General features: G+C 49.5%; 41 protein-coding genes and 4 tRNA genes (1 of these 45 running past the window's edge). 42 read left to right on the forward strand and 3 right to left on the reverse strand.

Annotation, left to right across the window (positions count from 1 at the left end; all coding sequences use genetic code 11):
* Window positions 1–107: 107 nt before the first annotated feature.
* The 4 genes from DW915_RS03085 (at window position 108) to DW915_RS03100 (ending at window position 464) form a co-directional block, all read left to right on the forward strand.
* Window positions 108–179: transfer RNA gene (locus DW915_RS03085), tRNA-Glu, on the forward strand.
* Window positions 180–205: 26 nt separating this feature from the next.
* Window positions 206–278, forward strand: a tRNA-Thr gene (locus tag DW915_RS03090).
* A gap of 4 nt (window positions 279–282) precedes the next feature.
* Window positions 283–356 (forward strand) — tRNA-Ile (locus DW915_RS03095).
* A gap of 34 nt (window positions 357–390) precedes the next feature.
* Window positions 391–464: transfer RNA gene (locus DW915_RS03100), tRNA-Asp, on the forward strand.
* A 120-nt stretch (window positions 465–584) separates the two neighbouring features.
* Here DW915_RS03100 and DW915_RS03105 read toward each other — a convergent pair.
* Window positions 585–1202: a flavodoxin family protein gene (locus DW915_RS03105; RefSeq protein ID WP_022461984.1), complete on the reverse strand. Its 618-nt coding sequence runs from the start codon at window positions 1200–1202 to the stop codon at window positions 585–587.
* Window positions 1203–1361: 159 nt separating this feature from the next.
* On the opposite strand from DW915_RS03105, the gene DW915_RS03110 reads away from it, so the two are divergent.
* Entirely contained in the window at window positions 1362–4694 is a 3333-nt protein-coding gene (locus tag DW915_RS03110) for an alpha-L-rhamnosidase (protein WP_158581006.1), read from the forward strand.
* A gap of 104 nt (window positions 4695–4798) precedes the next feature.
* Here DW915_RS03110 and DW915_RS03115 read toward each other — a convergent pair whose 3' ends face one another.
* Entirely contained in the window at window positions 4799–5173 is a 375-nt protein-coding gene (locus DW915_RS03115; protein ID WP_055221737.1) for a metal-dependent transcriptional regulator, read from the reverse strand.
* Between the two features lie 221 nt (window positions 5174–5394).
* Between DW915_RS03115 and DW915_RS03120 the strand changes: the two genes are divergently transcribed.
* The 8 genes from DW915_RS03120 to DW915_RS03155 all read left to right on the forward strand — a co-directional run bounded on the left by DW915_RS03120 (window position 5395) and on the right by DW915_RS03155 (window position 21510).
* The gene (locus DW915_RS03120; protein WP_242856668.1) at window positions 5395–6603 is read left to right on the forward strand and encodes a serine hydrolase domain-containing protein; all 1209 of its coding nucleotides are present in this window, start codon (window positions 5395–5397) and stop codon (window positions 6601–6603) included.
* 332 nt (window positions 6604–6935) lie between these two features.
* Window positions 6936–7163, forward strand: coding sequence for an HPr family phosphocarrier protein (locus DW915_RS03125; RefSeq protein WP_147326098.1), 228 nt, complete (start codon window positions 6936–6938; stop codon window positions 7161–7163).
* Window positions 7164–7349: 186 nt separating this feature from the next.
* Window positions 7350–10685, forward strand: a complete 3336-nt coding sequence (locus DW915_RS03130; RefSeq protein WP_118741553.1) for a 3'-5' exonuclease — start codon at window positions 7350–7352, stop codon at window positions 10683–10685.
* 16 nt (window positions 10686–10701) lie between these two features.
* Window positions 10702–12891 carry a DNA topoisomerase III gene (locus tag DW915_RS03135; protein WP_118741554.1) on the forward strand — a complete coding sequence of 730 codons (2190 nt, stop codon included), beginning with the start codon at window positions 10702–10704 and terminating at the stop codon, window positions 12889–12891.
* A gap of 176 nt (window positions 12892–13067) precedes the next feature.
* Window positions 13068–15278 carry a beta-glucosidase BglX gene (gene bglX / locus DW915_RS03140; protein WP_118741555.1) on the forward strand — a complete coding sequence of 737 codons (2211 nt, stop codon included), beginning with the start codon at window positions 13068–13070 and terminating at the stop codon, window positions 15276–15278.
* A gap of 24 nt (window positions 15279–15302) precedes the next feature.
* Window positions 15303–17552, forward strand: a complete 2250-nt coding sequence (locus DW915_RS03145; protein WP_118741556.1) for a glycoside hydrolase family 3 protein — start codon at window positions 15303–15305, stop codon at window positions 17550–17552.
* Between the two features lie 94 nt (window positions 17553–17646).
* A complete protein-coding gene (locus DW915_RS03150; RefSeq protein ID WP_118741557.1) occupies window positions 17647–20700 on the forward strand; it encodes a glycoside hydrolase family 2 TIM barrel-domain containing protein in 3054 nt (1017 codons plus the stop codon).
* Between the two features lie 201 nt (window positions 20701–20901).
* The gene (locus tag DW915_RS03155; RefSeq protein ID WP_118741558.1) at window positions 20902–21510 is read left to right on the forward strand and encodes a hydrolase; all 609 of its coding nucleotides are present in this window, start codon (window positions 20902–20904) and stop codon (window positions 21508–21510) included.
* A 47-nt stretch (window positions 21511–21557) separates the two neighbouring features.
* Here DW915_RS03155 and DW915_RS03160 read toward each other — a convergent pair whose 3' ends face one another.
* Window positions 21558–22247 (reverse strand): DUF6198 family protein, encoded by a 690-nt coding sequence (locus DW915_RS03160; RefSeq protein WP_022462419.1) that lies wholly within the window; start codon window positions 22245–22247, stop codon window positions 21558–21560.
* Window positions 22248–22413: 166 nt separating this feature from the next.
* Here DW915_RS03160 and DW915_RS03165 point away from each other — a divergent pair, with 166 nt between their 5' ends.
* From DW915_RS03165 to DW915_RS03305, 29 genes are all read left to right on the forward strand, one after another.
* A complete protein-coding gene (locus DW915_RS03165) occupies window positions 22414–23268 on the forward strand; it encodes a LysR family transcriptional regulator (RefSeq protein ID WP_118741559.1) in 855 nt (284 codons plus the stop codon).
* Between the two features lie 60 nt (window positions 23269–23328).
* Window positions 23329–23661 carry a helix-turn-helix domain-containing protein gene (locus DW915_RS03170; RefSeq protein ID WP_055221741.1) on the forward strand — a complete coding sequence of 111 codons (333 nt, stop codon included), beginning with the start codon at window positions 23329–23331 and terminating at the stop codon, window positions 23659–23661.
* Window position 23662: 1 nt separating this feature from the next.
* Window positions 23663–24751 (forward strand): hypothetical protein, encoded by a 1089-nt coding sequence (locus tag DW915_RS16020; RefSeq protein ID WP_238061300.1) that lies wholly within the window; start codon window positions 23663–23665, stop codon window positions 24749–24751.
* Between the two features lie 179 nt (window positions 24752–24930).
* The gene (locus DW915_RS03180; protein WP_118741560.1) at window positions 24931–25920 is read left to right on the forward strand and encodes a helix-turn-helix domain-containing protein; all 990 of its coding nucleotides are present in this window, start codon (window positions 24931–24933) and stop codon (window positions 25918–25920) included.
* Window positions 25921–26013: 93 nt separating this feature from the next.
* Complete coding sequence (locus DW915_RS03185) at window positions 26014–27300, forward strand: amidohydrolase family protein (protein ID WP_118741561.1); 1287 nt, start codon at window positions 26014–26016, stop codon at window positions 27298–27300.
* Between the two features lie 26 nt (window positions 27301–27326).
* Window positions 27327–27776: a hypothetical protein gene (locus tag DW915_RS03190; RefSeq protein WP_243033776.1), complete on the forward strand. Its 450-nt coding sequence runs from the start codon at window positions 27327–27329 to the stop codon at window positions 27774–27776.
* Between the two features lie 395 nt (window positions 27777–28171).
* Window positions 28172–30109 (forward strand): threonine--tRNA ligase, encoded by a 1938-nt coding sequence (gene thrS / locus DW915_RS03195; RefSeq protein ID WP_118741562.1) that lies wholly within the window; start codon window positions 28172–28174, stop codon window positions 30107–30109.
* 293 nt (window positions 30110–30402) lie between these two features.
* On the forward strand, window positions 30403–30726 hold the full coding sequence (locus DW915_RS03200) for a DUF1540 domain-containing protein (protein ID WP_055221693.1): 324 nt from the start codon (window positions 30403–30405) through the stop codon (window positions 30724–30726).
* 309 nt (window positions 30727–31035) lie between these two features.
* Window positions 31036–31530 (forward strand): translation initiation factor IF-3, encoded by a 495-nt coding sequence (infC, locus tag DW915_RS03205; RefSeq protein ID WP_022461743.1) that lies wholly within the window; start codon window positions 31036–31038, stop codon window positions 31528–31530.
* A 35-nt stretch (window positions 31531–31565) separates the two neighbouring features.
* Entirely contained in the window at window positions 31566–31763 is a 198-nt protein-coding gene (gene rpmI / locus DW915_RS03210) for a 50S ribosomal protein L35 (RefSeq protein WP_022461742.1), read from the forward strand.
* 49 nt (window positions 31764–31812) lie between these two features.
* Entirely contained in the window at window positions 31813–32169 is a 357-nt protein-coding gene (gene rplT / locus DW915_RS03215; RefSeq protein WP_022461741.1) for a 50S ribosomal protein L20, read from the forward strand.
* A 96-nt stretch (window positions 32170–32265) separates the two neighbouring features.
* Window positions 32266–33417, forward strand: a complete 1152-nt coding sequence (locus tag DW915_RS03220) for a DUF362 domain-containing protein (RefSeq protein ID WP_118741563.1) — start codon at window positions 32266–32268, stop codon at window positions 33415–33417.
* Window positions 33418–33589: 172 nt separating this feature from the next.
* Window positions 33590–34027, forward strand: coding sequence for a GatB/YqeY domain-containing protein (locus tag DW915_RS03225; RefSeq protein WP_055221697.1), 438 nt, complete (start codon window positions 33590–33592; stop codon window positions 34025–34027).
* A complete protein-coding gene (locus DW915_RS03230; protein ID WP_118741564.1) occupies window positions 34024–35838 on the forward strand; it encodes an ABC-F family ATP-binding cassette domain-containing protein in 1815 nt (604 codons plus the stop codon). Before DW915_RS03225 ends, DW915_RS03230 begins: the two co-directional genes overlap by 4 nt.
* Window positions 35839–36142: 304 nt before the next feature.
* Window positions 36143–39691: a pyruvate:ferredoxin (flavodoxin) oxidoreductase gene (gene nifJ, locus DW915_RS03235; RefSeq protein ID WP_118741565.1), complete on the forward strand. Its 3549-nt coding sequence runs from the start codon at window positions 36143–36145 to the stop codon at window positions 39689–39691.
* 222 nt (window positions 39692–39913) lie between these two features.
* Window positions 39914–41215 (forward strand): putative ABC transporter permease, encoded by a 1302-nt coding sequence (locus tag DW915_RS03240; RefSeq protein WP_118741566.1) that lies wholly within the window; start codon window positions 39914–39916, stop codon window positions 41213–41215.
* 102 nt (window positions 41216–41317) lie between these two features.
* The gene (locus DW915_RS03245) at window positions 41318–42283 is read left to right on the forward strand and encodes an SseB family protein (protein ID WP_158581007.1); all 966 of its coding nucleotides are present in this window, start codon (window positions 41318–41320) and stop codon (window positions 42281–42283) included.
* Window positions 42284–42386: 103 nt separating this feature from the next.
* A complete protein-coding gene (locus DW915_RS03250; protein WP_118741568.1) occupies window positions 42387–45302 on the forward strand; it encodes an insulinase family protein in 2916 nt (971 codons plus the stop codon).
* 19 nt (window positions 45303–45321) lie between these two features.
* Window positions 45322–46239, forward strand: coding sequence for a GTPase Era (era, locus tag DW915_RS03255; protein ID WP_118741569.1), 918 nt, complete (start codon window positions 45322–45324; stop codon window positions 46237–46239).
* A 100-nt stretch (window positions 46240–46339) separates the two neighbouring features.
* Window positions 46340–47083 (forward strand): DNA repair protein RecO, encoded by a 744-nt coding sequence (gene recO, locus DW915_RS03260; protein WP_118741570.1) that lies wholly within the window; start codon window positions 46340–46342, stop codon window positions 47081–47083.
* A gap of 264 nt (window positions 47084–47347) precedes the next feature.
* A complete protein-coding gene (locus tag DW915_RS03265) occupies window positions 47348–48790 on the forward strand; it encodes a sugar transferase (protein WP_118741571.1) in 1443 nt (480 codons plus the stop codon).
* Between the two features lie 464 nt (window positions 48791–49254).
* Complete coding sequence (locus tag DW915_RS03270) at window positions 49255–51033, forward strand: phosphotransferase (RefSeq protein ID WP_118741572.1); 1779 nt, start codon at window positions 49255–49257, stop codon at window positions 51031–51033.
* Window positions 51021–51752 carry an NTP transferase domain-containing protein gene (locus DW915_RS03275; RefSeq protein ID WP_118719331.1) on the forward strand — a complete coding sequence of 244 codons (732 nt, stop codon included), beginning with the start codon at window positions 51021–51023 and terminating at the stop codon, window positions 51750–51752. Before DW915_RS03270 ends, DW915_RS03275 begins: the two co-directional genes overlap by 13 nt.
* On the forward strand, window positions 51742–53310 hold the full coding sequence (locus DW915_RS03280; protein WP_055266487.1) for a BCCT family transporter: 1569 nt from the start codon (window positions 51742–51744) through the stop codon (window positions 53308–53310). The genes DW915_RS03275 and DW915_RS03280 overlap by 11 nt, the downstream gene beginning before the upstream one ends.
* Window positions 53282–54001 carry a transglutaminase domain-containing protein gene (locus DW915_RS03285; protein ID WP_118741573.1) on the forward strand — a complete coding sequence of 240 codons (720 nt, stop codon included), beginning with the start codon at window positions 53282–53284 and terminating at the stop codon, window positions 53999–54001. Before DW915_RS03280 ends, DW915_RS03285 begins: the two co-directional genes overlap by 29 nt.
* Before the next feature lie 111 nt (window positions 54002–54112).
* Window positions 54113–55549: a lipopolysaccharide biosynthesis protein gene (locus DW915_RS03290; protein ID WP_158581008.1), complete on the forward strand. Its 1437-nt coding sequence runs from the start codon at window positions 54113–54115 to the stop codon at window positions 55547–55549.
* A gap of 137 nt (window positions 55550–55686) precedes the next feature.
* Entirely contained in the window at window positions 55687–56886 is a 1200-nt protein-coding gene (locus tag DW915_RS03295; RefSeq protein WP_118741575.1) for an ATP-binding protein, read from the forward strand.
* The gene (locus DW915_RS03300) at window positions 56886–57140 is read left to right on the forward strand and encodes a helix-turn-helix domain-containing protein (RefSeq protein WP_022462342.1); all 255 of its coding nucleotides are present in this window, start codon (window positions 56886–56888) and stop codon (window positions 57138–57140) included. The genes DW915_RS03295 and DW915_RS03300 overlap by 1 nt, the downstream gene beginning before the upstream one ends.
* 5 nt (window positions 57141–57145) lie before the next feature.
* Window positions 57146–57671: the 5' portion of a VanZ family protein gene (locus tag DW915_RS03305; RefSeq protein ID WP_118741576.1), read on the forward strand. Its footprint extends 50 nt past the window's final position; only the first 526 of its 576 coding nucleotides appear in the window; it begins with the start codon at window positions 57146–57148; its stop codon lies beyond the right edge, outside the window.

Here is a 57671-nt window from a genome sequence, read left to right on the forward strand (position 1 = left end):
AGAGCATTCGGCTGTTAACCGAAGGGTTGTTGGTTCGAGCCCAACTCGGGGAGTGAATGCGACCTGTAAGAGTTTCTTACAGGTCAGTTCTTTCAAAAAGTAAATATGGCTCCGTGGTCAAGCGGTTAAGACATCGCCCTTTCACGGCGGTAACACGGGTTCGATTCCCGTCGGAGTCACTGAATATAAAATATTTGTTATGTATGCCGATGTGGCTCAATTGGCAGAGCAGCTGATTTGTAATCAGCAGGTTATCGGTTCGAGTCCGATCATCGGCTCTTTGGACCTTTAGCTCAGTTGGTTAGAGCAACCGGCTCATAACCGGTCGGTCCCGGGTTCGAGTCCCTGAAGGTCCACTTTAGTTCCATATTTTATATTCTGTATATGTCTGGCCCGGTGGCTCAGCTGGTTAGAGCGCCGCCCTGTCACGGCGGAGGTCGTCGGTTCGATCCCGATCCGGGTCGCTTTAAAAAGTCTGCGGAAGCAGGCTTTTTTCGTGTATAAAATTTCTTCCAGCTATAAAAGATGCCGTATTCCAGACATAGAAAAAAGTCTGAAAGACGGCATCTTGCTTAACAGATAAATTAACGGATAAAGTTTGTGCCGACGCGCGGTTCCTTTTCCGGAAGACCAAAGGATTCTTTTCCGAGCTGGATGCTCTTCATCAGAAAACTCATATTCCGTGCAAGGGTACGCATGATCTGCAGGCCTTCGAGATCTTGTTGTGCCTCGTCCGCATTATTTCCATGGATACTGTTCCAATACTGGCCGGAAGCAACCGGCATGCCGGAGATGGTGAAGTATTTGTTCAGCTCATCAAAGGTAGCGGAAAGACCGCCGCGGCGTGCAGAGACAACCGAAGCGCCGACTTTCATGGTCTTGTCAAAGTGTGTGCTGTAGAACAGCCGGTCAAGAAAAGCAATAAGTGTTGCATTTGCAGATGCATAATAAACCGGACTTCCGACAACAAGGCCGTCAGCCTCTTCAAATTTCGGAGCAACCTCATTTACCATATCGGAAAAAGCACATTTTCCGAGCTTGGAACAGGCACCGCAGGCAACACAGCCGCGGATATCTTTATTTCCGATATGTACGATTTCCGCCTCAATACCGTTTTCTGTAAAGACTTTTTCCATTTCGTGCAGGGCAGTATAAGTGCTGCCTTTTGCGTGAGGACTTCCGTTGATTAATAATACTTTCATTTGATGGTACCTCTCTTTCGTAATTTCCTTTATTATAACACCGGAAAAGATGCAAATAAAGACGCTTTTTTGGGCAAAAACTGATCTTAACAGAAATAGCTGCTGGACGGTATAATACAATCAGCAAAGAAGGCAAAACTTGCAATGGGAGGTTACCAAATGAAGATAGAGAAAATTCTGATTGAAGATCAGATGGCACCGATCGGGCTGGATGAGAAAAAACCGGCATTTTCCTGGCTGCTGACGGCAGAAGAAGGAGAACAGAATCTGATGCAGAGCGCATGCCGGATCGTTGTGCGTACCGGAGAAGATACTGTGTGGGACAGCGGAAAAATGGAAACCGGCGTATCAACAGGGATTGGTTATGAAGGAGAAGCACTGCAGCCCTGTACCAAATATGAGGTAAAAGCAGAGGTGTGGGATAACCACGGCGGAAAAGCAGAAGCAGAAAGTTCCTTCGAGACAGGCCTTATGGATTCTTTGTATGCAGCATGGGAGGGAGCTGAGTGGATCGGCGCACCGCATGCGACGGTATGCGCGGAAAACCGCGGTGTCTTTACGATCGAGAGTGAATTTCGGATGGAAGGCGGGAAGGGAGAAGCGGGTATTGTCTTTGGAGCCAATGACTTCCGTCTGAACGATCATACGAAAAATGAGCTTGGCATGGAAGGGGAGAACTATATCCGTTATGCTGTGTGCCTTGAGGATGGAGATGCACGCCTCGAAATTTACCGCGTGGGCTATGCGCCGGAGGATACAGCGGAAAAACCGTTTGCCGTTACGAAACTGGTCAACTGGAAAGAGAAAACACAGGAAATCCTGACACCAGAAAATGCTGATGCCTTTCATAAGCTGACCGTAGAGGTTGACGGCAATGTGGCATACGCCTATGTCGACGGCATCCTCGTGGATGCCATTGAAGAGCATGGATTTTTTGGAACGAAAGTATCAGGCCGCCAGCTGAATCCGAGAGGAGATAACGATGTGCTGCCGTATCCGAGACTGAATGAGATCGGATTTTATGCAGGAAAAGGGACGACAGGATATTTTAAGAATCTGACCGTAAGAAACGTAAGAAAACCATCCGCGGAAATTGTTCGTGAGACGCCGGAAGGACGGCTGGATGGGGGAAAAAGTATCTTTGCGGATCAGATTCCGGTGGAAAACGGATACTTTAAAGTAGAAGACAGCCAGATTACGGCAGATCCGTCCCATCATTCAATTCCAATGCTGCGGTCGTGTATTTCCTGCCAGAAAGAGAAAAAACTGGTATCGGCACGCCTTTATATTACTGCGCGTGGTATCTACGACTGCCGGATCAACGGACAGGAGATCACGGAAGATCTGCTGCGTCCGGGTCTGACACAGTATGACCACAGAATGAACTATCAGACATACGATATTACAGGGCTGATGAAACCGGGCCGAAACGGAATCGGCGTGACGCTGGCATCGGGCTGGTGGAGCGAGGCACAGACCTTTGTGGTGAAGAACTTTAATTACTTTGGAGACAAGGAGAGTCTGCTTGCCAAGGTTGTCATGAAGTACGAGGACGGCAGCCGCGAAGTCTTTGGAACAAATACCGAGGATTGGAAGTATTTCGGAGAAGGTCCTTACCTGTTTTCCAGCTACTTTGCCGGAGAGCAGTACGATGCGCGCCGGGCAGAGGTTTACGAAACTTATTCTCTGCCGGAGTTTGATGACAGCACCTGGGAAAAGCCAGTTGTTGTGGATACCGTCATGATCGAAGAGTTCTGCACAATGCCGGGCTTTGGACGGTCCTGGCCGGCGGTTCATGAGCAGAAGCCGGAATATATCGGTGAGTACGATGCACCGGTGCGGATTGTGGACCGGAGAACGGCAAAGACGAGAAAAGAGCTGTTCCCGGGTGTGTATCTCTACGATTTGGAACAGGAGATGGCCGGTGTACCGCGGATTACACTGCATGAGAAGGCGGGCACAAAGATCATCATCCGCTATGCGGAGGTGCTTTATCCGGATCTGCCGGAGTATGCCGGAAAAGAAGGCACGATGATGCTGGAAAATTACCGGGATGCGACGAGTACGGATGTTTATATCTGCCGCGGCGGGGAAGAGGTGTTCCAGCCGAAGTTTACCTTCCACGGCTACCGCTATATTGAGATCAGCGGTGTGGAGCATGCGCCGGAGCTGGAAGAAGTAGAGAGTCTTCAGTATTCTTCTGTGACGGAATTCCATGGAAGCCTTACGAGTAGCCATAAACTGCTGAACCGGTTTGCCGAGAATGTTTCCTGGTCACAGAAATGCAACTTTATCAACATTCCGACCGACTGCCCGCAGAGAAATGAGCGCATGGGCTGGGCGGGCGATACGCATATTTTCTGCCATACGGCGCTCAACAACAGCAGCCTGAAGAAATTCTATGAGCGGAACCTGCAGGCGATGCGTGATCTGCAGACACCGGAAGGCCAGTACCCGGAGATTGCACCGGTGGGCGGCGGATTCGGCGGCATTACGTATGAGTGTGCGAGTATTTTTATGGCGTGGGAACTGTATGAGCAGTATGGGGATATCCGCACACTGGAGAAATTTTATCCTGGCATGCAGAAATATATGGACTATATGAAGGATAAGGGTCTGCCGGGAACGAAGGTAAATCCGGCGATCGGACCGCTTGGCGACTGGCTGGCACCGGAAGAGACGGATCTGCTGCTTTTATGGAATGCATTTTATTATAAAGAAGCCGATCTGATGAGCCGGATTGCCGGTGCGCTCGGAAGAACAGAGGAGCAGCATCAGTATGAGGCGCTTGCTGCGAAGGTGAAGAAATTCTGGAATGAGACATTTGTACTTCCGGATTCCGGAAAGACCTGCAATGCGGACGGAACGCTGTGTGATACGCAGTGCTCGTATGCAATTGCACTGTCTTATGGTGTGGCAGAAGACAGAAAGAGAATAGGAGAGCATCTGATCCGAAAGACGAGAGCGATCGGCCATACGGTCGGAACGGGATTCTTTGGAACGGGTATTCTGAACCAGATGCTGACCGAGCAGGGCGCTGTGGAGGATGCCTGGAAGATGATGCTGCAGACGGCATTCCCGTCGTGGCTGTATCCGGTGACCCAGGGAGCGACGACGATCTGGGAGCACTGGGATTCCTACACGAAGGAAAAAGGCTTCGGCGGACAGAATGCGATGAACTCGTTCAATCATTATTCTCTCGGAAGCGTTCTTTCCTGGCTGTATCACACGGGACTTGGTATCCAGAGAGACGAGACAAAACCGGGTTATCAGCACATTCTGCTGAAACCGCAGCCGGGCCCGCTCGAGTTTATGAAAGGTTCCGTAGACAGCCCGTACGGCGTGATTTCTGCCGGATGGGAGCGGAAAGGTGACAAAATAGAGTATCAGGTTACGATTCCGGTCAATACAACGGCAACCCTGTTTAAAAACACGGAGGATCCGGCGGATACCGTGGAACTGGGAAGCGGAACGTATACTTTTATGCTGTAAAAAGAAAACCCGAAAGGCTCCGGCAAAGAAATGGGAGACTTTCGGGCGGAAAGTGAAACGCTGCCGGAGAGAAGAGAACTCCGGCAGCGTTTTCTTTGTCATGCTTATTTTTCGGCAGTCATGTGCAGATGACGTTTGATCGCTTCAAAGCTTTCCTGGCTGATGACATGCTCGATGCGGCAGGCATCTTCCGTGGCGGTCTGCTCATCAACACCAAGGCTCATCAGGCCGCGGGAGAGGAGCTGGTGGCGCTCATAGATCATCTCTGCGATCGCGCGTCCGCTGTCGGTCAGGTAGATGTAGCCTTCCGGCGTTACGCGGATCTGCTCTTTTTCTCTTAAGTTTTTCATGGCAACGCTGACACTTGATTTTTTAAAGCCAAGTTCTTCTGCAATATCAACACCGCGTACAACGGGTTTTTTCTGACTTAAGACTAAAATGGTTTCCAAATAATTTTCTGCGGATTCGTTCGTTTTCAGCAAGATGTTCACCTCGTTTTTCTAAATAGCTGAAGATTCATAAATATATATACATATAGAATAGCATATTTTTCGGAATAGGGCAATGATGGTTTTTGATGGTTTTTCTTAATTTCAGAAAAGTTGTAAGATTTCAGAAAAAAAAGACAATGAGGATGGAAGAAGAAAAGCAAGATAAAAGATGACAGGGGGCAAAAAGAGAGGTAAAATAGGAAAAAACAATGAAATTTAGATGGAGGTTAGAGCATACCATGGAACAGGTGATAAAGAAAAGACTGCAGCAGGTGATGGATGCGTCCGTTGCAAAAGGAGAGACACCGGGCTGTCTTCTGATGGTGATCAAAGATGGAGAGGAGCAGGTTTATCTGGAGAGCGGATATGCGGATATCGAAGCGAAAAAGCCGGTTTCCCGCGATAATATTTTCCGTCTCTACTCCATGAGCAAGCCGATTACCGCGACGGCCATGATGATTCTGGTAGAGCGCGGAATCGTCGATCTGGCGGATCCGGTCAGCAAGTATCTGCCGGGCTTCCGGAACCCGGTTGTATGTACAGCGGATGGGAAGATAGAAAAAGCGGAGCGGGAGATCCTTCTGGAGGATATTATGAATATGACATCCGGGCTGACGTACGGCGGAACGGATGAGACGGGACGGCAGACCGATGCACTTTTTCAGGAGGTGATCCACGGACTTAAGGAAGAAAACGGCGGAACGATCAGTACAGTAGAATTTGCAAACCGTCTTGGAAAAGTCCCGCTTCTGTATCAGCCGGGCCAGTCCTGGAGTTATGGAACGTCGGCGGATGTCGTAGGTGCGGTGATTGAGGTGGCAAGCGGCATGCGCTTTGGGGATTTTCTGAAAAAAGAAATTTTCGAGCCGCTCGGCATGAATGATACCGATTTCTGGGTTCCGGCAGAAAAGCAGGATCGTCTGGCGAAGGTGTATGACTGCAGGGAGGGACAGCCGTCTGTCCGTTATCTGGACAATAACCTTGGCATTCAGAACGATATGGCGTACCGCCCGGCATATGAGGCAGGCGGAGCAGGCCTTGCATCTACCATCGACGATTATGCGAAATTTACGCAGATGCTGCTGAACGGCGGCACCTACAACGGTGTACAGATTCTCCGTCCGGCGACGGTAAAATTTCTGGGAGGCCACACATTAAGCGCGGTACAGCAGGCAGGCTTTGATAACTGGATCGGTCTGGAAGGATTTTCCTACGGAAATCTGATGCGTGTTCTGGTAGATCCGACGCGTGCGGTAACGCTGGGAAGCAAGGGCGAGTTCGGCTGGGACGGCTGGCTTGGATGCTACATGGAAGTCGTGCCGGAGCAGAATATGACATTTCTGATGATGACCCAGAAAAAAGATGCCGGAACGTACACCCTGTCCCGGAAGATCCGAAATATTATTTTCAGCGAATAACTTTTCATGAGAGTGATTCTCAAGTAAGGCATTCCGGCCCGTCAGATCCAACGAAAAAAGTGCCGGAAAAGAAACAACTTAACGAATCAGACGGAACATATGAGCAAATTGCTGTAAAACTACGCCGAATTTTGTCTAAAACGAATATTTGCAGTGAGACAGATGTATGCTATTTTAGTGTCAGTCGAAAATGAAGGCGATTTCATTACTACTTTCATAAAAAACAGCAAAAAAGGGATATCGTGTAAGTTTTTGACCGATTTTGAAGGAAATAAAAGAAAGAATTCAAAATCATGAAAAGAAGACCAAAAAGCAGAAAGGATGCAGAAAATATGATTTCGTTACCGTTAAAGTTTGATGAAGTAGAGAGTGTAGAAGAATTTGTAAATATGGTGAAACGCCTGGATTACGACGTTGACGTAAAAATAGGACGATGCGTCTTTGATGCGAAATCCCTGATGAGTGTCCTGATGATCGCCGGAAATCCGGATGCGGTTGTAGAAGCCCATACGAACGATATCGAAGCATTTAAAAAGAAATTTAAGGATTACCTTCAGTAAGAAAAAAAGTCGGAAAGGCACTGTGTGTAAGATGCATGGTGTCTTTTTTGATGCACGAAAAAGCGGGTGAAGTATCTTGCCGGGGAGACGTGTGCATGGTAAAATAAAGTCTATTGGGATGGAAATAAGAGAATCAAAAGAACGGGCTGATGTAGAAGAAGTTTTTCGTAAAAAAGGAGGCACAAAGTGGAAGAAGAGAAACTGGAAAGAAGCATCAGAAAATCAGAGATTCCCGGACTTACGAGGGAAGAGGAGGAAGCACAGCTTGCGAAGGTGATCGGGATTGCCGAGCAGAATCTGGAACAGGCGAAGGCGGATATCCGGTCGGCGAATGAGGACCTGGCGGATCTGATGGAGACGTACGACGCAAAAGAGGCGGAAGGCCTGGCGCTCTGGAATAACGCGACGGCGAAGCTGAATGCGTACCAGCACGGCATGGCGCGGCTGGAAAAAGCGAGAAAGAAGCCGTATTTCGGGCGGATTGATTTTCAGGATCCGCGGCTTTCGTTTTTAGAGTCCTATTACATCGGGCGCGTCGGCATTTCCGATGAGAAGGCGGAACCGGTTGTGCTGGACTGGCGGGCGCCGATTTCCTCCGTCTATTATGAGAACAGCACCGGACCGTGCAGCTATACGGTGAGTTCAGAGGGTACTTTTTCGATTGATCTGAAAAGAAAGCGGACGTATGAGATTGAAAATGACCATCTGAAAGACTTTTTTGATTCCGATGTGGTAGCGAACGATGAGCTGCTGACAAAGTATCTGGCGAAGAACAAAAAAGCGGTGCTCGGTGAGATCATTGCGACGATCCAGCAGGAGCAGAACCTCATTATCCGCAGATCCCCGAAGACGAATCTGATCGTACAGGGCGTGGCTGGTTCCGGAAAGACGACGGTGGCGATGCACCGGATTTCGTACATCCTCTATAATTACGAGGAGGACTTCCGGCCGGAGGATTTCTATATCATTGGAAGCAACCGCATTCTGCTGAACTACATTACCAGCGTTCTGCCGGAACTCGATGTGTACGGCATCCGTCAGATGACGATGGAGCAGCTTTTTATCCGGCTTCTGTACGAGGACTGGGACGAAGAAAAGTACACGGTACACACCATCGACCGCGCGGATGAGAAAAACAGCATAAAGGGCGGAAGCGGCTGGTTTTTCGATCTGGAAAATTTCTGCCGTACGTACGAGGCAGAGCAGATTCCGCGGGAGCCGGTGTGGCTGGAAAAAACGGGAACATTGCTTCTGGACGCCGAGTATATTGATAACTATTGCAGGGAGCAGTCCACACTTTCCATGGAAGGAAAGATGTGCATGCTGAACGAGATCCTGCTGGCAAAATTTGAGAATGAGGTTTCGGGAAAAGAAGTGACGTTTCCGGCGCGCGAAAAAAAGGCGCTGAAGCGGAAATACGAGAAATATTTTGGAGATGGAAAATGGCGGGGATCCATTTTTGATCTCTATTTACAGTTTCTGGAGCAGCAGGCGGAGAAAGGAAAAGCGGTGGAAGTGCCGGAAAACTCCTTTGATGTCTATGATCTGGCGGCGCTGGCATACCTCTATAAGCGGATCAAGGAAAACGATCCCGTGCGCGAGGCGAGCCATGTGGTCATCGACGAGGCGCAGGATTTCGGGATGATGGCGTACCAGGTGCTTCATTACTGTCTGCGTGACTGTACGTATACCATTATGGGAGATACGTCGCAGAATATCCATTTTTCCTACGGCCTGAACGACTGGGAGGAGCTGAAAAAGCTGATTCTGACCGGCACGTACGATGCGTTCGGCGTTCTGCGGAAGAGTTACCGGAATACGGTGGAGATCTCCGATTTTGCAAACGAGATTCTGCGGCATGGGGACTTTGCGATCTATCCGGTGGAGCCGGTGCTGCGGCACGGAACGGCGGTGCGGAAAGAAGCATTTGACGATGAAGCGGCGCTGCTCGCCGCGGGTGTTCAGACAATCAAGACATGGCAGGCGCAGGGATATGAGACGATTGCCGTTGTATGCCGGGATGAGGCAGAAGCGGCGGATACGGCGCGGAAGCTGAAACAATACGTGCCGGTTGTGGAGGAGGATCTCGAGACGGCAGAGTTCGGCGAGGGCGTGATGGTGCTCCCGGTGGCATATACGAAAGGTCTTGAGTTCGATGCGGTGCTGCTTCTTGATCCGACGGAAGAAAAATATCCTGAAAATGACGGGCAGGTGAAGCTGCTTTACGTGGCGGCGACGCGGGCACTGCATGAGCTGGCGGTGCTGTATACAGGAGAACTGACGGGAATCCTTGCCAAAGAAGCGCCGAAGGGCCGTCACAATCAGGAATTTGCCATGGAGACGCTGACGAAGGCGAAAGAGTATGAGAAGGTTTCGCTGACGCAGAAGGAGGCGCGTGAGGAGAACCGCGCGATCGGCATTCAGGAGATGGACGAGCGGAACAGCCATGGACCGAAACGGATTGTGATCAAGCCGGAGCAGAGGCCGGGAATGGCGCTTGGAAATACAAGCACGACCGGAACAGCGGTGATGGCAAAAGGCAGTACGGCAACGCGGAGGGCTGCGGCAGAAACGGGAGAAGAAATTGCCGCAAAGACAATGCAGCAGCGTGCACCGGAAGGGGTGTCATCTATTTTTGCTGGTGCGGCTTATCATGGAAAGGCAGGCGGCAAAGCGCCGGGAAGCAGACGGAGTGCAGGAACACAGGCAGGAATGCAATATGGAGCGGGCACGGCCGGAGTGCAGAGTGCAAAAAGACCGGGCGGAGCAGGTATGGTACCAGTAGAAGCCGAGAAGACGGAGCGCCTGAATACCTCACCTTACGCTTTCGGTGCAATTCCGGAAAACGAGCTGCTGCGCATCAAGGGCCATTCGAAGATCAAGTGTGCGGTGAAATGGGCGAAGAAAGGAAAATCGGCGGTTGAGATTGCCAGCATGTACGGCATCTTACGCATCACCCCGATCACGCCGGAGGTGATCCGCATCAGTTTCGTAAAGGGCGTGACCGCAAAAGTGCAGGACACGTACTGGAAGCCGAAGGCAGATACCGCGTTTCCGTGGAGTGCGAAAGAATCGAAGACGGCGGTTCTGGTCGAGACGGAAAAGCTGCGCGTCATGGTAGAAAAAAAGGACGGCGCGGTGCAGTTCCTGACGCCGGACAACAAACCAATCCTTTCTGAGAAGCGTGACGAGCCGCGCATGATCGACGGCGGCATGACATGGACGTTCTTCGACTGGAGCGGTTCCGAAAAGCTGAAAGCAAAAGGCATTCTTTCGACCGAGTGGCTGGATCTGACCGCGAAGGCGCGCTACGTCTCTTTTGGCGGAAAGCAGGCGCGGATGCCGCTGCTTGTTTCGAACCGCGGCTACGGCATTGCGGCCGCCGCGTCCCGGACGGCACTGCTGTGCAATGTACGGACGTTTGGAACGTATCTTCACACCGCAGGGGACGGACAGATTGATTATTACTTCATTCTCGGAAAAGACCGGGAGGAAATTGTAAAACAGTATAAAGAGCTATAAAAGGAGCAGACATTTTATGAAAACTCTGGTAATTGCAGAAAAACCATCCGTGGCACGCGACATTGCGCGCGTACTGGGGTGCAGCAAAAAAGAAAACGGAGCGCTGGAGGGAAACAAGTATATCGTTACCTGGGCGCTCGGCCATCTGGTGACGTTAAAAGATCCGGAAGACTATGACAAAAAGTATAAGGAATGGAATATGGCAGTTCTGCCGATGATGCCGGAAAAACTGCAGATCAAGGTTATTCCGCAGACGGGAAAACAGTACCATGCGGTGACGACACAGCTTGCGCGGAAGGACGTGAATGAGATTGTCATTGCAACCGATGCCGGACGCGAGGGTGAGCTGGTGGCGCGGTGGATTCTCGACAAAGCACATAACCAGAAGCCGTGTAAGCGTCTCTGGATTTCCTCTGTGACGGACAAGGCGATCCGTGAGGGTTTTGCCAATCTGAAGGATGCGAAAGAGTACGACAATCTCTACCGCGCTGCCGTTTCCCGTGCCGAGGCGGACTGGCTCGTCGGCATCAATGCGACGCGGGCGCTGACCTGTAAATACAATGCACAGCTTTCCTGCGGCCGTGTGCAGACGCCGACACTTGCCATGATCGCACAGCGCGAGCAGGAAATCCGTGAATTTGTCCCGAAACCGTATTACACGGTGACGGCCGCGGCGGGCGGTGTGGTCTACACCTGGAAAGATGAAAAATCGGGCGGCACAAGAATCTCCGATCCGGAAAAGGCAAAGCAGATCGCAGAGAAGGCAAAACGGTATCCGCTTGTCTTACAGAACGTAGAAAAGAAGAAAAAGCAGAAAGAAGCGCCATTGCTCTACGATCTGACGGAGCTGCAGCGCGATGCGAGCGCACGGTTCGGCTATTCGGCAAAACAGACGCTGAATCTGATGCAGAGCCTCTATGAGACCCATAAAGTCCTTACGTATCCGCGGACAGATTCACGGTATCTGACGAAAGATATTGTGCTGACGTTAAAAGAGCGGCTGGATGCGGTCAGCATCGGCCCGTACAAAGCACTGGCCCAGCAGGCGAAGCGCAGTCCGCTGAACGGAAAGCTCTTCTTTGTCAATGATGCGAAGGTTTCCGATCACCATGCCATTATCCCGACGGAGCAGTACGTGCAGTTATCCGCACTCTCGAACGAGGAGCGCCGCATTTATGATCTTGTTGTGCGCCGTTTTCTTGCGGTACTGCTGCCGCCGTGTGTATATGAAGAGACGGTGATCCAGGCTTCCATCGAAAAGGAATGCTTTACTGCGCGCGGAAAGCGCATGGTCGAGAAAGGCTGGCAGGAGGCATACGAGGATAACCGGTACGACGAAGAGGATGAGGCGGAAGAAGAGGTGCGGGAGCAGAATCTGCCGCTTCTGGAGGCAGGCATGAAGATCGGGCAGCCGAAGATCAGTCTCCGCGAAGGAAAGACAAAACCTCCGGCACGCTTCACGGAAGGCACGCTGCTCTCCGCGATGGAAAATCCGGTCCGCTACATGGAAAACCGCGACAGCAGCCTGGTAAAAACGATCGGTGAGGCGGGCGGCCTTGGAACGGTTGCGACCCGTGCGGATATCATCGAGAAGCTGTTCCGCAGCTTTCTGCTGGAGAAAAAAGGCAATGAGATCTATCTGACCTCGAAAGCACGCCAGCTTCTGAAGCTGGTTCCGGCGGATTTGAAAAAGCCGGAGCTGACGGCAAGCTGGGAGATGCAGTTAAACGACATTGCAAAGGGAAAGAAGCGGCGCGATGTGTTTATGAAGGAGATCCGCAGCTACACGGTGGAACTGATCGATGAGATCAAGACGGAAGAGGGAACGTTCCGCCACGACAACCTGACGAACAAGAAGTGCCCGAACTGCGGAAAACGGCTGCTTGCGGTGAATGGAAAGAACGCAAAACTGCTCGTCTGCCAGGACAGAGAGTGCGGCTACCGCGAGACGGTTTCCCGCACGACGAATGCGAGATGCCCGGTCTGCCATAAGCGCATGGAGATGATCGGAAAGGGCGAGGATGCGACGTTTGTCTGCGCCTGCGGCCACAAAGAGCGCATGACAAAATTCCAAGAGCGCCGCAAAAAAGAGGGCGGCGGCGTGACGAAGCGCGATGTGGCAGCTTATATGAAGAAACAGAAAAAAGAGGCCGAAGAGCCGGTGAACAATGCGTTTGCCGCGGCATTAAAAGGAATTAAATTATAAAAAAGGGAGCGAGTTCTGCCGAAAATCAAAAAACGGCGGAACCCGCTTCTTTTGTTAAAATCGTTGAGGAAAAGGTCAAAAAAAGTGATTGTTTTATGCAGAGTTATGCCGTAAAATAGAAACAAATGATATAAGAAACAGGAAAATTCTGAAAATAACAACAGGGAGGTTTTTCAATGAAACAGACAGATCTGGAAAAACTGCTGGCGGATATGTCGCTGAAAGAGAAAGTAGATCAGATGCTTCAGTTAAGCGGAGCATTTTACCTCGGGGATGAAAACAGCGTCCTGACCGGCCCGGCAAATGACATGGGAATCGGAAAAGAGGACCTGGAGATGGCCGGTTCCATTCTCGGTGCAGCCGGTGCCGATACGATGAAAAAACTGCAGGATGACTACATGGCAAAACAGCCGCATCACATCCCGATGCTGTTCATGATGGATGTCATTCACGGCATGAAGACCATTTTCCCGGCGCCGCTGGCGCAGGGAGCCACTTTTGATCCGGAGCTCTCCGGCGAGTGCGCGTCTGCAGCCGCAAAAGAAGCATCCGCGGCCGGACTTCACGTTACCTTTTCTCCGATGGTTGACCTTGTGCGCGATGCGAGATGGGGCCGCGTTGTGGAATCCACAGGCGAAGATCCGTACCTGAACAGCCGCTTTTCCGAGGCGATCGTAAAAGGCTTCCAGGGCGATGATTTAAAAACACCGGGAAAAGTTGCCTCCTGCATCAAACACTTTGCAGGCTACGGCGGAGCAGTCGCAGGAAGAGATTACAACACCGTAGAGCTCTCAGAGCATACCTTCCGTGAATTCTATCTTCCGGCATACAAAGCAGGCATTGATGCGGGCGCAGCGATGGTGATGACATCATTCAACACGATCAACGGCGTTCCGGCGAGCACCAACAAATGGCTGATGCGCGATATCCTGCGCGGCGAGATGGGATTTGACGGCGTGCTGATTTCTGACTTTGCAGCCATTCTGGAAACCGTTGCCCACAGAAGCTCAAAAGATGCCGCCGATGCAGCGAAAAAAGCGCTGGAGGCAGGCGTGGATATTGATATGATGACATCCGTTTACGCCGCAAACCTCTGCCGTCTCGTAGAAGAAGGTGAAGTGGACGAGCATCTGATTGACGAGTGCTGCCTGCGGATTCTGGAGCTGAAAAACAAACTGGGACTGTTTGAAAATCCATATAAAGATGCGGATGCCGAGAAAGAGAAAGCATACAACCTCTGCCCGGAGCACCGTGCACTGGCGAAAAAAGCAGCGGAGGAATCCTTCGTCCTGCTGAAAAACGACGGCGTACTGCCGCTCGACACTGCGAAAAAGATCGCATTTGTCGGCCCGTATACCAACAATCATGAAATCAAGAGCAGCTGGTCCTTCACCGGCGACAGCAAGGACTGCGTGACGATTCAGGAAGCAGCCGAGAAAGTCTTCGACGCATCACGCACCACGTATGCAGAAGGATGTCCGGTTATCGGAAACGATGTGGAGCTGATCGGATTTACCGAGACGACACCGAAAAAATACAGTGAGGAAGAGCTTGCTGCCATGGAGCAGAGCGCACTACAGGCAGCAAAAGAGGCCGATCTCGTGGTAATGCCGATGGGTGAGCATTATCTGCAGAGCGGCGAGGCGACCAGCCGTGCCATGATCGATGTGCCGGAAATCCAGATGGAGCTGTTCCACAAAGTGCTGGCCGTCAACCCGAATGTGGTTGTCGTTCTGTTCAACGGCCGCCCGCTGGATCTGCGGGAAATCAGCGCTAAAGCAAAAGCCATTCTCGAGGTATGGTTCCCGGGAACCGAGGGCGGAAGCGCTGTTGTGGATGTCCTGATCGGAAAGAAAAATCCGTCCGGCAAGCTGCCGATGAGCTTCCCGTACTGCGTGGGCCAGGCACCGGTCAGCTACAACGAGTATTCCACCGGAAGACCGAATCTGCCGGGCATGAAAGAGCGGTTCCGCTCCAAATATCTTGACATTCCGAATGCACCGCTGTATCCGTTCGGCTATGGTCTTTCCTACACGACATTTGCCGTTTCGGATGTCGTGCTTGACCAGAACGAGATGGATAAGAATGGCAGAATTGCAGCAAAAGTAACCGTGAAGAATACCGGTGATGCTGCAGGCTGCGAGGTTGTTCAGCTGTACATCCGCGATGATTATTCCGATGTGGTTCGTCCGGTGAAAGAGCTGAAAGGTTTCCGGAAAGTAGAGCTTGCCCCGGGTGAGGAGCAGGAGGTTACGTTCTATATTACCGAAGAGGATCTGCGCTACTACCGGCTCGACGGAACCTTCGGCAGCGAGCCGGGTACCTTTACGGTGATGATCGGCAACAGCAGCACGACGGAAAACAGTGCGGTATTTACATTAAAATAAATTGGGAAAAGAAGGGTGAAACTTATGGAGAAAACAACGAAAAACGGAATCCACCGGATCCGCCAGGAGGGCGGAAAAACGATCGCCTGGGCAGAGGAGTCCGGAGTTAAGGTACTGGAAAAAGACGGGTATTACTTTAAAGACCTGGCAAAAACCGGCGAACTGCTGCCGTATGAGAACTGGCGTCTCTCTGATGAAGAGAGAGCCGCAGACCTTGCGGGCCGTCTTTCCATCGAGGAGATCGCTGGCCTTATGCTGTACTCACCGCACCAGGCTGTACCGCCGATGCCGGGCGGACCGTTCCAGGGAACGTTTGACGGAAAAACGTATCTGGAATCCGGCAAAGAACCGTATGCGATTTCTGATCAGCAGAAAGAATTTCTGGAGGACGAGCACATCCGCCATATCCTGCTGACGAACGTGGAAAGCCCGGAGATTTCCGCAAAATGGAGCAATGAGCTGCAGAAACGGGCGGAGACACTGCCGTATGGTATTCCGATCAACCTCTCCTCTGATCCGCGGAACGGAGCAAAGGATTCCGGCGCAGAGTTCAAGAGCGGCGGAAGCGAGATCAGCAAATGGCCGGAGGGTGTCGGCTTTGCAGCATGCTTTGACCCGGAAGTAGCCGGACAGTTTGCAAAGGATGCCTCCCGTGAATACCGGGCACTCGGCATCACAACGGCACTCGGACCGCAGATCGACCTCTGCACCGAGCCGAGATGGATGCGCTTTGTCGATACGTTAGGCGAAGAAGTGGAGATGTCCAAAAAGCTTACCAAAGCGTACTGTGACGGTATGCAGACAACGGAAGGGGAAGCAGACGGCTGGGGAAAAGACAGCGTCAACACGATGGTCAAACACTGGCCGGGCGGCGGCACCGGAGAGGCCGGACGCGATGCACACTATGCATTCGGACAGTTTGCCGTTTATCCGACCGGAAATTTTGAGGAGCATTTAAAACCGTTTACCGAGGCAGCCTTCCACCTGGACGGACCGACCGACTGCGCATCCGCGGTTATGCCGTATTACACCGTATCCTACGGCGTGGACAAGAAAAACGGCAAGAACGTCGGAAACTCCTACAGCGAGTACCTGATCAAGGATCTGCTGCGCGGAAAATATGAATTCAAGGGCATTGTCTGCACCGACTGGGATATCACCCAGGATCCGGAGAAGACGATTGAGGGATTTGGAAGCCGCTGCTACGGCGTGCAGGATATGACCGAGGCAGAACGGTGTCTGCTGGCGATCACAAACGGCGTTGACCAGTTCGGCGGAAACAGCGAGTCCGGTCCGATTGTCGAGGCGTATAAGATCGGCTGTGAGAAATACGGCGAGAAAGCGATGCGTGAGCGTATGGAGCTGTCCGCCAAACGTCTTCTGATCAACATTTTCCACTGCGGCTTGTTTGAGGACCCGTATCTTGATCCGGAAGAATCCGCAAAGATTGTAGGATGCGAAGAGTTCTGCCGCCATGGCTATGAGGCACAGCAGAAATCCATCGTCCTGCTGAAAAACAGTGCGAAACGCGCACCGGAAGGACAGAAGGGTGTGCTGCCGCTGAAGAAAGGTTTGAAGGTTTATATTCCGGAGAGAAAGATCGGACCGTCCAAAGCGTTCTTCCGCATCGATCTGCCGGCAAAAACCGAAGATCCGCTGCCGGATGGACTGCCGTCCAAGTACGGTACACGCGTATCATCACCGGAGGAGGCCGATGTGGCGCTGGTATTTATCGAAAGCCCGGCATGCAACCCGTATTCCACTGAAGATCTTGCGAACGGCGGCAACGGCTATCTGCCGATTACACTGCAGTACCGCCCGTATACGGCGAAAAAAGCGCGTGAGGTGAGCATTGCCGGCGGTGATTTCCGCGAGAATTTCACGAACCGCAGCTATCTTGGAAAGACAAACACTGCCTACAACGAGGCTGATCTCGACAATATTCTCGAATGCCGCCGCGCGATGGGCGACAAGCCGGTGATCGTCTGCGCAACCGTCAACAACCCGATGGTGATGCATGAATTTGAAGCCGAAGCCGATGCGATCATCGCAGAGTTCGGTGTTTCGAGAGCCGCTGTGCTTGACGTTGTCTTCGGCGATTACAACCCGACCGGCCGTCTGCCGATCCAGATGCCGAAGGATATGGATGCGGTTGAGGAGCAGAGCGAGGACCGTGCGTTGGATATGGAAACCTATATTGACAGCGAAGGACATAACTATGACTACGGTTATGGCATGAATTACGAAGGCGTTCTTCCTGCATGGAAAAAGTAAAAGAATAACAGAAAACCTGATCGGCACCGGGACCGCGTGTGTTTCGGTGCCGATATTGGAAACAAAAGACAGAATAAGGAGGACTTAAAAAGAGATGATTGTTCCAAAATATTTCGAAGATTTCGATCACCTGCATGTGAATACCATGCCGAACCGTGCCTACTACATTCCGGCATCCCGCCGCATGGAGGATCTGGTGGAGAACCGGGAGGCGTCGGACCGCTTTTTCCTGCTTTCCGGCGACTGGAAATTCCGCTATTTTACCAGTGTTTACGATGTAAAAGAGGAGTTTTTCGCAGAAGGATACGACACTTCTGCATTCGAGACGATTCCGGTGCCGTCCGTCTGGCAGAATTATGGCCATGACCACCATCAGTATACGAACGTCCGCTACCCGTTCCCGGTGGATCCGCCGTATGTGCCGTATGAGAACCCGTGCGGTGCGTACGTGAGAACGTTCGAGTGGAAAAAACAGGAGGAAGCGCCGAGGGCATTCCTGAATTTTGAGGGCGTGGATTCCTGTTTCTACGTGTGGATGAACGGCAGCTTCGTCGGCTACAGCCAGGTGTCTCATTCTACGAGTGAATTTGATGTAACAGACTTCTTAAAAGATGGCACCAACACCATCGCCGTACTGGTGCTGAAATGGTGCGATGGAAGCTATCTCGAGGATCAGGACAAATTCCGCATGAGCGGCATTTTCCGCGATGTCTATCTGCTTGCAAGACCAGAAAAAGGCATCCGCGATTACTTTGTAAAGGCAGCGCCGGACGCATCGTACCAGAATGGAGAAGTTTCGATTGCGATTACCTGGAATGACGGGGAACCGCAGGAAGGAACGGCAAAGCTGTTTGATACAGAAAATCATCTTGTGGCAGAGGCAGCGTTTGGCGGCGATACGGTTCAGATGCATGTAAAAGATGCACATCTGTGGAATGCCGAGGAGCCGTATCTGTATACGCTGGTGCTGGAGACGGCGGGTGAGGTGATCACTGATCATGTCGGCATCCGTGAGATCCACGCGAAGGACGGTGTGCTGTACCTGAACGGCGTGAAGATCAAATTCCACGGAACAAACCGCCACGACAGCGATCCGGTGACGGGATTTGCAATCAGCCTTGCACAGATCAAAAAAGATCTGAAGGTAATGAAAGAGCACAACATCAATGCGATCCGGACCAGCCATTACCCGAATGCGCCGTACTGTTATCAGCTTTATGACCGTCTCGGTTTTTATGTCATCGATGAGGCGGACAATGAGAGCCACGGCACAGAGGAAATTTATGCGAATTACACGAGCTGGGAAGAGTATGCGAAGAACTGGAATAAACTAATTGCGAACAATCCGGTATTTACCGAGGCAACCGTAGACCGCACACAGCGTTGCGTAGAGCGCGATAAAAACCGCCCGAGCGTTGTCATCTGGTCGATGGGAAATGAGTGCGCATACGGCTGTACCTTCGAGGCGGCCTTAAAGTGGACGAAGGAATTTGATCCGACGCGTCTGACGCACTATGAGTCGGCACGGTATGTGGATGATCCGAAGAAATACGATTACAGCAACCTCGACCTCTACAGCCGCATGTATCCATCACTCGAGGAGATCAAAAAAGAGCTGGTGGAGTACGGGGATAAGCCGTATATCATGTGCGAATACTGCCATGCGATGGGCAACGGCCCGGGAGATCTTGAAGATTACTTTGAACTGATCCACAGCGAGGAGAAGATGTGCGGCGGCTTTATCTGGGAGTGGTGCGACCACGCGATTGATATGGGAAAAACGATCGAGGGAAAGAAGATGTACGCGTACGGCGGCGACCACAACGAGTATCCGCACGACGGCAACTTCTGCATGGACGGACTTGTTTATCCGGACCGCACACCGCATACGGGACTGATGGAATTTAAAAACGTGTATCGTCCGGTGCGCGTGACGGGATATGATGCCGAAAAGGGTACACTGACCATCAAAAACTATATGAATTTTGTGAATCTGAAAGATTACGCTGTGCTCGGCTATGAGGTGCTTGTGGACGGCGAAGTGACGGAGAGCGGCAAGATTACAGATGAAGCACTGCTGGAGCTTGCGGCAGGCTGTGAGAAGACGATTCCGCTTGCCATTTCCGTGCCGGAGCAGGGAAAATGTGCGCTGAAGGTTACCTGGTATCAGAAACAGGCCACTGAGGTGCTGCCGGAGCAGTTCGAACTGGGATTTGAAGAAGTTCCGGTGAAAACGAAAGACAATCAGAACCAGAAGGCAAAAGAGATGATGAAGCGCCCGGAGGGAACGGCTTCGTTTGGATGGAAAGAGGACGATCATTATCTGACGGTATCGACGGAACAGTTCAGCTATACCTATAATAAGTTCACCGGCCTGTTCGAGAAAATGTGCTATGCCAACCAGAATCTGCTCGACCGCCCGATGGAGCTGAACATCTGGCGTGCGCCGACAGACAATGACCGCAATATCAAGAATACCTGGATGCGTGCGCAGTATGACCGCACCGTGACGCGGGCGTATGAGACAACGGCAAAAGAAGAAAACGGCTGCGTGGAGATCGAGACAAGCTATTCGATTTCGTCTCCGGCTCTGCAGCGGATCCTTGCAGGTGTGATCAAATGGACAATTTACAGCGACGGAACGACCGATGTCCATGTAGAAGCAAAGAAAGACCCGGTATTCCCGGTTCTGCCGCGTTTTGGCCTGCGCCTGTTCCTGCCGGAATCGTTTGCAGAACTGACCTACTGCGGCCTCGGCCCGGTGGAGAGCTACGTGGATAAGCACCAGGCAAGCTATCACGGCGTTTTCCACAGCACACCGGCAGAACAGCAGGAGGATTACATCCGCCCGCAGGAGAACGGCAGCCACTATGACTGTGATTACGCAAGCCTTGCCAATGACCGCGTGGTGCTGACGGCAGTGGGAGAGAAAACGTTCTCCTTCCAGGCATCCGTTTATACGCAGGAGGAGCTGACCGCGAAAGCCCACAACTATGAGCTTCGGCCGTGCGGAAGCACTGTTTTCTGCATCGACTACCGCCAGGCCGGGATCGGATCGGCAAGCTGCGGACCGATGCTGCTGGAAAAATATCAGCTGAAAGAAACCGAAATCAGCTTCGATGTGCGGCTGAAACCGGAACTGCTGTAAAGCGTAGAATTTGAAAAATAAGAAAAGCGCTGTGCCCTCTCTCTGAAAGGTGAGGGAACGGCGCCTTTTTATATGATGTACAAAAAAAGTCTTGATAAACCTATTGAATTACTATGAATACAGGATTATAATGGACGAAATTATAATTCAAATCCAATCCAGATGATTCTGGAAAGAGAAAAGGGAAGGAGAAAATTAAGCATGAGTGAAATTACAAGAGATGAGGCATTTACTTTATTAAAAAAATACAACAAAGATCCCTTTCATATTCAGCATGCGCTTACCGTAGAGGCCGTGATGAAATGGTATGCAAGAGAGCTTGGCTATGGGGCAGAAGAGGAGCACTGGGGTATTGTCGGACTGCTGCATGACATTGATTTTGAGCTGTATCCGGCAGAGCACTGCCTGAAAGCACCGGAGCTTCTGCGGGAAGGCGGCGTGTCGGAAGATATCATTCATGGTGTCGTTTCCCATGGCTACGGCATTACCATTGAGTGCGGCGTCACACTGGATGTGGAGCCGGTGCATGAGATGGAAAAAGTTCTGTTTGCAGCAGATGAGCTGACGGGACTGATCTGGGCAGCTGCGCTGATGCGGCCTTCGAAGAGCACAAAAGACATGGAACTGAAATCCTTAAAGAAGAAATATAAGAGCAAAGGCTTTGCAGCAGGATGTTCGAGAGAGGTCATTGAGAGGGGCGCCGATCAGCTTGGCTGGCCGCTGGAAAAATTACTGACTATGACCCTGCAGGCAATGGCCGACAGCGAGGATGAGATCAACCGGGAAGTAGAAGCGGAGCAGAACGCATAAAAAACTGCCCGAATTTCAACAGAAAAACTGGAATTCGGGCAGTTTTTTTATGCATGGCGCATCTTTTTCCCAGGCATTACCATTTCTTTTTTCGTCAGACGGTAAAATTCTACATGATTTCCAATGAATTTTTGAACCAGAGATACGGTTCGTCCCGTCATAAAAGCACAGAAGAAAGTTCCGATGCCGATTCCGTAAAGATGGTGAAGGATTACAAGGGACAGGATTACGGTCGTTGTCAGACAGGTGAGATCAAAGGTTGTCTTGATCTGGTTATACTTTTTATGCAGAAGTTCCGACAGATCCCGCGGAAAAATATCGGTCGGGACAATCGGCAGCAGGCAGTTGTTGGCGAGGCAGATGCCGAAGCACATCAGAAGAAATCCGGTGAAAAAGCAGACCACATTCAGCGACAGAACATTTGGCAGCAGGGTAACCCAGGTATTGTGTACATCGATCATTTTTCCGAATCCGATGCCGACAACAAAAGAAAACAGATAGCCGGGACAGAACGAACGCTTCAGGACCATCAGGGTGATGACAAGCAGCGTTTGAAAGATATAGTTCCACGTTCCGAAACTGAAAACTGGAAACGCTGTGCTGAGGATGAGCGGCACGGAGGAAATTGTTGAAATTCCAAATACGCTTTTTGACATCAGATCAATGGCAAGAGGGTTGATCAGAAGCACGATCAGAAGCGCCGCTTCGCCTGGAAGATGAAATTTTCTGGTATTCATGAGTAAAAATCCTTCTTTCCTGAGAATGAAATTACGTTAAGGTCTTGAAACTATGCTTATTATAGACACAGAAACCGATAAAAACAAATGATTATTTTGAATGAATTAATTCTAAAATTAAATGAAAAGTGGTATGATAGATGCAGAACAGGAAAAGAGGCTATCTATGAATATCGAGTATTTAAAATATTTTGCAGAGCTGGCAAAACTGCAGCACTATGGAAAAGCGGCAAAAGCGCTGAATATTTCCCAGCCGGGGCTCAGCCATGCGATCAAGACACTGGAGGACGAGTACGGTGTTTCGCTCTTCCAGAAAGAAGGACGAAACGTGAGCCTGAGCCGCTACGGAAAAGAACTGATGCAGGATGTCGAGGAGATTCTGGACGCATATCTTCGAATGGAGGAGCGGGCGGCAGGCCTTCGGACGGAAGAAAAGACAGTGCGGATCGGAACCGTATATCCGCTCGCGGCAGGAACAATACCACATATGCTGCGGGAATTCGGCGCGACCTTCCCGTTTATCATCTACAACCGCCTGACCCCAGAGATCGAGGAGGGTCTGCTGGATGGAAAATACGATATCGGCTTCTGCTCAGAACTGCTGAAAGCCGAAGAACTCGAATATTATCCCCTCCGGGAATCTTACATCGCGGCCGCCGTCCCGGAAGGTCATCCGCTGGAGGGGAAAGAGAACATCACACTAAAAGAAGCAGCCAAGTATCCGCAGGTCATGTTTTCCAGGACGAGCGGCTTCCGCAGCCTCCAAGAGCAGATCTTCGCCGAACAGGGCATCCAGGTAAAACCCGTGTGTGAGGCCGAAGAAATCGAAGTCATCACCGGCCTTGTGGAAAATGGTTTTGGAATATCTATCCTCCCCTACATGGACATCGTCCGCCTCCATCACATCACCGCAATCCCGGTGCAGACCTCAAGCTGGAAATCAAAATTCTACATCGCCAGAAGAAAATACGGAATCCGCACAGCGCAGGAAGAGGCGTTTTTTCAGCATTGGAGGAAATGACGGGCAGGAAATTTTATGGTATAGTAAAACAAAATCTAAGTGAAAAAGGTGAGATACAAAATGATCAGTGAAAAAATTTTTGAGCTAATTCTTCGAAACGGCATGACCCAGAAAGAATTCTCCGAAGAAACCGGAATTTCCCAGAGCACCATCAGCGACTGGAAAAGAAAGGGCACGAATCCGTCGGCGGATAAAATACTGAAAATCTGCGAAGTGCTGAAGGTTACGCCGTATGAACTTCTGGGGGAGAATGAGACAGAGCGAAATGCGGGAAATCCGGAAATGAGCGCAGGAAATGAAACAGAAAAAATCATTCTGGAAGGCTTTCGGAATCTGTCAGACAGAAAAAAAGAACGAATCCTGGGATATCTGGCAGCATTGCAGGAGGATTAAGATGAAACAGAAACCATCCTATCTGCCAAAGAAATATAAGTATTCTGCCCGTTCCGGCAATCTGAAAGCGGAGGCAGTGGGGGTTGTGAAAGGGGAGAAGCATTTTCCGGTTTTTGAAGGAGATGTTGTTTTTAAACCGCTTACAAAATCTAAACCGCTGTCTACGCCGCTGTTCGCCTATGCTGAGGTTTTCTGGTCATGGGTGATTGATGCGTATTTTATGCCGGCGCCGCAGTATCAGCTTGCGTTTTGCGAAGGGTATGAGGCGGAGGTGGAGAAATATTACGATTATGGAACAGTTTCACCGATGATTTACGGGGAAGGAGAACATCTGCTGAATCTGCTGGAGTTCTTTCGAAAATATCCTGACGACAAAGTCCATATTGATGACTACGTCAATTACTGCCAGATGTTCTACGACTACACCGAAATCCTCGAATCCGACTATTTCCAGACCCACCCGGCGATGGCGGAGGAGCTGGTACTGCAGATTCTCGTTTCGATTTTGAAAGGCGATCAGAACTACCATTACGAAAACATCGCATTTGTCTGCCGTGAAGACGATAAGATTCTGCGTCTGGCGCCGATGATTGATCATGAGTTTTCAACATATTTCATGTTCCCGGACAGTATGCCGCGGCAGATGTACTGGTTTGAACAGCTTGCGCGGTCCATTCAGGGGGATGAAGTACAGCTGGGAGAGTTTGATTATCTGACGAACGAAACAGAACGTCATCTGATGGAAAAAAGCGCAACATGTCTGCACAAAAATCTGATATACATCAGAGAACATTATCCTGAAGTCTGTCAGGTGTTTCTGGAAAAATTGAGCAGACTGGAAAAGGATCTAAAAGAAAAGAAAGAGCTGTTTGAACTGGAAAAAGGCCCGGGCTACCCCGAGACGGCCAATTCAGATGCTTATCTGATCGGCAAAGCACGGTACAAAGACCATGACGAAAAAAAAGCCAGAGAGTATGAAGTGAAATACAGCGGAAAAGAAAAGCAGATCAATTTTGAAGTCGTAAACAGCGTATCGGTTTATGAAATTAAAAAAATTATGCAGCAGATGCGGGAAATCCTTGAAAAATAAGCATCTGCAACCGCCAGTTGACACATTTCCAGCCCGATTTGGTAGAAGGCAACCAGAAAAAATGATAGGATTTGAAGCAGAAACAGCCAATCCATTTCCAAAACAGAAATGAATGGAATGGCTGTGAGCTGCAGCAAAAAGATTACTGAAAAAGAGCTGGAAAACAGGAGAAAACAAATATGATTTTGGCAGAAAAAATCACAGAAGAGAGAAAGAAAAATGGATGGTCACAGGAAGAGATGGCGGAGAAACTTTCCGTCTCGCGGCAGGCGGTATCCAAATGGGAGAGTGCACAGTCCACGCCGGATTTGCAGAAAGTGCTCCGTCTTGCTGAAATCTTTGGTGTCAGCATCGACTATCTGTTAAAAGACGAATTAAAATCAGAGACAGGAACAGAAATACTGGAATACGCCGCAGAGGAGTCATCCGTGCGGAGTGTATCGATGGAAGAAGCAAACGCGTTCATGGAATGGAGACGGAAAACAGCGCCGACACTCGCCGGAGCTGTTGCGCTCTGTATCATCAGCCCGGCGCTGCTGATCTTCCTTGCCGGACTTTCCGATTCCCATATAGGAAACATCAGCGAAAACATGGCAACGGGAGCAGGCATCTCCGTTTTGTTGCTGCTGGTTGCCGCTGCTGTTGTGATTTTCGTATCCTACAGTATTCACGGACAGCAGTATGAATATCTGGAAAAGGAGAGAATAGAAACTGCCTATGGTGTAACCGGCCTTGTTCAGGAACGGAAAAAGGACTACGAAAGCACCTTTACCAGAGGAATCGCCGCCGGTGTTACCCTCTGTATTCTGGCAGTTATCCCGATGTTCGCTGCCATTGCATTCAGCCAGCCGGACTACATCATCACAGCCACCGTATCCATCCTGCTGCTTCTGGTCGCCGTTGGTGTCTGTTTCATCGTGCGGGTCAGCACCATAAATGGAAGCTACGTCATCCTGCTGCAGGAAGGCGAATATACACCGGAAGAAAAACGATACAAAAAGAAAACAGAAGTTTTTACAACCGCCTACTGGTGTATTGTCACCGCCATCTATCTTGCATGGAGCTTCCAGACGAGAGAATGGGATAAAACCTGGATCCTATGGGCTGTTGCCGGTGTTCTGTTCGGCGGTGTGAGGGCAGTTATGCAGGGCAGAATAAAAGAAAAATAAAAAACAGAGAAAAACGATTTTTCTGTCGCGAAATCCCTCTCTGACGTGTTAAAATAAAACATAATACGTTTGGCAGAAAAGAGGGAATTGAGTATGAAATATGCCTACAAAAACGGAAAAATCCTAAACGGAACGAAAGATATGCAGGTTCAGACCGGTCTGATCATTCTGACGGAAGGAGAAAAAATCGCAGCGATTGTCCTGGAAGAAACCAGACTTTCCGGCTATACGGAGATAGATCTGCAGGGAAAATACATCATGCCCGGACTGATCAACATGCATGTCCATCTCGCAGGCAACGGAAAACCGCAGAAGAAGCAGCGCGACAACGCAAAACTCGTCAAAACCCTGATGAGCAACAGAATTTCCCGCGCGATCGCCTACCGCATGGTAGCAGGCTTCGCAAAAGATGAACTGCTAAGCGGCGTTACCACGATCCGCACGGTCGGTGGTCTTGGCACTTTCGATACACGGCTGCGCGATGAAATCAAAGCCGGTAAAAAGACCGGCCCGAGAATCCTTGCCGCAAACGAGGGAATCTCTGTACCGGGCGGGCACATGGCAGGTTCGGTAGCGATCGCAGCAGAGAGTATCGATGCGGCAGTCGCCCATGTAGATGAGGCAAAACGCGAAAATGTCAACCTGATCAAGCTGATGATCACCGGCGGTGTGCTGGATGCCAAAGAAAAAGGCGTTCCGGGAGAACTCAAAATGGCACCGGAAATGGTAAAAGCCGTCTGTAACCGGGCGCATGCACTCGGCTATCAGGTCGCCGCCCATGTCGAATCGCCGCAGGGTGTCCGCGTGGCACTGGAAAACGGTGTGGATTCGATCGAGCACGGTGCAAAAATGGATGACGATATGATTCGCCTGTTCAAAGAAAAGAATGCATTTCTATGTACGACACTGTCCCCGGCCCTGCCGTATGCGCTGTTCGACCGTTCCATCACCAACGCAACTGAGGTAGAGCAGTTCAATGGTAACGTTGTTTTCGAAGGAATCATAGATTGTGCGAAAAAAGCCATCGCCAACGACATCCCCGTCGTCCTCGGAAACGATGTCGGCTGTCCGTGGATCACGCAGTACGACTTCTGGCGGGAACTCTTTTACATCCATAAATATGTCGGCGTCTCCAACGCCTTCGCGCTTTACACCGCAACCGCCCGCGCCGCCGAAATGGCCGGAATCGGAGCCGAAACCGGAACCATCGAGCCCGGCAAATCCGCTGATCTTATCGTGACCGCCGAAAACCCGCTTGAGGATCTTCGTGCTCTCCGCAAAGTAGAGATGGTCGTCACACAGGGAAGAAAAATCGATCATCCTCAGGTAAAAATCAATCCGGTGGTCGCGGCAGAGCTGGATCAATTTCTGGTGGAATAAAGGATACGACGGAGAAGACAAAAAAGATGGAAGAGAACAAAGAAGCACAGGAAAATTTACAGGAAAAAAGAGAACAGGCTCTTTGGAGGCTTCATGAGGAACGGACAGAAGAAGCCCTGTGGGACTGCGTTGTCGCGTTCCAGGAGTTTGAATTCCATACGTATTCCGGTCTGCCGTATTCCTACCATATGAAATATGGAAGAAGCGGCACCTACACCAAAGAACTCTGGATCGACCGCCGGGAGAAAAGTAAAAGCCTTGTCTGGAGCTCCGTCCGGAGTGCATATCAGAAAGTGCTGGAATTACAGCAGGAGAGCGAAAGACCGGTTGTCGAGCGCCCGAAAGCGCTGGGCGATATCCGTGGAATCACGTATATTTACGGCATCTTTTACGAGTTTGCCCTGCTGGAAATGCCGGAAAAAGCAAAAGAAAAAATTGCTCTGCAGACAGCAGGACAAAAATCGCCAGAAAAATAAATTTTTCGCCCATGCAGGTCTTGACAACCACGCATTGGGTGATATAATCTAAAACTATCGGGAGCCAAAAAGCACCGAACACAAAAAACAAAGCGTAGAAGAGACGAGTAAATCACAGCGAATGTGACAGAGAGAAACCCCGTTTTGTGGTGCAAGGGTTTTAACAGGAACGTGATCGAAGACCAGCTCTGAGCGGCCCCAATCCGGCCCGGTGATTCCGTTATCGTCAAATGAAGTGGTTTGAAAAAACAAAATGGGTGGAACCGCGGTGAATGAAAATACATCGTCCCTTTTGACAGCATAAGCGTGTCAGAAGGGACTTTTTTGTTGCTGTAAAAAGTATAAAAATTCTGAAACACGCTTGCGAAAAATATACAAAGAAAGAGGTAAAGCAAATGATCATCACACTGAAAGATGGAAGTACCAAAGAGTACTCCGAACCGAAATCCATCATTGAGATCGCAGCAGACATCAGCGAAGGCCTTGCAAGAATGGCCTGTGCAGGTGAAGTAAACGGCGAAGTAGAAGACCTTCGTACCGTCATCGACAAGGACTGCAATCTTTCCATTCTGACCTTCAACGATGAAGGCGGAAAAGCAGCATTCCGTCACACCACATCCCATATCATGGCACAGGCCATCAAGAGACTGTACCCGGAGACCAAGCTTGCAATCGGACCGTCCATCGCAGACGGATTCTACTACGATGTAGACAGAGAAACTCCGCTCACCAGCGAGGATCTTGAGAAAATCGAAGCAGAGATGAAGAAAATCGTAAAAGAGGATCTGAAACTGGAGCGCTTCGAGCTGCCGAGAGCAGAAGCCATCGCCTTCATGAAAGAAAAAGAAGAGCCATATAAAGTAGAACTGATCGAAGATCTTCCGGAAGACGCAGTCATCAGCTTCTATCGCCAGGGTGAATTCACGGACCTGTGCGCAGGCCCTCATCTGATGAGCACAAAGCCGGTCAAAGCCTTCAAACTGACCAGCCTTGCAGGTGCATACTGGAGAGGCAGCGAGAAAAACAAGATGCTGCAGAGAATCTACGGAACTGCATTCACAAAGAAAGCAGAGCTCGAAGAGTACCTCCATATGATCGAGGAAGCAAAGAAACGTGACCACAGAAAACTCGGAAAAGAGCTCGGCCTGTTTATGATGAGTGAGGACGGCCCGGGATTCCCGTTCTTCCTTCCAAAAGGAATGGATCTGAAAAATGCGCTGATGGATTACTGGCGTGAAATCCACAGAAAAGCAGGATACGTAGAAATCTCCACTCCGATCATCCTGAACCGTCGTCTGTGGGAGACCTCCGGTCACTGGGATCACTACAAAGAAAACATGTATACCACCGTCATCGACGATGAAGATTATGCAATCAAACCGATGAACTGCCCGGGCGGCGTTCTCGTTTACAAATCCGAGCCTCGTTCCTACCGTGATTTGCCGCTGCGTCTGGCAGAGGTTGGCCTGGTACATCGTCATGAGAAATCCGGCCAGCTGCACGGCCTGATGCGTGTACGCTGCTTCAACCAGGACGATGCCCATATCTTCATGACACCGGAGCAGATCAAAGATGAAATCAAAGGCGTTGCAAACCTGATTGACCAGGTTTACAAACTGTTCGGATTCAAATATCACGTAGAGCTGTCCACCCGTCCGGAAGACAGCATGGGAAGCGATGAGGACTGGGAGGTAGCAACCGAAGGTCTCCGCGGCGCACTTGATGACCTTGGCCTTGACTATGTAGTCAACGAAGGCGACGGCGCATTCTATGGCCCGAAGATCGATTTCCATCTGGAAGACTCCATCGGAAGAACGTGGCAGTGCGGTACCATCCAGCTTGACTTCCAGCTGCCGCAGAGATTCGAACTGGAATACACAGGAGCAGACGGCGAGAAACATCGTCCGATTATGATCCACCGTGTTGTTTACGGTTCTGTTGAGCGTTTCATCGGTATCCTGATCGAGCACTTTGCAGGCGCATTCCCAACCTGGCTTGCACCGGTACAGGTAAAGGTTCTGCCAATCTCCGACAAATACGCAGATTACGGTAAGAAGGTTCTGGACGCCCTTCACGAGGCAGGCATCCGCGCAGAGATGGATACCCGTTCCGAGAAGATCGGATATAAGATCCGTGAGGCACAGGGACAGAAGATTCCATACATGCTGATCGCCGGAGCAAAAGAGGAAGAAGCAGGTCTTGTATCTGTCAGAAGCCGTTTTGCAGGTGATGAAGGCCAGAGAAGCCTGGAGCAGTTTATCGCAGATATCAAAGAAGAAATCGCAAGCCGCGTTAACCGCCCGGTTACTGTTGAAACAAAAGAAAATAAATAAGGTAGGTGTCAAAAAAATTGACACCTATGATACCAGATTGCTCCGTACTTCGTACTCCCGCAATCTTCAAAACATTCGTACTTCGCTCATTTTTCTTCGAAAAATGGCTACTTACTCATGATTTGGCGTGTCCAAAATTTAAAAATCCTCGTGCAAGCTTTGCTTGCGTCGGATTTCCAAACTTTGGACACTGGTATTATCAAATAAATAAGGCATAAAAAATTACCTCTTGGAAATAATGGTTTCTATGCGGGCGAAACCGCAGAAAACTAAATTTCAGGAGGTAATTTATTATGCCAGCATTAAGTTGTTCCGCTATGACCTGTGTTTACAACCAGAACGAGCTCTGTTCCAAAGGAGATATCCGCGTAGGCGGAAGCGGAGCCAAAAGCTCCATGGAAACGTGCTGCGAGAGCTTCAAGGAGCGCGGTGAGGGCACGATGTCCAACTCCACCGGCTGCGGCTGTACGAAAATCGGTGTCGACTGCAAGGCGCAGAACTGTACCTTTAACGACAACTGTAAATGCGAAGCCGGAGATATCCATATCGCCGGAGACAGCGCATGCAGCTGCCAGGAAACCGAGTGCAGCTCCTTCCGCTGTGGCTGCGGGAAATAAATACGAAAAAATGCGAAAATCAGTATTGACAACAGGATGGGAGAGTGCTATACTGCAATAGTCTGAGAAAAAGAAAGTAGAGTATCCACTCTCACCCTAGCGCAAACACGCGACTACGGTTCAATATTGATCTTAAGTTCTCTTTGTGTAGAGATTTATGTACAATGTTAAGTGGATAGTCTGTCTATCCACTTTTCTTGCGTTATCAGTCAAATCCGGTCCGGTGAGCCGAGTTTGATTTCGTTACACCGCAAAATGCGGGAACACAGTCTTTTATAATGATGGAGGTGCACTACAATTAGCGAATTAATGATTAACGAGCAGATCAGAGACAGAGAAATTCGTCTGATCGGTCAGAACGGAGAACAGCTTGGAATTATGTCTGCCAGAGATGCGTACCTGAAAGCACAGGAAGCAGGTCTGGATCTTGTGAAAATTGCTCCGACAGCGAAACCGCCGGTTTGCAAAATTATCGACTACGGAAAGTACAGATATGAACTGGCCCGCAAGGAAAAAGAAGCAAAGAAAAAACAGAAAACAATTGAAATCAAGGAAGTTCGCCTTTCTCCAAACATTGACACCAATGATCTTAATACCAAAGTAGGTGCAGCCCGTAAGTTCATTACAAAGGGAGACAAAGTAAAAGTAACACTTCGTTTCCGCGGCCGTGAGATGGCACATATGAACAGCAGCAAATACATCCTCGATGAATTTGCAGAGAGTCTGTCCGATATTGCAACGGTTGACAAAGCGCCGAAGGTGGAAGGCAGAAGCATGACCATGTTTTTGACGGCTAAACGTTAAAATACATTTGAATCAATATCAAGGAGGAAATTAAAATGCCAAAGGTAAAAACAAGCAGAGCAGCTGCAAAGCGTTTTAAAACAACAGGAACAGGAAAATTAGTAAGAAATAAAGCTTACAAGAGCCATATCTTAACCAAGAAATCTCAGAAGAGAAAAAGAAACCTGAGAAAACAGACTACTGTTGATGCAACAAACGTAAAGAACATGAAGAAAATCTTACCTTACATGTAATTTTTGCAAGGTAGAGTTACGCCCAACAGATCAAGGAGGAAAATAAGAAATGGCAAGAATTAAAGGCGGCATGAACGCTAAGAAAAAACATAACAGAGTATTAAAACTGGCTAAAGGTTACAGAGGAGCCAGAAGCAAACAGTATAGAGTAGCAAAACAGTCCGTAATGCGCGCACTGACCAGCTCCTACGCAGGAAGAAAACAGAAAAAACGTCAGTTCCGTCAGCTGTGGATCGCTCGTATCAACGCAGCAGCAAGAATGAACGGTCTGTCCTACAGCAAATTTATGTATGGTCTGAAACTGGCAGGTGTTGAGCTGAACCGTAAAGTTCTGGCTGACATGGCAGTTAACGATGCAGAAGGATTTGCAACACTGGCTGAGCTTGCAAAAAGCAAAGTAGCATAAGTAAAAACATATTCTGTGTGAATATACGAAGAAGCTGTGAGAACCGGTAAGGGGATCGCAGCTTCTTTTGAAATATAGGAAAAACATGAGGTGAATATGGAAAAAAGCAAAGTGGCAGTGGTTGCCTGTCCCGACTATGAGCCGGAGCGCGTAAAGGAAAGCCTGCAAAAGGGATTGGAAGCAATTGGCGGCCTGGAATCTCTGATCGGAAAAGAAGAGAATATCTTATTAAAACCGAACCTCGTCCGCTCCGCAAAACGCGAACGCGCCGTCGTGACCGACCCGGAAGTCATGGATGCCCTGATCACGATTTTGCAGGAAAATGGCTATGAGAATATTTCCTGCGGCGATTCCTGCGGCCTTGGTACCCCGGAGGGCATTGCAAAGGAAGCCGGGCTGAAAGAGGTGCTGGAAAAACACAACGTTCCGCTGAAGGATTTCCTTACGAGCGAGCGCGTAGAAACCGCCGATGGCAAATTTCTGATGATTGCGAAAGATGCACTCGACTGCGACGCCCTCATCAGCGTCAGCAAAATGAAAACCCACGCGCTGGAACGCATCACCGGAGCTGTCAAGAACCAGTACGGCTGCATCAGCGGCGTCTACAAAAAACTCGGCCACACGCAGTATCCGAACGCTGAGAGATTCGCACACATGCTGATCGAGCTGAACCAGAAAGTCGCCCCGCGCCTTTATATCTGCGACGGCATCGTAGCAATGGAAGGCAATGGTCCAACTTCCGGCGACCCGGTTTCGATGGGAGTTCTTCTTATGTCCACCGATCCGATCGCACTGGATACTGTGTTCTGCCATCTGGTGAACCTCGATCCGTCGTATGTGCCGACAAATCTCTACGGGGAAACGCTCGGCCTTGGAACGTGGCACGACGACCGCATCGAAATCGTGACAGCGGATGGCACCATATCCGAGGAAGAACTGAAAAGAAAGTACGGAAATCCAAACTTCAACGTCGACCGCCGCAAAGCCCGCAAAAAAGGAGCCCTCGACCTGCTCGAGATCCTCGGGGTCTTCCAGAGCCGCCCCTATATCATAGAAGAAAAATGTAAAAAATGCGGCGTCTGCGTCGAGAGCTGCCCGGTGGAAGGGAAAGCCGTCCGCTTTGATAACGGCCGCAGAAATACGCCGGTCTACGATTATAAAAAGTGCATCCGCTGTTTCTGCTGTCAGGAAATGTGCCCGCATCAGGCAATCCAGGTAACGAAGCATCGTCTTCCATGGAAAAAATAAGAATGCTATACTATAAAGTGACTGGAAAAGCCGAAAAAGAAGTGATATACTTTAGAGCGTGTCTGGGACTTACAGCTCACGAAAAGCCTTTTTCAGACGCACTCTGAGCGTATTTGAAAACAGCTCAGACTGCATTCAAAACAACAGTAAAAAATATCAGGAGGAAGCAAAAATGGAATTAGAAACCTTAAGAAGTGATATGATAGCAGCAATGAAGGCAAAAGACAAAGCAAGAAAAGAGGCCATCTCTTCCCTGATCTCCGCGGCCAAAAAGGTTGCCATCGACGAGGGCTGCCGTGATGACATCAAACCGGAGCTCGTAGACCGTGTGATCTTAAAAGAGCTGAAAACCGTAAAAGAACAGATCGACACCTGCCCGGCATCCCGCGAGGATTTAAAGGCAGAGTACCAGTTCCGCTATGACGTCATCAGCGAGTACGCACCGAAACAGATGAGCGCAGACGAAGTCAAGGCCTACATTCAGGAAAAATTCGCAGACGTGCTGGCAACCAAAAACAAAGGCGCGATTATGAAAGCCGTTATGGCAGATATGAAAGGTAAAGCAGACGGAAAAGTCATCAACCAGACCGTTGCAGAACTGTGCAAATGAATATCATCAACATCGAACACATCAGCAAACTGTTCGGCGATAAGCTGATTTTTGACGATGCTTCCTTCGGCCTGCAGGAGGGCGACAAGGTCGGCATCGTCGGAATCAACGGAACCGGAAAATCCACACTGCTGCGCATGGTAGCAGGAGAGGAGACCCCGGATTCCGGCCAGATTATCCGCCAGAACAACCTCAAAATGGCCTATCTTCCGCAGACACCGGAATTTCCAAAGGATGCCACCGTGCTGTCCTACGCCCTTTCCGGCGATGAGGAGGAATGGCAGGTGCAGAGCAACCTTGTACAGCTCGGTATCACCGAATACGACGCAAAACTCGACACCCTCTCGGGCGGCCAGCGCCGCAAGGTTGCCCTGGCAAAAGTGCTTGCGTCCGATTTTGACGTCCTGATCCTCGACGAGCCGACAAACCATCTCGACAATGCGATGCTCTCCTGGCTCGAGGATTACCTGAAAAATTACCGCGGAACCGTCTTTATGGTCACCCATGACCGTTATTTCCTGGATAAAGTGTCGAACCGCATCCTCGAAATCAGCCACGGAAAAATGTACAGCTACGATTCCAACTATTCCCGTTTTCTGGAACTGAAAGCTGAGCGCGAGGAGATGGAACTCGCCTCTGAACGGAAACGCCAGAGCATCCTGCGCATGGAACTCGAATGGGCGAAACGCGGCTGCCGCGCAAGAAGCACAAAACAGCGCGCCAGACTCGAACGTCTCGAAGTACTCAAAAATGGCACGGCACCGACCGCAGACGCTGTCGTGGAGATGGATGCTGTCGAGACCCGCATGGGAAAGAAAACGATTGAATTCCATAACGTCAGCAAAGCCTTCGACGATAAAACGCTGATGAAAGATTTCGAATACATCTTCCTGCGGAACCAGAGTGTCGGCATCATTGGCCCGAACGGCTGCGGAAAATCCACAATGCTGCGGATGATCACCGGAGAAGTCCTGCCGGATGCGGGAACCATCGAAATCGGCGACACGATCCGCATCGGCTATCTGGCACAGGAAGAGCCGGACATGGATACGAATCAGCGCGTGATCGACTACGTGAAAGATATCGCTGAGTATGTCCAGACCCGTGACGGCCGCATCAGCGCATCGCAGATGCTCGAACGCTTCCTGTTCACACCGGATATGCAGTACACCCCGATTTCCAAACTCTCCGGAGGCGAAAAACGGAGGCTGTATCTCTTATCCGTCCTAGTGAGCGGCGCCAATGTTCTGATCCTCGACGAGCCGTCAAACAACGTTGATATCCCGACCCTGACCGTGCTTGAGGATTTCCTGAACACGTTCGTCGGCATCGTCATCACCGTTTCCCACGACCGCTATTTCCTGGATAACGTCGTGGACCGCATCTTCGAATTCGACGGAAACGGAAATCTTCTGCAGTACGAGGGCGGCTACACCGATTACCTCGAAGCAAAAGAACGCCGTTTCGGCGGAAGTGCGGAAGAAACGGCAAAAGCAGCGCCGTCCAAAACGTCCGCGGACGAACCTGCAAAGCCAAAGAACAATGACTGGAAGCAGAACCGTCCGACCCGCCTGAAATTTACGTTCAAAGAACAGCGCGAGTACGAGACCATCGATGACGATATCGCCGCACTCGAGGAAAAGATTGCATCGCTTGACGATCAGATGCTCAAAAACGCCACCAACTCTGCAAAGCTCGCCGAGCTGATGGCGGAAAAAGAGAAGAGCGAAGCTGCTCTGGAAGAAAAAACCGAGAGATGGGTTTATCTCACCGACCTCGCAGAACAGATTGAGGCGCAGAATCAGAAATAAAAGAAGCAAGGGAACTGTCCGCAGAAGAGAAAAAATATGCGGGCCGTTCCTTCTTTTTTTATCGAGAAATTCGACGCGGAATTACCAGAAGTTGTAAAAAACTTGTATTTTTCCCTGAACACCCACAGAAAATCTGGACAGAATGCCCAATCGGTGTTATAATTCAAACACTGGACATAGTGGCATTGCCATGCCCTTATCCGGGTTTTTCGAAGCGCGGAGGCAACCGAAACCCGGCAGAACACCAACCTGAGAAAAGCCAAAGTAATTTTTGGTCATCATTTTTTAAGGAGGATAAAATCAAATGGCTAGAAAGATGAAAACCATGGATGGTAACCAGGCTGCAGCACATGCGTCTTATGCGTATACCGACGTAGCAGCTATTTACCCAATTACCCCTTCATCCGTTATGGCGGAGCATACCGATGAGTGGGCAACCCAGGGAAGAAAGAACATTTTCGGACAGGAAGTTCAGGTAACTGAGATGCAGTCTGAGGCAGGAGCAGCAGGTGCAGTACACGGATCACTGGCAGCCGGAGCTCTTACCACAACCTATACCGCATCCCAGGGACTTCTTCTGATGATCCCGAACCTTTATAAAATTGCCGGCGAGCAGCTCCCGGGCGTATTCAACGTATCCGCTCGTGCCCTTGCAAGCCACGCACTTTCCATCTTCGGAGATCATTCAGACGTTTACGCCTGTCGTCAGACCGGAGTCGCAATGCTCTGCGAATCCAGCGTACAGGAGGTTATGGACCTGACACCGGTTGCACACTGTGCAGCACTGAAAGGCAAAGTTCCATTTATCAATTTCTTCGACGGATTCCGTACCTCCCACGAGATTCAGAAAATCGAGACATGGGATTACGAAGATCTGAAAGACATGGTAGATATGGATGCAGTAGATGCATTCCGTAAACATGCCCTGAACCCGAACCATCCGTGCCAGAGAGGATCCGCACAGAACCCGGATATCTTCTTCCAGGCAAGAGAAGCATGTAACCCGTACTACGATGCTCTTCCGGCAATCGTACAGGAGTACATGGACAAAGTAAACGAGAAAATCGGAACCGATTACAAACTGTTCAACTACTATGGAGCAGCAGACGCTGAGCACGTAATCATCGCTATGGGTTCTGTCTGCGATACCATCGAGGAGACCATCGATTACCTCGTAGCAGCAGGCAAGAAAGTCGGCGTTGTAAAGGTACGTCTGTACCGTCCGTTCTCCGCAGAAGCACTCATCAATGCAATTCCGGAGACTGTAAAACAGATTTCCGTTCTGGACAGAACAAAAGAGCCGGGATCTCTTGGCGAGCCTCTGTACCTGGACGTAGTAGCAGCATTAAAAGGCAGCAGATTCGAGAGCACACCGGTATTCACAGGCCGTTACGGACTTGGTTCCAAGGACACCACACCGGCTCAGATCGTTGCTGTATATGAAAATACAGAAAAACAGAGATTTACCATTGGTATCGTAGACGATGTTACCAATCTGTCTCTGCCGGTTGGCGCTCCTCTGGTAACAACTCCGGAAGGAACCATCAACTGCAAATTCTGGGGACTTGGCGCAGATGGTACCGTAGGTGCAAACAAGAACTCCATCAAGATCATCGGTGACAACACAGACATGTACGCTCAGGCTTACTTCGATTATGACTCCAAGAAGTCCGGCGGTGTAACGATGTCTCACCTGCGTTTCGGAAAGAAACCGATCAAATCCACCTACCTGATCCACAAAGCAAACTTTGTTGCATGTCATAATCCTTCCTATGTGAACAAATATCACATGGTAGAGGAGCTGGTAGACGGAGGAACCTTCCTTCTGAACTGTCCATGGGATGAAGCAGGACTGGAAGAGCATCTGCCAGGTCAGGTAAAAGCATTCATCGCAAACCATAACATCAAATTCTATGTGATCGACGGCGTTAAGATCGGTATCGAGACCGGCATGGGACCGACCCGTATCAACACCATTCTTCAGTCTGCATTCTTCAAGCTTGCGAAGATCATTCCGGAAGAAAAAGCCATCGAACTCATGAAAGCAGCAGCAAAAGCTACCTATGGCCGTAAAGGTGATGATGTCGTAGCAAAGAACTGGGCAGCTATCGATGAGGGTGCAAAACAGATCAAAGAAGTTGCAGTTCCGGAAAGCTGGAAAAATGCAGAAGATGAAGGTCTGACCACAACTCATGCAGAGAGCGGCCGCGCTGACGCTGTTAAATTCGTAAATACCATCCAGGCAAAAGTAACTTCCCAGGAAGGAAACAACCTGCCTGTATCCGCATTTGCAGACTACGTAGACGGAACAACTCCGTCCGGCACATCCGCATACGAGAAACGTGGTATCGCCGTAAACGTACCTGTATGGAATCCGGAAAACTGTATCCAGTGTAACAGATGTTCCTTCGTCTGCCCGCACGCTGTTATCCGTCCGGTTGCCATGACCGCAGAAGAAGCAGCAGCAGCTCCGGAAGGCATCCAGACCATGCCGATGACCGGTATGCCGGACTACACCTTCACAATGGCTATTTCCCAGCTTGACTGTACCGGATGTGGTTCCTGTGCAAACGTATGCCCGGGCAAGAAGGGTGTGAAAGCACTGGCTATGGAAAGCCTTGCAGCACACGAAGCAGAGCAGAAATACTTCGATTATGCAGCAGCTCTTCCAGAGAAGACAGACGTTGTAGCAAAATTCAAAGAGAATACCGTAAAGGGCAGCCAGTTCAAGAAACCGCTGCTTGAGTTCTCCGGCGCATGCGCAGGCTGCGGCGAGACTCCTTACGCAAAACTGATCACCCAGCTGTTCGGTGACAGAATGTACATCGCAAACGCAACAGGATGCTCCTCTATCTGGGGTAACTCCTCACCGTCCACTCCTTACACTGTAAACGAGAAAGGACAGGGCCCGGCATGGTCCAACTCCCTGTTCGAGGACAACGCAGAGTTCGGTTATGGTATGCTTCTCGCTCAGAAAGCAATCCGCGGCGGCCTGAAAGCCAAAGTTGAGGATGTTATGAACTCCGAGAAAGCTCCGGAAGAAGTAAAAGCAGCATGCAAAGAGTATCTGGATACCTTTGACTGCGGCGCTACCAACGGAACTGCAACCGAGAAACTTGTAGAAGCAATCAAAGACGCTGACTGCGACGTTTGCAGAGACATCGTTAAGAACAAAGACTTCCTCGCTAAGAAATCCCAGTGGATCTTCGGTGGTGACGGATGGGCTTACGATATCGGATTCGGCGGCGTAGACCACGTACTTGCCAGCGGAAAAGATATCAACGTAATGGTATTCGATACCGAGGTTTACTCCAACACAGGCGGACAGTCCTCCAAAGCTACTCCGACCGGTGCAGTTGCACAGTTCGCAGCAGGCGGTAAAGAAACCAAGAAGAAAGATATGGCAAGCATCGCAATGAGCTATGGCTATGTATACGTAGCACAGATCGCTATGGGCGCTGATTACAATCAGGCAGTCAAAGCAATCGCAGAGGCAGAGGCATATCCGGGACCGTCCCTCATTATCGCTTACGCTCCATGTATCAACCATGGTATCAAGAAAGGTATGAGCAAAGCACAGACCGAGGAGCAGCTCGCTGTTCAGACCGGATACTGGCATTGCTTCCGCTTCAACCCGGCACTCGCTGCAGAAGGCAAGAGCGCATTCACACTGGATTCCAAGGCTCCGTCAGGAGATTATCAGGAATTCCTGAACGGCGAGGTACGTTACAACTCTCTGAAACGTGCAAACCCGGCGAAAGCAGAAAGACTGTTCGGCAAGAACGAGCAGGAAGCAAAAGACCGTTACACTTACCTGAACAAACTCGTAAAACTGTACGGCTCAGAAGAGTAATTCTTTCGTTCAAATTACTCCGAACCTGTAACATAAACGCTCAGGCGGTACGTATTGCCGCCGCCTGAGAAAAGAAAGAGGCCATGCCCCAAAAGGGTGTGGCTTTCTTTTTGTGAACTTTTCCTTTTTCCATTGAAAAGGTTCTGCTTTTGCATGTTCTATGCTATAATGTCATAAAAACGGGGTTACAAGCCCGATATAAACAAAGAAAAGGAGATTTTGATGAACTACACAATCTACGACTACCTCGGGCTGTTCTTCCTTTATGCCTTTCTTGGATGGCTTCTGGAAACGACAGTGGCGGCTGTTCGGAAAAAACACATGGTAAACAGAGGCTTTCTGAATGGCCCGCTGTGTGCCATCTACGGAATCACGGCTGTTTTCATGACCCGCTACCTGTACGAACTGCAGTCCAGCCCGGTCTTTCTGTTTCTCGGCTGTATGATCATCGCCACCGCCGCCGAATGGATCGCAGGCCACGTCCTGGAACGGATCGGCCACGGCAAATGGTGGGATTATTCCAACAAAAAATGGAACATGGACGGCTACATCTGCCTCCAGTATTCCGTTCTCTGGGGAATCCTTGGTGTCCTTGCCCTGAAATTCGGCAACATCCTTGGCCTTACCCTCCTCCATCTTGCCCCAAACGGCGTAATGCACATCACCCTGTGGATCCTGTTCGGAGTCCTCGTCGTCGATGCCATCGGTTCTTACGCCGTCCTGCGCCACATCACCAAAAAGATGCCGCGCATCGCCGCCATGAACGACCAGATCGACGCCTTCACCAAACGGCTTTCTGTCCGCCTGTACCGCTACCTGGAAGCACGTGTCGAGCGCGCCTACCCGTCGGTACAGCCTATACCGAAACAGAAAGAAAAATCCGAAGTCTTCGCCGAGGGCTGCAGTTTCTACAAAATCATCCTGCTGTTCATCATCGGCGCCTTCTTAGGTGATATCGTAGAAACCATCTTCTGCCGCATCACCGCCGGTGTCTGGATGAGCCGCAGCAGCCTTGTCTGGGGCCCGTTCAGCATCGTCTGGGGCCTTGCCATCGCCCTCGCCACCTGGTTCCTCTATAATTACAGAAACCGCTCCGATGGCTTTTTATTCGCCTTCGGAACCTTTCTCGGCGGCGCCTACGAATACCTCTGCAGCGTTTTCACCGAAATCGTCTTCGGAAAAGTTTTCTGGGACTACAGCGACATTCCCTTCAACCTCGGCGGCCGCATCAACCTCCTGTACTGCTTCTTCTGGGGAATCGCCGCCGTCGTATGGCTGAAAAAACTCTACCCCCTGTTCTCCAAATGGATCGAAAAAATCCCCCTGAAACAGGGTCCCATCATCACCTGGATACTGATCATCTTCATGCTCGCCAACATCCTCGTCTCCACCCTGGCCCTCACCCGCTACGACCAGCGTGCCCACAACGAGTCAGCAGCAAACGCCATAGAGCAGCTCATTGATGAACGTTTTCCGGACAGCCGGATGGAAAAAATCTATCCGAACGCAAAAATGGCGAGCTGAAGCAATAAACCTTTGGCAACCCATCAAAAGTATGATATAATGTCACATAGATATTTTGAGGATAAACCGTCCTCTAAGAGCGAAGAAAGGACCCAACCACAAATGACAGTAGACAACAGCTTCACCATGAAGAAATTCCAGAGCATGGAAATCATCTATGTGACCTTTTCCCAGATCACAAAACTCCCATACGTAGAGTGCGATCCGGAAACCTTTGATGATCAGGTATACATGTTTACCGAAGAAGAAGCAGCCAAGGAGTTTGCAAAATCCTATGTAGAAAAGAACACCCCGCTGCTCACCGTAAAAGTCCTGCGCAAGCAGATGCCGAACTTCTATATGGGCCTCTATGCCGAAGGCGTCAATATGGTCATCTTCCACGAAGGCGACCAGACCCGCCGCATCGAGCTCGAGCAGATCTTCCCGAAACCAGACATGGAGAAAATGAACAAACAGCACCTCCCGGTTCTGAACCCGGGCGTACAGCTCACCGTCGTATACTTTCTGCAGGAACTCCGAAAACCAAACCAGAGAAGAGACGATGCCGAGCGCATGCAGCACCTGCGTGAACTCGAAGAAGAAATGCTTGTCAACCTGATGCGAAGCAAATTCATCCTTGCCATCGACATCTCCCAGGTACAGGGCGAATTCGATCCGGCCAACCCGGGACCAGACGTGCGCATCCCGTACATCAAAAACCAGAACGAAGACATCTTCCAGCCGCTGTTTTCCGATATCGGTGAATTCCAGAAATTCCGTCCGGATCCGCAGGCAAAACTCCGTCTGGCAGCCATCCCGTTCCAGCACCTTCTGCCGTACCTGATGAAACAGGCCAAAGGCTTCGTCATCAACCCGTCCGGCTTCAACCTTCTGTTGACCAGAGAACAGCTCCAGAGAATCATGGGAGCCCAGGCACAGAGCGTCCGCCCGAACCTTGAGGCAATGATGGCACAGGCTGCTGCAGCACAGGCACAGAAAAATGCACAGAACAACGCTGCAAACGACGAAGTAAAAGAACACGTCGACGAGACAGAGAACACCGCAGCAGAAACCGACAACGAAGAATAAAACCGACAGGGCCGCAGAAAATCCCAGCAAACGGGCACTGCGGTCCGTTTTTGACTGCATAAAACCGGAAATAATAAAGAAAAACAAGAAAGGATATACAAAAATGAACGCAGAACATTGCAAAGCCTATACCCTGCTGCAGGAACAGCAGATTGACGATATCCATGCACACGGCTACCTCCTCCGCCACAACAAGAGCGGTGCCCGCGTGCTCCTTCTCGAAAACGAAGATGACAACAAAGTCTTCAACATCGCGTTCCGTACCCCGCCGGCCGACAGCACCGGCGTAGCCCACATCCTCGAGCACAGTGTCCTCTGCGGCTCCCGCGAATTCCCGTTAAAGGATCCCTTCGTAGAACTCGTCAAAGGATCCCTGAACACCTTCTTAAATGCTATGACCTACCCGGATAAAACCATGTACCCGGTAGCCAGCACCAACGATGCCGACTTCCAGAACCTGATGCATGTCTACATGGATGCTGTATTCTACCCGAACATTTACAAACATGACGAAATCTTCCGTCAGGAAGGCTGGAGCTATCATCTGGAAAGCGAAGACGGCCCGCTGACCTACAACGGTGTTGTATACAACGAGATGAAAGGAGCCTTCTCCTCCGCAGATGATGTCCTGGAGCGTGAAACCTTCAACACCCTGTTCCCGGACACTCCGTACGGCGTAGAATCCGGCGGAGATCCGTCCTGCATCCCGAACCTGACCTACGAAAACTTCCTGAATTTCCATCAGACCTATTACCATCCGTCCAACAGCTATATCTACCTGTACGGAAACATGGATATGGAAGAAAAACTGGCATGGATGGATGAAAAATACCTGTCCCATTTTAATGCAAAAGAAGTAAAATCCGAAATTCCGTATCAGAAACCATTTGCAGAGACCCTCGACATTGTACACGAGTACCCGGTACTCGACGGCGATCCGCTTGAAAACAATGCGTACCTGTCCTACAACATGGTTATCGGCAGCGGTCTGGATGTAAAATTAAACGTGGCATTTTCTGTTCTGGAGTATGCACTCCTTGACGCACCGGGAGCCCCGGTCAAACAGGCACTCCTTGACGCACACATCGGAAAAGATGTTTACGGCTCCTACGAGGACGGCATCCTGCAGCCATTCTTCTCCATCGTAGCCAAGAACGCCGATGAAAATGAGAAAGAAAAATTCCTGTCCATCATCCGCGGCACCCTCGAGGATATCGTGAAAAACGGCATGGATCAGAAAGCCATCGAGGCAGGCATCAACTATTTCGAATTCCGTTTCCGTGAGGCGGACTTCTCCAGCTTCCCGAAGGGCCTAATGTACGGCATTGACGTCTTCGACAGCTGGCTGTACGACGAGAACAAACCGTTCGCCTACCTGCAGCAGCTTGCGATCTACGATGAGCTGAAAAAACTGGCAAAAGAAGGCTATTTCGAAAACCTGATCCAGACGTATCTGCTGGACAACACCCATGCCTCCATCGTGACCCTCATTCCAAAGACCGGTCTTGCCGCAGAAAATGATGCAAAGACCGCAGAAAAACTGCAGAAATACAAAGAGAGCCTGTCAAAAGAAGAGATCGAGAAAATCATTGCTGATACCAAAGAGCTGGCAGCATATCAGGAAGAAGAGGAGAGCGAGGAAGTACTCGAGACGATTCCGCTCCTGAAACGAAGCGATATCAAACGTGAGTCTATCAAACTTTACAATGACGAGCATGAAGTCGATGGAACGACGGTGCTTCATCACAACGTATTCACGAACGGCATCGGTTACTTAAGCTTGCTGTTTGATACGAAAAATGTGCCGAACGATCTGATCCCGTACATGGGCGTATTAAAATCCGTTCTCGGATATGTGGACACCGAACACTACACCTACGGCGAACTGTTCAACGAGATCAATGCACAGACCGGCGGCATCAACTGCGGACTGCAGGTATTCCGCATTCCGGAAAATGATGACGACTGCCGCAGAATGTTCGGCATCCGCGCGAAATTCCTGTACGACAAACTGGATTTCGTCATGAAAATGATCGAGGAAATCCTGAACACCTCCCGCCTGGATGACGAGAAACGTCTTCACGAGATCATCTCCAGCATGAAATCCGGCCTGCAGAACCGCCTGTCTTCCGCCGGAAATGCAACGGCTGTGATGCGTGCAGCTTCCTATTACTCCCCGATGAGCAATTTCCAGGACCGCATTGCAGGCATCGGCTTCTACCAGCTCTTAAAAGATCTGGACGAGAACTTCGATGAGAAAAAAGCAGAACTGATTAAAAATCTGCAGACCCTGATGAAATACATCTTCCGCAAAGAGAATCTGACCGTCTCCTATACCGCAGACGAGACAGGCTACGCACCGCTGGAAGAAAAAATCGCAGCATTCAAAGAGAATCTGTACACCGACGAAGTGGAGCCGGGCAGCATTGTGTATGACTTTGAACAGAAAAACGAAGCCTTCCAGACCTCCGGCCAGGTACAGTACGTAGCACTCTGTGGAAACTTCGAGCGCGAAGGCTACGACTACACAGGAGCCCTGCGCATCCTGCGTGTCATGCTGAGCTATGACTATCTGTGGATCAACATCCGTGTCAAAGGCGGCGCTTACGGCTGCGGCGGAGCTTTCGGAAGAGGCGGAAACGCGTGCATTTCTTCCTACCGTGACCCGAACGTCGGAAGAACCCTTGAAGTATACCGCGGTATCGGCGATTACGTGCGCAATTTCGAAGCAGACGAGCGCCAGATGACCAAATACATCATCGGAACGATCAGCGAACTCGACGTCCCGATGAACCCGTCCGCAAAAGGCCAGACCTCCGAGAGCGCATGGTTCAACGGCATCACCGAAGCAGACTTCCAGCAGGAGAGAGATCAGATCCTCGATGCAACCCTGGATGACATTCATGCACTGGCAGACCTTGTAGATGCAGCCTTAAAACAGAACAACATCTGCGTTGTCGGAAGCGAAGCAGCCATTCAGAAAGAGAAAGAACTGTTTAAGAACGTAGAGAACTTATAAATGAGGAGAAGAGACAGCAATGGAAAACAATGCAAATTATAAATCCGGCTTTGTAGCCCTGATCGGCCGTCCGAACGTGGGAAAATCCACGCTGATGAACCACCTGATCGGACAGAAGATTGCGATTACATCCAAGAAACCGCAGACCACCCGCAACCGCATCCAGACCGTTTATACGTGTGACGAGGGACAGATCGTGTTCCTCGACACACCGGGTATCCACAAGGCGAAAAATAAGCTCGGCGAGTACATGGTCGATGTAGCCGAGAAAACGTTAAAAGAAGTCGATGTGATTCTCTGGCTGGTAGAGCCGAGCAACTTCATCGGAGCAGGAGAGCGCCATATCGCAGAGATTCTGGAGAAAGTCAATGCGCCGGTCATCCTCATTATCAACAAGACCGATACCGTGGAGAAAGACAAAATCCTGGAATTCATCGATACGTACCGCAAGCTGTTCCAGTTTGCCGAGATCATTCCGTGCTCGGCACTCCGCCATCAGAATACCGATGACATCATTCCGAGCATCTTCAAATATCTGCCGTACGGCCCGCAGTTCTACGATGAGGACACCATCACCGATCAGCCGATGCGCCAGATCGTGGCTGAGATCATCCGCGAGAAAGCACTGTACGCCTTAAACGAAGAGATCCCGCACGGCATCGCCGTTGTGATCGACCAGATGAAAGACCGCCCGAACGGAAAAATCGTTGATATTGATGCGACCATCATCTGCGAGCGCGATTCCCACAAGGGCATCATCATCGGAAAACAGGGCGCGATGCTCAAGAAGATCGGAAGCAACGCGCGGTATGAGCTGGAGCAGATGCTGGAGCAGAAAGTCAACCTGAAGCTCTGGGTCAAAGTCAAAAAAGACTGGCGCGACAGCGATTTCCTTGTGAAGAACTTCGGATATGATAAGAAAAAGCTGGAGCTCTAGGATCTTGATTTCAAAACGCTTTCAAATACGTGCAGCGAGTGAATTTCAGAAAAAACAGTAAAAGCAGTAAAAAAACAACGGAAGAAGGGGGAGAGAAGGCATGCGGGAGCCGATTATAGTCAGTGGAATGGTATTAGCCGCCTCGCCGGTCGGAGAGTATGACAAGCGCGTCGTGATCCTGACCCGTGAGCTTGGGAAAATCGCCGCCTTCGCGCGCGGTGCCCGCCGCATGAAAAGCCCCCTGATGGCTGTCTCCAACCCATTCGTCTTCGGTGAATTTCAGGTTTACGAGGGACGGGACAGCTACACCCTTTCCGGCGCAAACGTCAAAGAATACTTTCTCGACCTCGCCCAGATGCAGCCCGGTGTCTACTACGGTTTCTATTTCCTTGAGCTGGCAGAATATTTCAGCCAGGAAGGAAACGATGAAACCCAGATGCTGAATCTTCTGTACGTGACCATGAACGCCATACGCCGGGGCAGGCAGGATCTCCGCCTGATCCGGTGCATTTTTGAGCTGCGCACGATCACAATCAATGGAGAAGCGCCGCAGATGTTCTCCTGCATGGAGTGCGGCACGAAAGAAAACCTGACCGTTTTCTCCCTGCGCGACAGCGCCATCTACTGTCCGGAATGCGGACGGACCATCAAAGACCCATGGCCGCTGCAGCCGGGCACCGTGCTGGCGTGCCGCTATATCATCGCGGCACCGCTCGCGAAGCTGTATGGTTTTACCGTAAATGAAGAGATCCTGGACGAACTGGAACGATTGCTGCGTGCATATCTCCATCGCTATGTCGAAAAGAAGATGAAAACATTACAGATTCTGGATATGATGAAATAATATAAAATGTAATAATTTGCGAAAATGTGAAAAAAGTATGTCCAAAAGTGTGTCCACACCTTTACAAATGAGTAGAAATGGGATAAAATACTCAGGATAAAGAAAAAAATGGTTCTGTATTCGTCACAGAAGATATTACAAATGCATAGTACCAGAAAAAATGAGAAGTTTTTAGTGAAAATGGTAATATAAAAGCTAGAAAAACTATGCGAAACAAGAGAGTGTTATGAGTACGGCGAAAAAAATACGACAGGGGAGAAAGGTATGTACAAAAAATTATCCACAGGATGGCTGAAGCATCTGGATTTTATGGTTCTTGATATTATCTGTCTTCAGCTCGCTTTCGTCATGGGTTATTTCTTAAGACATCACAGTTTTAATCCATATGGAAGCCCAATTTACCGAAATGAGGCTATCGTATTCGCTCTGATCCAGCTGATGATCATGTTTTTTGACGATTCCTTCAAAAACGTCATGAAGCGCGGATATCTCGTGGAAATCGGAATGACTGTAAAAAATATGGTATACATCATCGTTCTTGGTGTATTCTACCTGTTCCTGATTCAGGAGGGAGATCAGTTCTCCAGAGCAACCATTATGCTGACCGGTGCTCTGTACGGAATGCTTTCCTATCTGATGCGCACCGGATGGAAGGTTGTGGTAAAGAAACGCAGCAGCGGGGAACACAGCGGCCGTTCGCTTCTGATCATCACGACCGAAAAACAGTCACAGTCCGTTGTAAAGAGCATGCTGGATTTCGATTACATCGGCGTTCGCCCGACTGGCGTTGTTCTCGTAGACCAGGACAGAACCGGACACAAAATCCACGGCGTACCGGTGGTATCGAACCTTGCAGATGCAACTGAGTATGTCTGCCGTGAGTGGTTCGACGAAGTGCTGATCGTTCTGCCGGAAGGCAGAGAAATCCCGCAGAAAGTATTCGACGCATTCGCCGAGATGGGCATTACGATCCACGTAAAAATTGCGGACGTGAACGAAATGCAGGGAAAAAATCAGACTGTAGAGCACATGGGCAACTATACCGTGGTCACCACCTGCATCAATATGGCAAGCGCAGGCCAGCTTATTCTGAAACGAATCATGGATATCTGTGGTGGTCTCGTAGGATGTATCCTGACAGGAATCATCTTTTTGTTTGTCGCTCCTGCAATCTATATCAAATCGCCGGGGCCGATCTTCTTTTCACAGTACCGTGTTGGAAAGAACGGAAGAAAATTCAAAATCTACAAATTCCGCAGTATGTACATGGATGCTGAGGAACGGAAAAAAGAACTGATGAAACAGAACCGTGTTAGCGACGGTCTGATGTTCAAAATGGAGAACGATCCGCGCGTTATCGGCAGCGAAAAGGGTCCTGGCAAGGGAATTGGAAATTTCATCCGCAAAACTTCACTGGATGAGTTCCCGCAGTTCTTCAATGTATTAAAAGGGGATATGAGCCTCATCGGAACCCGTCCGCCGACAGTAGACGAGTGGGAAAAATACGAACTGCACCACAGAGCCCGTCTGGCTATTAAACCAGGTCTTACCGGTATGTGGCAGGTAAGCGGACGAAGTGATATTACGGACTTTGAAGAGGTTGTAAAACTGGATGCGAAGTACATTTCAGAATGGTCCTTTATGCTGGATATTAAGATTTTGTTTAAAACTGTACTGATTGTATTAGGCCAGAAAGGTTCCATGTAAAAAAAATGAAAAATGGAGATATATTGTAGTTTTGGGAGTAGTGTGGTAAAATAAAGGTAAATTTTAAGAAAAATTTATGAATGGAAGCGTAAAGAAGTCCTGATGACGGCGAAAAGGAAAAAGGCTTCCTTTGACAGGTGGTCCAAATAATGTTAATTATTTGGACCTTTTTATGTGAACTTCCTGAAATATTAACTCTCGAATTTTCTATTGTTTTTTGTTGAAAATGTGGGGAATATGATATTTTTGCATATCGAGAGTTAATTTTATAGGAAGTTCACATTTTAAAGCTGGAATTGAAATTCGACATAAGAAGTGAGGTTCTGAATTGTTAGAAAAAGGAACAATTCGGAACTTTTTTCTTATATACAAAAAATAAAATAAAAGAAAAAAAGATTGAAAAAGCCATAAAGTTATAGTATAATCGAAAACAAAAGTTCATGAAAAATGAAAGAAGGAAGTATATGAACAACTCAAAACAAGATATATTGAACAACCTGATAAAAGAACCCTTCATCAATCAGCGTATCCTTGCCGCGCAGACCGGCCATTCGCTTGGTATTGTTAATCGTTCGATTAAGGAGCTGATTTCAGAAGGTTACCTGGATGAAGAGATCCGTCCGACAGAAAAGGCACTGCGTGAAGCAAAAGAAAAAGCGCCGAAAAACGCCATTATTCTTGCCGCCGGATTTGGTATGCGGATGGTTCCGATTAATACAGAGACACCGAAAGGACTTCTGGAAATCAAAGGAGAGCGGCTGATTGAGTGCACAATCCGTCAGCTTCATGAAGTCGGCATTACAGAGATTTACGTCGTTGTCGGATTTATGAAAGAGCAGTATGAATATCTGATCGATGAATACGGCGTAGACCTGATCGTTGCTCCGGATTATGCGTCGAAAAACAATCTGCATTCCCTGAAAACGGCGGCAGATCATTTATCAAACAGCTACATCATTCCCTGTGATATCTGGTGCGAAAAGAATCCATACAGCAGAAATGAATTATACTCCTGGTACATGGTCAGTGATCTGGTGGATGATGACAGTACCGTTCGTGTAAACCGGAAGCAGGAGCTGGTTGTACAGAAAGAGCAGGCTGGCGGAAACGCCATGATTGGTATCTGTTATCTATTGGAAGCGGAAGCAGCGGTCGTGCGGGAGCGTCTGGAAGAACTGGGAAGAGATTCCCGATACGACGGAGCGTTCTGGGAGGAAACCTTATACCGGAAAGACAGAATGATTGTGACCGCCCGTGTTGTACATGCAGCAGATGCCGTAGAAATTAATACTTATGAGCAGCTGCGTGAGATCGACAGCGATTCCAGCCAGCTGCAGACGGATGCCATTCAGGTGATCTGTGAAGCACTTGGAGCACAGCAGGACGAAGTAACAAACATTACAGTTCTGAAAAAGGGAATGACAAATCGATCCTTTTTATTCTCCTGCAAAGATAAAAAATACATTATGCGTATCCCGGGAGAGGGAACAGATCAGCTGATCAACCGCCGCCAGGAAGCAGCCGTCTATCAGACGATCGCCGGACGGAAGATCTGCGATGAGATTGCCTATATTAATCCGGAGAACGGCTATAAAATCACAGAATATCTCGACGGTGCGAGGGTCTGCGATGCAGAAAAGGAAGAAGATCTTCAGAAATGCATGAAGAAACTGCGGGAGTTTCACGGGCAGAAATTAAGAGTAGACCATTCCTTCGACCTGTTCGGACAGATGGAATACTATGAAAGCCTCTGGGAAGGAACTCCGTCAGCATATAAAGATTACGAAAAGACGAAAGCGCATGTGCTTCAGTTAAAGGATTACATCGAAGCAAATGCCGGAGAGCGGGTGCTCACCCACATTGATGCCGTGCCGGACAATTTTCTGTTTGTGGAAGAAAACGGAAAAGAGGAGATCCGCCTGATCGACTGGGAATACGCCGGAATGCAGGATCCGCATGTGGATATCGCAATGTTCTGTATCTATTCTCTCTACCCAAAAGAGCAGGTGGATCATCTGATTGATCTTTATTTTGAAGGAAACTGTGACGACAGAACACGCATAAAAATCTACTGCTACATCGCGGTTTGCGGTCTGCTCTGGAGCAACTGGTGCGAGTACAAACGGAATTTAGGCGTAGAATTCGGAGAGTATTCTCTGCGGCAGTACCGTTACGCAAAAGATTATTACAAAATTGTCCAGCAGGAACTGGGAGAGGAAGAAAAAGAAACATGTACAAAGTAGAGCGTGCCATTATTATGGCAGCAGGTCTGGGAAACCGGATGAAGCCGGTGACATTAAAAACGCCGAAGCCGCTGGTCCGGGTAAACGGTGTGCGGATGATTGATACCGTCATCGACGGGCTGCATAAAAACGGAATTACAGAGATTTACGTGGTAGTTGGTTACCTCAAAGAACAGTTCCAGACACTGGAAGAGGAGTACCCGGGTCTGAAGCTGATCGACAATCCGTGGTACGATACCTGCAACAACATCGCATCGCTGTATGTGGCGCGGGAACATCTGGAAAATGCGATTATTCTTGACGGTGACCAGATCATCTATCATCCGGAAATTCTGGCACCGGAGTTTGAGCGATCCGGTTACAACAGCGTGTGGACCGATGATGAGACCGACGAGTGGCTGCAGACCGTGGAAAACGGCATTGTGACAGGCTGCAGCAGAACCGGCGGAAAGGGCGGATGGCAGCTATACAGCATTTCCCGATGGACAGCAGAAGATGGAAAGCGGCTGAAAGGCCATCTGGAGCAGGAGTTTGAAGTAAAGAAAAACCGTCAGATTTACTGGGACGATGTGGCAATGTTCTGTTACCCGAAAGAGTATCAGCTTGGCATCCGGCCAATGAAGGCAGAGGATATCATAGAAGTAGACAATTTCAGAGAGCTTGTTGCACTCGATGCATCGTATGCGGATTACGCAGAAAGGGAAGAAAATGAACAGTAAAAACCAACAGAAGAAAAAAGAAATCGACTGGATGATCACGCTGGTGCCTTTGGCGCTGATCGTTGCTCTATGTATCGTATTTTTCTTTGCACCGGAGCAGTCGAATCAGGTACTTGGCCAGATTCGATTTCTGTTTGGAGACACCTTTGGAACGTATTACCTGGTCATCGGACTTGGCATTTTCTTTCTGTCTCTGTTTCTGGCAGGCTCCAAATACGGAAATATTGTGCTTGGAAAGCCGGATGAGAAGCCAAAATATTCCTTTTTTGCATGGGGATGCATGATGTTTACCTGTGGTCTAGCAGCAGATATTCTGTTTTATTCGTTCTCTGAGTGGATTTTGTACGCAACAGATCCTCACATCGCAGAACTTGGCAGCATTCAGGACTGGGCAGGCGTATTTCCACTATTTCACTGGAGCTTTATCCCGTGGGGATTCTATCTGGTACTGGCCGTTGCGTTTGGCTTTATGCTTCATGTAAGAAAACGAAACCGTCAGAAATACAGCGAGGCGTGCCGTCCGATTCTGGGAAAACAGACAGATGGAATTGGCGGCCGTCTGATTGACCTTCTGGCTGTCTTTGCACTGCTGGCCGGAACTGCTACCACTTTTAGTGTGGCAACTCCTCTGATGGCGGAAATCATCGGCGAGCTGTTCCATATGGAAGTCAGCAGAACTGTGATTAATATTATCATTCTTCTGATCACCTGCTGTGTTTATACCTATTCTCTTCTGCATGGATTCAAAGGAATCAGCATTCTGGCCAAGGTGTGCATTTATCTGTTTTTCGGACTCCTTGCCTTCGTCCTGCTGTTTGGGGGAGAGACGCGGTATATTATTGAAACTGGATTTTCTTCTCTTGGAAAAATGATTCAGAACTTTATCGGCTTATCAACGTATACGGACCCGATGCGTACGACAAACTTCCCACAGAACTGGACCATTTATTACTGGGCATACTGGATGGTATGGTGTGTGGCAGCACCGTTCTTCATTGGCAGCATTTCCCGCGGAAGAACCGTGCGCCAGACGATTCTCGGCGGATACGGTTTTGGTGTGGGTTCCACGCTTGTCAGCTTTATTATTCTTGGAAATTATTCGATGGGAAAGCAGATTTCAGGTGCAATTGATTTCATTTCGCAGTATAATGAAAATGGAGATTTATATCATCTGATCGTGTCGATGATCAAAACCATGCCGTGTGCACCGCTGATTATGGTTGTTGTATTAGTTACGATGGTTGCATTTTATGCGACATCGTTCGACTCGATCGCATTGACGGCATCGTGCTACAGCTATCGGAAACTGGAAGACGGCGAAGAGCCGGCAAAAGGAATTCAGCTGATGTGGTGTATCCTGCTGATCCTGCTTCCGATTGCACTTCTCTTCGCAGAGAGTTCCATGAACAGTCTGCAGTCCGTCAGTATTGTAGCGGCATTTCCGATCGGCATTGTGATCGTGATGATTGCGGTCAGCTTCTTAAAAGATGCAAAACTGTATTTAGAAGAATTGCAGGGAGGAAAAGCGCATGGAGAGGAGAAAAAAGAGAATCGTTAAACTGACAGCATTTTTGTTTCTGCTTGCGGCATCCATTTTTGTGATGCCGCAAAAGGCGTTTGCGGACGAAAATGAGGATGTTACATTGCCGACGGGCGATATTAAACCCATGGAACCACAGCAGGATGAGTCCGGGATTGATACATACGGGGCCGATGAAGGCGATGAGTTCAGCGGAACGGAGTATGAATTGTATACGGTTCTGGAGAATCGTGTGAAAGAAGCGATGCTGGCTGGAAATGAATGGGTATCCATTAAAGATTTAAAAATAAGAAGGGATACCTATGACTTAAGCTTTTATTATGGCTATTCGCCGTATTTTCCGAGTGATACGTATAATAGAATCATTGCCTGGTATGGTGATGGTGATGCATACTATACAGGTTTGAGAATTACCAATACATTCGGAACACCGGAAGAAACCAAACAGATTTTTAATGCAGTGGATGAGAAACTGGCATCCATCTACAAACTGGTGAACAATTCCATGACAGATGAGCAGAAGGCGCTTGTAATTCACGATTATCTGGTATTGCATGCAGAGTATGATCTGAATTATAAGAATTATACCAGTTATGGTGTGCTGATGGACGGAAGAGGTGTGTGTCAGTCGTATGCATTGGCCTATATGTATATTCTGAATCATTTGGGAATCGAAACACATAAAGCAGTGAGAATCCCCCATGGTTGAATGGAAGCGTTCAACCATGGGGGATTTTAATGGATGTTCCTCTTGCAGTCCCCCCCATTTTGTGTTAACATAAAACACGCAAATAACCAACAGCAAGGAGTTCTATTTTACATGAACATTACCTCAAAATACCGTTCTCTCTCCGTCCAGGCGAAGGCGGCGCTTTGGTTTACGATCTGCAGTTTTTTACAGAAAGGCATTTCGTTCATCACAGTTCCGATTTTCACGCGTCTGATGAGCACCGAGGAGTACGGAACCTATACGGTTTATCTGTCCTGGCTGCAGATTTTGACGATTATGACATCGCTGTATTTATTTAATGGTGTTTATGACAATGCGATGGCAAAGTACGAGAAGCAGCGGGATGAATATACATCTGCAATGCAGGGACTGACGCTTGTGATTACGGGTGCGGTTTTTGCATTGTATTGTTTTACATCGGGTTTCTGGGAGAAGATTTTAAATCTGCCGAAATCCATGATTCTGCTGATGTTTCTGGAAGCGCTGCTGAGTCCGGCGCTTTCTTACTGGTCGGGGCGGCAGCGGTTTGAGTATCGGTACCGGATTCTGGTCTGTGTGACGATTCTGCAGGCGCTGATGAACCCGATTGCGAGCCTGGTGCTGATCCGCATGAATGGCGGTACGGCCATGATGCGGATCTTAGGTATCGTCGGGGTGCAGGTCTGCATCTGTGTGCCGATTATTGTGTTCCAGTTCTGCAAAGGAAAAGAGTTTTTTTCGAAAGAATACTGGGGCTATGCGCTGCGGATCGGGATTCCGATTGTGCCGCATTATCTGTCCGGCATTATCCTGAACCAGGGCGACCGCATCATGATCGACAAGATGGTCGGAAAGACGGAGGTTGCACTGTACGGGCTGGCGTACAGCATTGGTATGCTGGTGCAGCTTTTCATCAGCGGTATGAACAGTGCATTGACACCGTGGATGTACAGCAAAATCAAAAAGGGCGACATCCGTTCAATGCGGAAGGTGTTGCAGCTTCTTAGTGTTGTAGTGGTCGGCATAGCCGTGGCGCTGATGCTGATCAGTCCGGAGCTGGTGCTGATTTTTGGATCGCCGAAGTACCGCGAGGCGGTGTACGTCATTCCGCCGGTGGCAGCGAGTGTGTTCTTTATCTTTATTTATAATATTCTCTCGATGCCGCAGTTCTATTATGAAAAAACACAGTTTCTGATGGCAGCATCCATGGCGGCGGCGGGAGCGAATGTGGTGCTGAACTTTATTTTTATCCGCCTGTTCGGCTATATTGCGGCCGGTTACACGACGCTGGCATGCTATATGCTGTATTCGGTCGGCCATTATATTGTGAGCAAACGGATTCTGGTGAACGAAGGAATTCAGGAAAATCTGATGAATCCAGGATTTCTTCTGGCGTGCTCCGTTTTTCTGATTGGAGCAAGTATCATCTGCAATCTGATTTTCCCGTACAGGATCCTGCGTTACGCGATTCTGCTCGCAAGTGCAGGGCTGGTCTTCTGGAAGAAAGAACTTCTGCTGAAGACGATGGCGGATATCCGGAAAAAATAAAAAAGTGGGGGAGGATTTGAAACGAATGTTCAGAGACTCCCCGTTTTTGTGTGTTTTTTCTTGACAGTCACAGAAAAAACGATACAATGAAAGAATGAAGAAAAGTAAGGCATTTTAATTAGAAAAGGAAAAATTACATGAGTACCAGTATTTCAATAAAAGAACTAAAAGAGCTCGATCCGTCAAGCTATCAGATCGTCGATATCCGCGATGCGGTAGAGATCTCCCACGGCGCGATTCCGGGAGCGCTTGTGATGAAGACAGAAGAAATCGAGACAAGTGATGCGATTGACCGGAGCAAAAAGACGATTATCTGCTGCAGCCGCGGTCGGTTCAGTGTCGCAGCGACGGAAGAATTACAGGAAAAGGGCTGGGACGCTGTGAGCCTGGAGGGCGGTTACATCGCCTGGCTGATGGATGTGATGAGCGCGCCGGAGGAGCAGGACAAGGCAGCGGATGTCGAGAAGAGTCTCCGCAAGAAGTTCAAAAAGTCGATCTGGTCCAAATTTACGAAAGCGATCAACACGTACGAGCTGGTAAAGCCGGGTGACAGAATTGCCGTCTGTATTTCCGGCGGAAAAGATTCGATGCTGATGGCGAAATGCTTTCAGGAGTTAAAGCTTCACAATAAATTTGATTTCGAAGTAAAATTCGTTGTCATGGATCCGGGATACAGCCCGGAGAACCGCAAAGTGATCGAGGACAACGCAAAGAGCCTCCACATTCCGATCACCATTTTCGAGACAGACATTTTCGATTCGGTCTACCATGTGGAAAATTCCCCGTGTTATCTCTGCGCGAGAATGCGCCGCGGCCATCTGTATCATTTTGCACAGCAGCTCGGCTGCAACAAGATTGCACTCGGCCATCATTACGATGATGTCATCGAGACGATCCTCATGGGAATGCTCTACGGTGCGCAGGTGCAGACGATGATGCCGAAGCTTCACAGCATCCACTTCGAGGGCATGGAGCTGATCCGCCCGCTGTATCTGGTGCGCGAGGATGATATCAAGGCGTGGAGAGATTATAACGGTCTGCATTTCATCCAGTGTGCCTGCAAGTTTACCGATACCTGCACGACCTGCAATAACGAGGAGAATCGTTCGAAACGCGTGGAGATCAAGGAACTGATCAAAAACCTGAAAAAGGTGAATCCGTTCGTGGAGAGCAATATCTTCCGCAGTGTCGAAAATGTCAACATTGACACCGTGGTCGGCTACAAGCAGCACGGCATCCGCCACAATTTCCTGGAAGGATACGACGACAATCCGGGTTATGTGCCGGAGGCAGAAAAAGCAGCGGCGGAAACGGAGCAGGAAAAAGAAGGAAAGTAATGCACAGAAAAATAGAAGAAACGCCGGAGCGGGAGAAAATGCTGATCCGGCTGAAAGAGCTCCGTCTGGAACGCGGTTACTCGATGACACAGGCAGCGCGGAAGATTTTCAGTCACCCGGACACCTACAACCGGTATGAAAAAGGCATCCGTGAGATTCCGTTGGACTGTCTGATTACGCTGGCAAAGCTGTATGACTGCAGTCTCGATTATCTCGCGGGTGTTTCCGATCAGCCGCGAAAATACGGAAGGTGATGTAAATGGCAATTCCTCTTTATCTGATAACGATTGAACAGGATATTTTTGATACATTCCGGTATCTGCCGCATGCGGTTGCAGTCGGTGTCGGCTTTGTGACGGTTGCGGCGGCGTGGAAAAACCGGCAGATGATAAAGAAACAAAAACGGCTGGAGCATGCGCATGCGGTTCCTGGCACCCAGCTTCTGCTGTGGTTTCTGGTAGCAGTCTATTTTGCGATGATGCTTTCTATTACGCTGTTTTCCAGAGAACCGGGTTCGAGAACGGGCGTGGATGTGAAGCTGTTTGAAACCTGGGGAAACCAGTGGCTGCCGGACCGGTATTTTGTGGAAAATATTCTGCTGTTTCTCCCGTTTGGCGTATTGCTGCCGGCGGCGGTTCCGTCTCTTCGGAAAGGATGGTGCTGCGTCTATGCGGCGTTTTCCACAAGCATGATGCTGGAAACAGTGCAGCTCTTAACAGAGCGCGGCTACTGCCAGCTGGACGATGTTGTGACAAATACATTCGGCGCGGCTGTCGGATATCTGT

It is taken from the genome of Blautia sp. AM42-2 (genome assembly GCF_003480245.1).
In the GTDB taxonomy this organism is placed as follows: domain Bacteria; phylum Bacillota; class Clostridia; order Lachnospirales; family Lachnospiraceae; genus Fusicatenibacter; species Fusicatenibacter saccharivorans.

What these genes read in the sequence shown, in the direction of transcription:
- DW915_RS16020 (WP_238061300.1), top strand. Translation starts at nt 23,663, where the DNA reads ATGAAACAGAAACCATCCTATCTGCCAAAGAAATATAAGTATTCTGCC.
- DW915_RS03145 (WP_118741556.1), top strand. Translation starts at nt 15,303, where the DNA reads ATGGAGAAAACAACGAAAAACGGAATCCACCGGATCCGCCAGGAGGGC.
- DW915_RS03265 (WP_118741571.1), top strand. Translation starts at nt 47,348, where the DNA reads ATGTACAAAAAATTATCCACAGGATGGCTGAAGCATCTGGATTTTATG.
- infC (WP_022461743.1), top strand. Translation starts at nt 31,036, where the DNA reads ATGATTAACGAGCAGATCAGAGACAGAGAAATTCGTCTGATCGGTCAG.
- DW915_RS03110 (WP_158581006.1), top strand. Translation starts at nt 1,362, where the DNA reads ATGAAGATAGAGAAAATTCTGATTGAAGATCAGATGGCACCGATCGGG.
- DW915_RS03155 (WP_118741558.1), top strand. Translation starts at nt 20,902, where the DNA reads ATGAGTGAAATTACAAGAGATGAGGCATTTACTTTATTAAAAAAATAC.
- DW915_RS03250 (WP_118741568.1), top strand. Translation starts at nt 42,387, where the DNA reads ATGAACGCAGAACATTGCAAAGCCTATACCCTGCTGCAGGAACAGCAG.
- DW915_RS03295 (WP_118741575.1), top strand. Translation starts at nt 55,687, where the DNA reads ATGAGTACCAGTATTTCAATAAAAGAACTAAAAGAGCTCGATCCGTCA.
- DW915_RS03190 (WP_243033776.1), top strand. Translation starts at nt 27,327, where the DNA reads ATGGAAGAGAACAAAGAAGCACAGGAAAATTTACAGGAAAAAAGAGAA.
- DW915_RS03230 (WP_118741564.1), top strand. Translation starts at nt 34,024, where the DNA reads ATGAATATCATCAACATCGAACACATCAGCAAACTGTTCGGCGATAAG.
- DW915_RS03185 (WP_118741561.1), top strand. Translation starts at nt 26,014, where the DNA reads ATGAAATATGCCTACAAAAACGGAAAAATCCTAAACGGAACGAAAGAT.
- DW915_RS03225 (WP_055221697.1), top strand. Translation starts at nt 33,590, where the DNA reads ATGGAATTAGAAACCTTAAGAAGTGATATGATAGCAGCAATGAAGGCA.
- DW915_RS03240 (WP_118741566.1), top strand. Translation starts at nt 39,914, where the DNA reads ATGAACTACACAATCTACGACTACCTCGGGCTGTTCTTCCTTTATGCC.
- recO (WP_118741570.1), top strand. Translation starts at nt 46,340, where the DNA reads ATGCGGGAGCCGATTATAGTCAGTGGAATGGTATTAGCCGCCTCGCCG.
- DW915_RS03245 (WP_158581007.1), top strand. Translation starts at nt 41,318, where the DNA reads ATGACAGTAGACAACAGCTTCACCATGAAGAAATTCCAGAGCATGGAA.
- DW915_RS03285 (WP_118741573.1), top strand. Translation starts at nt 53,282, where the DNA reads ATGGAGAGGAGAAAAAAGAGAATCGTTAAACTGACAGCATTTTTGTTT.
- rplT (WP_022461741.1), top strand. Translation starts at nt 31,813, where the DNA reads ATGGCAAGAATTAAAGGCGGCATGAACGCTAAGAAAAAACATAACAGA.
- era (WP_118741569.1), top strand. Translation starts at nt 45,322, where the DNA reads ATGGAAAACAATGCAAATTATAAATCCGGCTTTGTAGCCCTGATCGGC.
- DW915_RS03200 (WP_055221693.1), top strand. Translation starts at nt 30,403, where the DNA reads ATGCCAGCATTAAGTTGTTCCGCTATGACCTGTGTTTACAACCAGAAC.
- thrS (WP_118741562.1), top strand. Translation starts at nt 28,172, where the DNA reads ATGATCATCACACTGAAAGATGGAAGTACCAAAGAGTACTCCGAACCG.
- DW915_RS03165 (WP_118741559.1), top strand. Translation starts at nt 22,414, where the DNA reads ATGAATATCGAGTATTTAAAATATTTTGCAGAGCTGGCAAAACTGCAG.
- DW915_RS03125 (WP_147326098.1), top strand. Translation starts at nt 6,936, where the DNA reads ATGATTTCGTTACCGTTAAAGTTTGATGAAGTAGAGAGTGTAGAAGAA.
- DW915_RS03275 (WP_118719331.1), top strand. Translation starts at nt 51,021, where the DNA reads ATGTACAAAGTAGAGCGTGCCATTATTATGGCAGCAGGTCTGGGAAAC.
- DW915_RS03120 (WP_242856668.1), top strand. Translation starts at nt 5,395, where the DNA reads ATGAAATTTAGATGGAGGTTAGAGCATACCATGGAACAGGTGATAAAG.
- DW915_RS03220 (WP_118741563.1), top strand. Translation starts at nt 32,266, where the DNA reads ATGGAAAAAAGCAAAGTGGCAGTGGTTGCCTGTCCCGACTATGAGCCG.
- DW915_RS03180 (WP_118741560.1), top strand. Translation starts at nt 24,931, where the DNA reads ATGATTTTGGCAGAAAAAATCACAGAAGAGAGAAAGAAAAATGGATGG.
- DW915_RS03170 (WP_055221741.1), top strand. Translation starts at nt 23,329, where the DNA reads ATGATCAGTGAAAAAATTTTTGAGCTAATTCTTCGAAACGGCATGACC.
- DW915_RS03290 (WP_158581008.1), top strand. Translation starts at nt 54,113, where the DNA reads ATGAACATTACCTCAAAATACCGTTCTCTCTCCGTCCAGGCGAAGGCG.
- nifJ (WP_118741565.1), top strand. Translation starts at nt 36,143, where the DNA reads ATGGCTAGAAAGATGAAAACCATGGATGGTAACCAGGCTGCAGCACAT.
- DW915_RS03105 (WP_022461984.1), bottom strand. Translation starts at nt 1,202, where the DNA reads ATGAAAGTATTATTAATCAACGGAAGTCCTCACGCAAAAGGCAGCACT.
- DW915_RS03150 (WP_118741557.1), top strand. Translation starts at nt 17,647, where the DNA reads ATGATTGTTCCAAAATATTTCGAAGATTTCGATCACCTGCATGTGAAT.
- DW915_RS03135 (WP_118741554.1), top strand. Translation starts at nt 10,702, where the DNA reads ATGAAAACTCTGGTAATTGCAGAAAAACCATCCGTGGCACGCGACATT.
- rpmI (WP_022461742.1), top strand. Translation starts at nt 31,566, where the DNA reads ATGCCAAAGGTAAAAACAAGCAGAGCAGCTGCAAAGCGTTTTAAAACA.
- DW915_RS03160 (WP_022462419.1), bottom strand. Translation starts at nt 22,247, where the DNA reads ATGAATACCAGAAAATTTCATCTTCCAGGCGAAGCGGCGCTTCTGATC.
- DW915_RS03280 (WP_055266487.1), top strand. Translation starts at nt 51,742, where the DNA reads ATGAACAGTAAAAACCAACAGAAGAAAAAAGAAATCGACTGGATGATC.
- bglX (WP_118741555.1), top strand. Translation starts at nt 13,068, where the DNA reads ATGAAACAGACAGATCTGGAAAAACTGCTGGCGGATATGTCGCTGAAA.
- DW915_RS03300 (WP_022462342.1), top strand. Translation starts at nt 56,886, where the DNA reads ATGCACAGAAAAATAGAAGAAACGCCGGAGCGGGAGAAAATGCTGATC.
- DW915_RS03270 (WP_118741572.1), top strand. Translation starts at nt 49,255, where the DNA reads ATGAACAACTCAAAACAAGATATATTGAACAACCTGATAAAAGAACCC.